This is a genomic window from Massilia sp. GCM10023247 (assembly GCF_042653325.1).
In the GTDB taxonomy this organism is placed as follows: Bacteria; Pseudomonadota; Gammaproteobacteria; order Burkholderiales; family Burkholderiaceae_D; genus Telluria.
Genome location: NZ_JBHSIB010000007.1, coordinates 683,837 through 741,507, shown reverse-complemented (window position 1 = coordinate 741,507; position 57,671 = coordinate 683,837). Strand labels below are relative to the sequence as shown.

Here is a 57,671-nt window from a genome sequence, read left to right as displayed (position 1 = left end):
GCCTGTGCGGCCTGCGCGCCAACGCGTCCCGGCGCAGCCACGCCGAACTCGACGAATCGCCCGAACTCGACGACGGCGACCCGGAACAGCTCGGCGACGAATACCTGGCCCTCTCCACGCTGCTGCCGCACCTGAACGTGGTGGGCGGCTGCTGCGGTACCGACGAGCGCCACGTGGCGGCGATCGCGCGCAGGCTGGTAGGGTGGTCGGCTCGACCCGGCGATATGCAATGAGGCGTCGTATGTGCCGCCCACGCGTTCAACGCACGGTCGATCATTCACGGCAGGTCCCATGACGGTTGAACGCGTGGACGGCGCAAGCGCAGCGTGCCGGCACCCGCCCGGGCCGAGCCGTCCACCCTACCTATGCCGCGGCAGGTAGATCCCGATGGTCGTGCCTTCGCCCAGCACGCTGGTGATGCGGATATGCCCGCCGCTCTGCTTGACGAAGCCGTGCGCCATCGACAGCCCGAGGCCGGTGCCCTTGCCCTCCGGCTTGGTCGTGAAGAAGGGCTCGAAGGCGTGCTCGATGACTTCCGGCGGCATGCCTTCGCCGGTATCGGTCACCGCGATGTAGACGTACTCGCCGGGGACGATTTCCGGGTCGGCCGCGGCGGCGGCGCTGTCGACCACCAGGTTCGAGAGCGTCATCGTCACCTTGCCGCGTCCGCTCATGGCGTCGCGCGCATTGATGACCAGGTTCAGGATCACGTTCTCGAGCTGGTTCGGGTCGACCAGGGTGTTCCACAGCGCGCTGTCGTCGGGCCCGCGCGCCAGTTCGATGGCGACCGATTCGCCGGCGGCGCGGTGCAGCAGGCTGTCCATGCGCGCCAGCAGGTCGCCGACATTGACCACGCTCGGATGCAGCGGCTGGCGCCGCGCGAAGGCAAGCAGCTGGGCCGAGAGCTTCGAGCCGCGCTCGACCGCGTCGAGGATGCTGCGCAGGCGTTTTTCGGCGTTGTTGCCGGACTTGAGCATCAGCTGCACATTGGCGCTGATGATGTGCAGGATGTTGTTGAAGTCGTGCGCCACGCCGCCGGTGAGCTTGCCCACCGCTTCGAGCTTTTGCGCGCGCGCCAGCGCCGAGCGCGTTTCGTCCAGCCGCGCCTGGCGCAGCCGTTCGCGCGCTTCGGCCTCGCGCCGCGGCCGGATGTCGCGCAGGAACGCGCTGGCGCCATGGCCAACGTCGGCGGGCAGGGACGCGGCGACGATCTCGACCGGGACCGGGTGGCCGTCGCGGTGGCGCGCCACCACTTCGGCCGGCTCGCCCATCACCAGCGCGCCGCCGTCGCGCGCGAACTGCGCGAAACCGCGCGCGTCGGCGGCGCGCGCCTCGGGCGGCACCAGCAGTGCGCCGATCTCGCGCCCGCGCGCCTCGGCCTCGCTCCAGCCGAACAGGCTCTCGGCCTGCGGGTTCCAGTCGGTCACGCGGCCCTCGGCGTCGAGGGCGATGAAGGCGTCGTAGCTGTTGCGCAGGATGACGTCCATGCGCTTGCGCTCGGCGTCGATGCGCTCCCAGGACTGGCGCAGTTCGAGCGTCATCGCCCGCGCCAGCTGCAGCGCGCGGCGCCGTTCGCTGGCGAGCAGCCAGACGATCAGGCTGAGCAGGAAGCCGAGGCCGGCGCCGGTGAGCGCGATCATGCGCGGGCGGCGCGTGTCGCGCCGGGCTTCGAAAGCCGGGGTGGAGGCGATTTCGACGGTCCAGCGGTGTCCGGAAATGAGCATCGGCAGCGTCTTGCTGAACAGCGGGCGGCGCCAGCTGGTGGCGTCCTGCGAGCGGAACAGCAGGGCCTCGGGATCGGCGCGCGCGCCGTCGTAGACCGCCACCCGCAGGTCGGACGCATGGCTGCCGCCGACGCCGCGCATCAGGTCGGCCATCCGGAACGGCGAATACACCCAGCCGGCGATGGCGGCGCGGCGCTGTTCGGCGGTCGCGGTCGGCATGCCGGCGCGGTAGACCGGCATGTACATCAGGAAGCCCGGCTCTCCGCTGCCGCCCTCCTGGATCAGCACCACCTTGCCCGACAGCGCGGCGGCCCCGCTGTCGCGCGCGGCGGACATCGCGGCGCGCCGCACCGGTTCGCTGTACATGTCGAAGCCGAAGGCGCGCAGGTTGCGCCCGGCGAAGGGTTCGATCAGGGTGATCGAGGTGTAGGCCTCGCGCGGCGTGGCCGGCGTCACCTGGTAATCGGCGTAGCCCTGGCGGCGCAGCGCCGCCTCGTGCGCCGCCAGCCGCTCGCGCGGGATGATGCTGGCCACGCCGAGCGCCTCGATGCCGGGGAAGTGCTCCTGCAGGTTCTGGATCTGGAAATACTCGGCGAACTCGCGGCGGCTGATGTCGACCCGCCCGCGCATGAAACCGCGGGCGCCGCGCAGCACCTGCTCGTAGACGCCCATCCGGCGCACCATGGAGGTGCCGAGGTCGCGCGCCCGGTACTCGAACTGGGTGGCGAGGCTGGCGTTCTCGTCGCGCTGCGCGCTGCTCCAGGCCGCATAGGTGATCGCCAGCGACAGCAGGAACACGAGTCCGGCCAGCACCAGGGGACCCCATCCCCGTTCGGCGGGTGAGCCGGGGATGGGGCGGGGCTGGTCGGGTTCTGCACGCTGCATGTAGTCGGGGTCTGGAGTCTGGAGTCGAGAGGCGGCACGGGCCGCGGCGTTGGTCATGGCAGGCCCGTCGAGGCGCCTTCCCGGAGTACGACAGACGCCAAGCATACCGGGCGTGCATGCCCGCAGGCGCACGGATGGGGCGCGCCGGGCACGGCCCGCGGCCGTCGAACAGGCATTATGGCAGAGTCTGCAAAGGCCGAAGCGCCGGTGCTACAATCGCCTCCCGAATGAGCCCATCCCTTACATTCCTGCACCGCCACCGCTGGTTGTCCCGGCTGGCCGGCGCCGCGCTGCTGGCGCTGTTGTGGTGCGCGCTGGCGCCCCTGCGCCAGCCGAGCCACGAGCGCAGCTTCGTCTTTCCGAGGCCGGAAGCGGGACAGCGCAGGCTGGCGCTGCCGCGCGAGCTGCGCCTGACCCTCGGCGTGCAGGATGTCCTGCTGCTGCGCAACCTGGACCGCCAGCCCCACGTGTTCGGCCCGCTGCAATTGCGCCCCGGCCAGGAAGTGCGGCTGCCTTTCGAGCAGGCCGGCGACTACGCCTATGCCTGCCCGGACGTGGCCGGCGGCACGCTGCTGGTGCGCGTCGTGCCCCTGCCGCACCCCGGCTGGGAGCGCCTGCGCTGGCGGCTCGGCGGGCTCGGCCAGGCGCTGCGCACGCTGCCGCTGGTCGCGCCGCACGCGGCCTCCTGATCCGGCGCCGGGGGCGCCCGCACCGCGGGCGCGGACGCGCCTGCTGCACAGGGCAATCGTGCTGCGGTCCGCGCTACGATTCTGTCATGATGGGGCATGGCCACGATTTCCCTTCCATTGTTCCCATTGAGCACGGTGCTGTTCCCGGACGGGGTGCTGCCGCTGCAGGTGTTCGAGGCGCGCTACCTCGACATGGTGAGCCGCTGCCTGACCGAGGACACGCCGTTCGGCGTGGTCCTGCTCACGCAGGGACAGGAAGTGCGCACCCGGGGCGGGGCGCCCGAGCGCTTCGTCGAGAGCGGCACCCTGGCCACCGTCTGCGACACCGCCGCCACCACGCCGGGCCTGCTGCAGGTGGTCTGCCGCGGCGGCGCCCGCTTCGAGGTGAAATCCTCGCAGCAGCGCCTGAACGGCCTGTGGATGGCCGAGGTCGACCTGGTCGAAGACGACCACCCGGTGCGCATTCCGTCCGAGCTGCAGGGCGCGGCCGATGCGCTCGACCGCGTGCTGGCCTCGCTGCACGACGTGCCCCAGGAACGCTGGCCGGTGCAGCCGCCGTTCCGGCTCGAAGATTGCGGCTGGGTCGCGAACCGCTGGTGCGAGCTGCTGCCGCTGCCCAACGGCCACAAGCACAACATGCTCATGCTCGACAACCCGGTCATCCGGCTCGAGTTGCTGCACGACGTGCTCGATGAACATGGCTTGATCACTTCCTGACACTGCCATGAAATTCTCCGACGAACTCTTGATTGCATTCGTCAACGGTGAATTGGCCGAGCCGGCGCGCGCCGCCGTCGAACGCGCGGCGCGCGCCGATCCCGCCATCGCCGCGCGCGTGGCCGGGCACCGTGCCCGCCGCAGCCGCGTCTACGGCGTGGTCGCGGGCGGCAGGGACGGCGGCACCCAGGCCCACGCCCATGGCTGCGCTTCCGGCGCCAAGATCGTCCAGCTCGACGCCATCCGGGCCGCGCGCAATGTCCCGCTGCCGACGCCCGTGCCGCCTGAACCGGCCTGGACGCGCCGCCACCTGCTCGCGCTCGCCGCCGCGCTCGCCGCCGGCGTGCTGCTGGGCGGCACCGGCTGGCACCTGTGGCAGGGCGAAGCCGAGCTCGCCTCGTTCAGTGGCGGTAGTGGGGGCAGTGGCAGCCGTGGCGCAGGCGGCGCGCTCGTCGCGCAAGGCGACCTGGCGGACGCGCTGACAAGCCAGCTGGCCAGCCCCGGCCCCTCCGGGCGGGTGCGCATCGGCATCAGCTTCCTCGCCAAGGACGGCAAGTACTGCCGCAGCTTCGTGATGGACACCACCGCCGGCCTGGCCTGCCGCGACGGCGCCGAATGGAAGATTCCCGTGCTGGCCCAGGGCGCGCTCGGCGCCGCCTGGATCGACGGCAGCGGCCTGCCGCCGGCGGTGCTCGATGCCATCGACTCCCGCATCGCCGGCACGCCCCTGGGCAACGCTGCCGAGCGGGCTGCGCAGGCACGCGGCTGGAAGCGGGAAGGGTAGGCGCACCGCGATCGCCCCCTGCGGGGCACCGCGCGCCCCCGTTTCGCCGCGTGTGCCGGAGCGTTTTGCCCGCACCCGGATCGGCATGCCTTCCGCCCGGTGGCGTTCACGATTCCATATACACTGCGATGGATTTAATGTAACCTTGAGGGCGATATCTTGTATCTCTACGTTTGCGCCCGTGTTTGCCGGTGCAGCGTGCCCACCGAGCCGGCCCCCAGCCGTACCTCCGTTGTGCCCCAGTCGGCGGCCAGCCCCGCCCTTCCAGGAGTTGTCAGCGTCGGCCGCGCCTGCTGGAGCGGGTCCGTCGAGGCGACGCTTCTGCGTAGAGCAATTGATTTAATGCCCGGAAAGAATAATGTCTGAAACACCGATGAACAACGACGCGCCGGCAGTGCCGGGCGTCGCCGTGCCGAACGTGGCGACGCCCGGCGCTGTGGAGCCGACCGTGCGCTTTGCCGATTTCGGCCTGGCACCGGAAATCCTGCGTGCCCTGACGGACCAGGGCTACGTCCATCCGACCCCGATCCAGGCCCAGGCGATTCCGGTCGTGTTGCAGGGCCGCGACGTCATGGGCGCCGCCCAGACCGGCACCGGCAAGACCGCCGGCTTCTCGCTGCCGATCATCCAGCTGCTGCTGGCCCACGCCAACACCAGCATGTCGCCGGCGCGCCATCCGGTGCGCGCGCTGGTGCTCACGCCGACCCGCGAACTGGCGGTGCAGGTGGCCGAGAACGTCAAAGCCTACGCCCAGCACACGCCGCTGCGCTCCACCGTCGTCTTCGGCGGCATGGACATGAAGGGCCAGACCGTCATCCTCAAGGGCGGGGTCGAGATCGTGATCGCGACCCCGGGCCGCCTGCTCGACCACATCGAACAAAAGAATGTCAGCCTGTCCCAGGTGCAGATGCTGGTGATGGACGAAGCCGACCGCATGCTCGACATGGGCTTCCTGCCGGACCTGCAGCGCATCATCAACCTGCTGCCGAAGAAGCGCCAGAACCTGATGTTCTCGGCCACCTTCTCGCCGGAAATCAAAAAGCTGGCGAACAGCTTCCTGCAACAGCCGGTGCTGATCGAGGTGGCGCGCAGCAACGCCACCGCCGAGAAAGTCACGCAAATCGTCTATAAGGTCGACGAAGAGCAGAAGCGCGACGTCGTCGAATTCCTGATCCGCCAGCGTGGCCTCAAGCAGGTGATCGTGTTCTCGAACACCAAGATCGGCGCTTCGCGCCTGTCGCGCCACCTCGAACAGACCGGCATCAAGGCCTCGGCCATCCACGGCGACAAAACCCAGCAGGAACGCATGGCCGCGCTGGAAGCGTTCAAGCAGGGCGACATCGAAGTGCTGGTGGCGACCGACGTCGCCGCGCGCGGCCTCGACATTTCCGACCTGCCGTGCGTGATCAATTTCGATTTGCCGTACAACGCCGAGGACTACGTGCACCGCATCGGCCGCACCGGCCGCGCCGGCGCCTCGGGCGACGCCTTGTCGGTGTATTCGGACAAGGACGAGCGCCTGCTGGCCGACATCGAAAAGCTGATCAAGCAGACCATCACGCGCGGCGAACTGGCCGGCTTCACGCCGCGTGCGCGCGGCCGCGAGTTCGAGCGCGGCGAGCGTCCGCAGCGCGGCGAGCGCGGGGAGCGCAGCGAACGCCCGCCGCGCCGCGGCGCCGAAGGAGACAGCCGTCCCGAGCGCGCGCCGCGCAGCTACGGCGCCGGTCCGCTGCCGCGCCGCGAGAAGGTCGATCCGTGGTTCCTGAAACCCTACGAGCCGGCCAGCGCGCCGCGCCGCGACCTCGCCGCCGACGCCGCCACTGCGCCGGCCAAGCCGAAGCAGAAGCTGGCCGCCTTGCTGGGCGGCCTGCCGAAGCCGCAGCAGTAATCAGCAGCAGTAATCAGCAGCACCAAGCGGCAAGGCAGCCGGGCCGGCGCACACTCAGCGTGATCCTGTTTGCGCCCGGCCGGGCAGGATCGCCCTGACGCGCGACAGCAGCTCTTCCTGGCGGTAGGGTTTGCTGAGGATGTCAAGCCGTTGCGGCCTCGGGGCCGCCGGCAGCTCGTCCATGTAGCCGGTCGTGATCAGGATCGGCGTGCCCGGCAGCCGCTGGCGCACCTGGTCGGCCAGCTGCAGTCCGTTCATCCCGCCCGGCATCAGCACATCCGTGAAGACGAGGTCGATCCCGCCGCCGTTCTCGAGCAGCGCGAGCGCCTGTTCCCCGCTCGGCGCGGACACCACGTCGTAGCCCGCTCCTCCCAGCATGTCTTCCGCCAGTACCCGCACGTCCTCGTTGTCCTCGACGACCAGGATGCGCGGCTTGCCGCTGTCGTCCGCCGCCGCGGCCGGCTGCTGCGCTTGATCCCTGCCCTGGATGTCGTGGCCGCCGTCGGCCGGGAAGATCATGCGCACCGTCGTGCCGCGGCCGGGCGCGCTGTCGATCTCGAGCCGCCCGCGCGACTGCTGCACGAAGCCATGCACCATGGCCAGCCCGAGTCCGGTGCCGGGCCCCTTGGTGGTGAAGAACGGTTCGGTGGCGCGCCGTGCCACGTCCGGCGTCATGCCTTCGCCTTCGTCGGCGACGCAGACGGCGACATAGCCGCCATCGGGCGCCGTTTCCTGGTCGAGGACGACGGTGCTGACCCGGACCCGGCCGCCGCCGGGCATGGCGTCGCGCGCATTGATGACGACGTTCAGCACCGCCATCTCGAGATGGGTCGGGTCGAGCGTGCAGCCGGGCAGGCCGGGTTTCAGGTCGAGCTGCAGTTCGACCCGGTCGCCGAGGGTACGCACCAGCATGTCCGAGAACTCGACCAGCAGCGCATTGAGGTTGACGCGCCGCGGTTCCAGGCGCTGCTTGCGGGCGAAGGTCAGCAACTGCTGGGTCAGCTTGCCGGCTTTCATGGCCGCGCGCTGCGCGCGCCGGATCGGCTCGCCGGCACGGCTGGCCGGGTCGAGCGCCAGCAGCGCCAGTTCCAGGTTGCCGTTGATGACCTGCAACAGGTTGTTGAAGTCATGGGCCATGCCGGCGGTCAGCTGGCCGATCGCCTCCATCTTTTGCGCCTGCATCGACGACTGCTGGGTCAGGCGGCGCTCGGTGATGTCGAGCTGCGAGGCGAAAAAATACAGCAGTTCGCCGTTGTGGTCGAAGATCGGGCCGATGTACAGGCCGTTCCAGAAGGGCGTGCCGTCGGCCTTGTAGTTCAGGATGTCGAGCGCCACCGCGCGCCGTTCGGCCAGCGCCTCGCGGATTTCGCGCACCGTGTCGGGATTCGTGTCCGGCCCCTGCAGGAAGCGGCAGTTGCGGCCGATGACCTGTTCTTCCTTGTACAGCGTGAGGTCGAGGAAGGCATTGTTGACGAAGACGATCGGGTCGTCCTCCTGGCGCGGATCGGTAACGAGCATCGGCATGCGCGTCATTTCGACGGCGGCAAAGAAGATGTTGCCGCGGTCGTCGAGGCCGCCGTGGTCGATATAACCGGCCTGCCAGTGCTTCATGCCGGGATTGCCGAGCGGATTGTAGGCACTACCCTCCAGCTCGCCCTCGGCAGGCACGCCGACGCTCTCGCCGTCGCCTTGCACGTCGAGGGGTCTGCCTGCGCTTTGTTCGGGGGTCGAGCCGGTAGCCATTGCATCTCTCCACTTGCGCGGCCGTGCCGCTGTTCAGGTCTAAGGCATGCTAGCGCCCGTGCGCGGGCGGGACTGTGCGCGGACTCACGCAACGCTGCTTGCCGCGCGCAAGCGGCGATTTCGAACCCAGCATTACGATATAATCAACACCCGTTTGAGCCCTGCAATTCTTTACGGCCGCCTTCGCTTGCCGTCCCTGGCTGCGCATTGGCGCAGCCTTTGCTATTGGAGCATTAAAATTCTTCCTCCGATCGTTGTCGACCTCGATGGCACCCTGATTCATACGGACATGCTCCATGAGTCGGCATTGTGGATGTTGCGGGACCAACCGCTCAACGTCCTGCGCATGCCCGGCTGGTTATTGCAGGGCAAGGCAACGCTGAAGCGGGAGCTGGCCGGCCGCTCCGATTTCAATGCGGCATCGCTTCCCTACAACCAGCACCTGATCGCCTGGCTCGAACAGCAGCGCGCCAACGGCCGCCGGCTGATCCTCTGTACCGCATCGGACCGCGCCATCGCCGACGCCATCGCGGGCCACCTCGGCCTGTTCGACGAAGTCATGGCGAGCGACGGCGCCGTCAACCTGGCCGGCGCCAACAAGGCACAGGCCCTGGAGCACCGTTTCGGCGAAGGCGGCTTCGATTACGTGGGCAACTCGCATGCCGACCTCCAGGTGTGGGCACGGGCGCGCCGCGCCATCGTCGTGAATGCCTCCGGGCGGCTGCTGCGCAAGGCGGGCCAGCACTGCGAAGTCGAGCAGGTCTTTCCCAGGGCGCGCATGGGACTGCGCGCCCTGGCCAAGGTGCTGCGCGTCCACCAGTGGATGAAGAACCTGCTGTTGTTCATTCCCCTGGTGGCCGGCCACCAGTTCGGCAGCATCGATCCGTGGCTGGCGCTGATGCTGGCATTCGTGTCGTTCAGCCTGTGCGCCTCGACCGTGTACATCGCCAACGACCTGCTCGACCTGGAAAGCGATCGCCTCCACCCGCGCAAGCGCGCGCGCCCGTTCGCCTCGGGGCTGGTGCCGGCCTGGATGGGCGTGGTGCTGGCGCCGCTATTGCTCGCAGTAAGCCTGATGCTCGGCGCCTATGTGGGCGGCAATTTCCTTCCATGGTTGCTGTTTTATTTCTTCGTGACCTGCGTGTATTCGTGGTCGCTCAAGCGCCTGATCCTGGTCGACTGCCTGACGCTGGCAATGCTGTATACCTTGCGCATCGTCGCCGGCGCCGCGGCGGCGGGCATCGCGCTGTCGTTCTGGCTGCTGGCGTTTTCCGTGTTCCTGTTCCTCTCGCTTGCCTTCGTGAAGCGGTATGCGGAGCTCCAGGTGCAGGTCCTGGCCGGCAAGCAAAAAGCGCATGGCCGCGGTTACCTGACCTCGGACGCGCCGCTGCTGCAAATGCTCGGCATTACGGCCGGCTATGCCGCCGTCGTGGTGTTGTCGCTCTACCTCAACAGCGATGCGGTGCTGGTGTTGTACCGGATGCCGGAAGTCGTCTGGGGCGCGGTGCCCGTCATCCTGTTCTGGGTCAGCTGGATCTGGATGCAGGCGCACCGCGGCCAGATGCACGACGATCCGCTCGTCTTCGCCGTCAAGGACCGCGCCAGCCTGAGCGCCGGCCTGGTCTTCGGCACCATCCTGGCGCTCGGCGCGGCCGGCTGGTCATGGTAAAGGTCTCGTCCTGGGGACGGCTCGGCAGTCCCGAACACGACCTGCGCGTGTTGACCGACCCGGCCGCGGTCGGACAGCAGCTGCGCGCCGCGGCGCCGGCGCTGGGCCTGGCGCGCGGCCTCGGGCGCAGCTACGGCGACGTCGGCCTGAATCCCGGCGGGGTGCTGTGGCAGGGGACCGGGCTCGACAAGTTTATCGGCTTCGACCCCGCCAGCGGGCGCCTGCTGTGCGAAGCCGGCGTGACGCTGCGCGACATCCAGCAGATGGCGATCCCGCGCGGCTGGATCCTGCCGGTCACGCCCGGCACGCAAATGGTCACCGTCGGCGGCGCCATCGCCAACGATGTGCACGGCAAGAACCACCACGTGGTCGGTTCCTTCGGCGACCACGTGCGCCGCTTGTGGCTGGTGCGCACGGACGGCAGCACCATCGAATGCGGCCCCGGCCTGGCACCCGAATGGTTTGCGGCGACGGTCGGCGGCCTCGGCCTGACCGGTGTCGTCATCCGCGCCGAACTCCAGCTGCGGCCGGTTGCCGGTCCCTGGCTGGATACGGAAACGATTCCGTACGCCAGCCTGGACGAGTTCTTCCAACTTGCCGACGACTCCGAGCGAGAATGGGAATACACGGTGTCGTGGATCGACTGCCTCTCGAAAAGCGGGCGCGGGCTGTTCATGCGCGCCAATGCCGCCGCCGCCGGCGACCGTCCGGTGCCGCGCAAAAAGGCGAAGACGATGCCGCTCACGCCGCCGGTCTCGCTGGTGAACGGCCTGTCGCTGCGCCTGTTCAACAACGCGTACTTCCAGCTGCACAAGCAGCGTGCCGGCCGCGCCCTGGCGCACTACGAAAGTTTCTTTTATCCGCTCGACAACCTGCTCGAGTGGAACCGGATGTATGGCCCGAAGGGGTTTTACCAGTACCAGAGCGTCGTGCCGCGCGCGGTCGGCAAGGATGCCGTGCAGGCGATGCTGGGCGAGATCGCGCGCAGCGGCGACGGCTCCTTCCTGGCGGTGCTCAAGACCTTCGGCGACCGCGCCGCGCCGGGCATGCTCAGCTTCGCGCAGCCCGGGGTCACCCTGGCGCTGGATTTCCCGAACCACGGCGCGCGCACCCACCAGCTGTTCGAGCGGCTCGACGCGGTCGTGCGCGAGGCGGGCGGACGCATCTACATGGCCAAGGATGCACGCATGCCGCGCGCGCTGTTCGAGGCGGGCTATCCGCGGCTGCCGGAATTCCTGCGCTACCGCGACCCGGGCATCAGCTCGGCGCTGTCGCGCAGGCTGATGGGCGCGTGACAGCGCCGGGCGCCGCGGCCGCCCAGCGGCGCTGGCGCACGGCCGCGTCAGGGCCTGGCCCTAGCGCAGGCGCGTGAGCTCGATGGAATCGACGCGCAGCGATTTGCCTTCATGCGCCGTGGTCCGGATTTCGACCGGGGCCATGGCGTGTGCGGGCGCAATGCTGAACCACGCCGACATCCGTGCCGGCAATGCGCGCGTTCCCGTCAGCTGCCCTGCATTGGCGACGACGACCTCGCCCGGGAGCTGGAGCGCCACGTCCCAGGCGCCGACGACCCCGGTTTCGCCCTCGGCGCTCGCATACCTGATCTGGAGCGCATACTCCCCGGCCGGCAAGGGTTCGTAAGGGCCGTAGGTCAAGTGGCCCGACAGGCGCGGGTCGCGCTTTTCCACGCCGCAGGCCGCAGCCGGCTTGCCGATCCCGGAGGGCAGTTCGCAGCCTTTCCAGCGGAACGAGGCGCCCGGCGCCGCAAACCGCGACGGCACCGGCGCCGCCCGGGGTGCGGCGGCCTCGGGCGCGCGCAGCCCTGCGGGCCGGAACAGCAGCACGGTACGGTCGCCGCAGGCCACCGCCCTGGGTAGTTCGCCGCCCAGGGCAGCCAGCCTCTCGCGCGGCAGTTTGAACTGCGCTGCCTCGGCGTCGGCGATGATGGCGAAATCGTAATGGGGGCGGTAAAAGCGCTCCGAGGTAATCCATTCCATCCGGCTGAGGTCGCCCGAGTACTGGGCCAGCGTCAGGCGCTGGCGGCTCAGGCCCTGCAGCAGCTTGGCATCCCAGTACTGGGCGATGCCGTGGCGGGCGCGGGCCGCGGCCAGGGCGCGGTCGACGCAGGCGACCGGTTCCGGGTAGTAGTAACGATCCGTATCGCGCACTTCGCGCACGCGCCACGCCTGGCCGGCCAGCAGCCCCGAGAGCACCAGGCACACGGCCAGGCACAGTGCCGGCGCGGCGCGGGGCGAGCGCGCATCGAGCAGGTGGACGAGCACGAACACCCCGGCCACGAGCGGCAGGGACGCCGCCCCGATCAGGTAACGCGGTACCGGTATCAGGGTCTTTGACAGGAGCATGACGCTGACGGTCGCCAGGCAGGACAGGGTGGCGAACGCCGCCAGCATCAGCAGGGGACGCGGCAGCGTGCCCGGCAGGCCGGGCAGGGGGCGCCGGCGCAGGCAGGCGAGGATGCAGGCCGCGCCAACACCGAGCGACAGCAGCAGCGCGGCGGCCAGCAGCGGACGTCCGCCCAACAGGGTGGCCAGGATATGGCCCAGCTCACCCAGGTTTTCCGGCAGGCGCGAAAGGCTCAGCCGGGCCGGCAAGCGGGTCTGGTGCGTGACCACGAACCGGTACGACAGCATGCCCGCCAGTGCCGGCAGCAACAGCAGGAGCGTGGCGCGCCAGGCGGTGGCGCGTAGCGCGCCGCGTCCGAACAGCAGTGCGGTCGCCAGCAGCGGAATCGTGGTCTGCACCAGGAAGATCGAGTCCGACAGGGTCGTCAGGAAACCGAGTACGGCGATGCTTGCGTCGGTGAGCCTGTTGCGCCCGGCTTGCGGCACGCCCTCCCGGCCCAGCCAGAGCGCGCACAGCAGCAACGCGGCAAGGAAAGCGCCGTAGTGATGCGCGCTGGTAAACAGGCGCACGAAAGGATCGTCGACGGTCAGCCCGAGCCAGACGAACAGGATCGACAGCGTCGCCGCGGCCGGCAGCGCGCCGCGCGCGAGCAACTGGCGTGCGAGGAAATACAGGGCGAGCGCCGCAAGCGCCGTCTGCAGCAGCGCGAACCCGGTGGTCTGCCCGAGCACGCTGTCGCTGGCAAGCCAGGCCAGTCCGTACATCGGCATGTCAGGGAAGAAATAGGGGGCGGGGGTCAGGAACCAGTCGGAGAAGCGGCCGCCGTTCCTGAGCAGGTCGTCGAACAACACCGGCAGGTAGAGCGCATCGGCATGCACGAGATGGGCCTGGACCGGGTGCCCGGCACGCAGGATGAAGAACAAGGCGCCGACTGCGGCAAGCCAGCACGCCAGCGCCGCCATGTCCTGTTTGCGCATAGGCTGCTCAGATGTTCATCTTGTTGAAGACGAAACCAGGGAGGTGCCGGATGATGAGCATAATGATGCGCCATTTTCCCGGGACATAGATCACTTCCTGCCCGCGCTCGAGGGCCTTGACGATGTCGCGCGCCACGTCTTCGACCGGCGCCAGCTTGGCGCTGCCCTTCAGGTGCGCGGTCATCGGCGTGTCGGTCGGGCCGGGTTTGATCACGGCGACCTTGACGCCGCTGCCGGCGAAACGGTGGCGCAGGCCCTGCAGGTAGCGGTCGACCAGGCCCTTGGCGGCGCCGTATACGTAGTTCGACTTGCGCCCGCGGTCGCCCGCCACGGAGCCGATCACGGCCAGCGTGCCGCGGTTTTGCGCCGCCATGCGGCGTGCAAAGGCTTCGGCGAACAGGACCGGGGAGAGCGCGTTCACGTCGAGCGCCGCGCGGCATGCGGCCAGGTCCTGCTCGCATGCACCCTGGTCCGGCAGCACGCCGTGGGCGATCAGCACCAGGTCGACGCCGCTGCCCCAGACCGCGCCCACCGTGCGTTCGATCTCGGCCGCATCGAGGAACCCGGAGGTGACGACCTCGACGCCGGACTGCGGCCCGCGTATGCGCAGGTCGGCGGCGACCCGCTCGGCCCGGTCACGGTCGCGGCCGACCAGCACCAGGTCGGCGCCGCTGCCCTGTACCCAGAGGCGCGCGCAATGCTCGGCGATGGCCGAGGTGGCGCCGATGATGACGATGCGTTTTTTGTTGTTCAATTTGGTGTCCATTCTGGCGTGGCCGATCGTCGCCTGCACCGTGGCCGCGCTCAGGCCCGGTCGGTACGGAAGACGTAACGTTTATCGAGATAGTATTTCGTCAGGTAACCGATGAGCAAGCCGATGACGCCGCCGAGATAACGCATCTGTGGCGTATCGAACAGGTGGTCGAAGCCGAGTTCGAAGCCCCAGAAGATTACCGTGGTAGCCAGTCCCATCAGGGTGTAGAGGGCGAAGGTCTTGCTGTCGTGTGCCACGTCGCGCGCGCGGAAACGGAAAATATAACGCTTGTCGAGGACGTATTTGATGACCAGGCCGACACCGGTGCCGATGACGAGCGCGAGCATCACGGCAAACGGACCACTGTAGCCGCGCATCACCAGGACCTGCGTGCCGATGTTGGCGGCAGTGGCGATGAGTGCGAGCAGGGCGTAGACGATCGGTAATCTCAGGGACATGTCGAATTCTTGTTGTCGGTATAACATGCGGCGGCAGATTGTACCTGAGTTGCATCGGGGGTGCTGCCGCCGCAGCCGTGCAAAGCCTTGCGCTAGCGCAGGCGCCTGAGCTCGATGGATTCGACCTGCAGCGACTTGTCCGCGTACGCCACCGTGCGGATTTCGACCAGGTGCATGGCGTGCGCGGCGTCGATGGAGAATTCGGCCGCTACCCGTGCCACCGCAGCACCGGAGCCTTCCAGCGGCCCCTGTGCAAGCACCGTGCTCCCTTGCGGATCCACCACCGCGATATCCCATGTGCCCGGCACATCGGTTGTTGGCTCGGCGCTTGTATATCTGATGTCGACCGAATAATCACCAGCCGGCAAGGCTTCATAGGGGCCGTAGGTCAGGTGGCCGGCCTCGGCCCGATCGCGTTTCTCGACCGCGCAGGCGGCGGTCGGTTTTCCGATCGCGGAGGGCAGTTCGCACCCTTTCCAGCGGAACACGGCACCCGGCGCGGCAAAGCGGAGCGGCGCAGCTAGCGGCGCCGGCTTCGGCAGCAGCCTGGCAACCGGGATGGCCGACGCCAGGCGGCCGAGGGCGCCGGGCTGGAACGTATTCGCGCGAGTATGGATGATGCTCCACGACAGCGAAAACAGGACTACCAGCAGCCAGGTGGTTTTCGCGTGCGGGCGGCCAGGCGCGCCGTCGCCACGCACCAGCACATGGCGCGGCAAAGCGAAGAACAGGCCGCTGACGAAGACGTGGATCCAGCGGCCATAATCGACTGCGACGGCAAACAGGGGCAGCAGCGACAGCAGCGCCAGGATCAGCAGCAGTTCCACGTCGCGTGCGCCGCCGGCGGGCTTGCCGGCGGCCCGGGCGTCGCTCATGCTGCGCAGGAAGACGGCGGAGTAGCCGAGTAGTATCAGCATGGGGATCAGCAGTAACTCCCCGATCTCCGGAACGAACACATACGCCAGCGCGTCCGCCGTCGTGCTGCTGAGGTAGCAGATTGCACCGCCGTTGGTCGCGCAGCTGATGCCGGGTACCAGGGGCGCCAGCGAGCGCAGGATATGCTCGACCGTCGCGGGTGAACCCTTGTTGGCGCTGACGGCGGCGAACGCGAGCAGGGACACGGCCAGGGGCAGGGCCAGCAGCCTGCTCTCGCGCAGCCGCCCGTGACTGGCCAGCTGCAACAGCAACAGCGGCAGGTAGAACAGGAAGGTCTCGTGCACCAGGATGCCGGTGGCCAGCACGAGCGTCAGCAACGCATAGTAAGCCGGCGTGAGGGGCGCCTGCCGTGGCGCTTTCTTCTCCAGCACGAGGCTGTTCGCTGCCAGGACCAGCAGGAACAGCAATTCCTTGCGGCCCGCGCCTCCCGGGTCATATACCTCGAACAGGAACGTAACCGGGGACAGTACGAAAATCCAGCCCGTCAGGCTCAGCCTGCCTGCCAGTTTCCGGATCGTCAGTACCGCAATCGCCCCGTACAGCATCGCGCGCAGGCCGAATACGAGCATCCAGAGCGGGAGATGGGTGGCGCTGGCGACATGCAGGAGCAACTGTCCGGCCAGTCCGCGCCGGACGAACCCGCCTTCGTAGTTGATCAGCCAATCATTGGTGACGAAGGGGGTATAGATCTGGTCCGTCCAGTACAGCGTCCAGATATTGAAGGCGGCGCCGAAGAGCAGGAAGGCCGCCGTGGCGACCGTGCGCATGGTGGTGCTTGTTGTTATGGACTTCATGGCGTAGGAAGGCGGTGGCATGATGTGCGGGCGGCCGGCTGGCAGAAACCTCAGTCGCGTAGCTCGGGTGGGCGAAACGTGAACGCCTTGTGCAACAGGTAAGTGAGCACCGGGCCGCACAGCATTACCAGTCCGAGACCGGCCAGGTAATGCCAGTCCATCGCTTCGGCCAGTCCCGACAGGCAGACCGTCAGGACCAGGCTGGTCAGCGACACCAGGGCAAACTTCCCGTAGCGGGCCCAGGTCGGGCTCTGCTGGAAGGCCAGCCATGAGTTGCTGAAGAAAGAGAAGGTGTTGGCGATCAGGAAGCCGGCAACGTTCGCCGGCACCGGCGTCGCGATGCCGTTTTCCACCAGCGCCACCACGGTCAGCGAATGGAGCAGGGTATTGCAGACCCCGATGGCGCCGAATACCAGCAGCGCCCGGTGGCGGGCGAGGAGCAGCTTAAGGGCGGTCAACGGTATGCTCTTCCCTGACCAGGTACACGGGACGCCGCTTGACCTCGTTATAGATGCGGCCGACATATTCACCCATGACGCCGATGCCGATCAGCTGTACGCCGCCGAGGAACAGCACGGCGACCATCATCGAGGCATAGCCGGGCACGTCCGTGCCGTACACCAGGGTCTTGAGCACGATCAGGGCCGCATACACGAGGGCGGCGGCGGAGACGCAGGCGCCGATATAGCTCCAGATGCGCAGCGGCGCGGTACTGAAGCTGGTAATGCCTTCCAGCGCAAAATTCCACAGCTTCCACAGGTTGAAACTGGACGTGCCCTGCGCGCGTTCGGCGGGACTGTAGAGCACGGTAACGGTGCGGAAACCGACCCAGGCGAACAGGCCTTTCATGAATCGGTGGTTTTCCGGCAGCTGGCGCAGCGCGTCGACGACCCGCTTGTCCATCAGGCGGAAGTCGCCCACGCCAGGCGGCACGTGGACGTTCGAAATAACGTTGTGGAAGCGGTAGAACAGCGTTGCCGCCAGTTTCTGGACCGGCCCGTCGGTCTGGCGGTCGCGCCTGCGTGCCAGGACCACTTCGGCGCCGGCCTCCCATTGCGCCAGCATCTCCAGGATCAGCTCCGGCGGATGCTGCAGGTCCGAGTCGATCGGGATCACGGCGTCGCCGCTTGCCCGGTCCAGCCCGGCGGTGAGCGCCGCCTCCTTGCCGAAATTGCGGGACAGGTCGACCAGGTGCACGTTCGGATACTGTTCGCGCGCCTTCAGCAATTCTTTCCACGTGTCGTCGCGGCTGCCGTCGTTGACCGCGACAATCTCGAAGCGGTATGCCGGCAGCGCCGCGGCCACCTGCTCGACGCGCCTGAAAAACTCCGCCGTACCCAGCGCCTCGTTATAAAAAGGGGCTACCAACGTCACTAATTTCTTCACGATCACAATCCTTTGTTCGGCGGAGGGCTTACTGCCTGCGTTTGCACAGGAATACCGCGCCTTCTTCGACGCACCGGGCCGCCTGCTCTCCGCCCAGCAGCGCCTGGACGCGCGCCAGCTCGGGGAACTCGTTGCGCGCGAAGACGAAGGCGGCGCCTGGTGCGGTGGCGCCGGCGATTTCCTGCCCGTACAGGTCGCACGGCCGGGCGACGCGCGACAAGTAGCCGGTCGTCATGTTCAGCTTGCGCTTCGACGCATACAGCATCGCCGGCAGCAGCGTTTCGTTGGCGGAACCCTTCCCGCAGCGGAATACGGGATAAAAATACAGGGTGGTGGTCTCCTTGCCGAGGAAGGCATCCCACTTCGCTTCGTCCAGCAGGACCGGCTGGGGCTGGTGAACGATGGCCCTGGTGTTCAGGTGCAGCGGCTTGAGGTCCCAGAACTGGAGCAGCACCACTGCGCACAGCAGCAGCGTGGACCAGCCGCGCCGGCCGTAGCGCTGGACCATGATGACGGCGAACACGATGACCGCGTAGCCCGCGGGCCAGAAGAAGCGTCCCGAGACGCGCAGTTGCGACGTGATCGGCACCGTCCACTCGGGCAGGGCCCAGTCGAACAGGCGCGTTTCGCCGATATGCACCGAGTTCGATGGCGCGTACAGCGCCATCAGCGAAATGGCCAGCAACAGGAAGCCGTGGCGCGCCCAGAAGGTCGGCGCATGCCGCTTGCGCAGGTAGAGGGCATAGGCGAACAGCGCGAGCGCGAAGATGCCGAGGTAATTGAAGCCTTCTCCCTGGCCGCCATGGACGGTCGGGTGCGGCCAGACCAGCAAGCGGCCGCCGGCGAACGGCGACAGCAGGTTCATCGAGTAATAGCCGAAGCCCCATTCGCGCGAGCCGGCGCTGGCGCCGAGCGGCAGCATGGTCACGAACAGGCTGGCGCCGAGCACCAGGCCCACGGCGGCGAGGGTCAGCACGGCACGCCCGGCATGCCCCGGCTTGATATGACGAGCGATGTCGGCCAGGAAAATGACCGTCACCATACAGAAGATGTAGATGTTGATGTAGAAGGCGCAGAACAGGAGGCCGATCCAGAATGCGCCGGCCAAGGCTTTCTGGCGCGTACCGCGCAGGTAGACGGCGAAGGCGAACAGCAGCAGCCATTGCGACATCAGGCTCAGGTGGCCCACCCGATGGGTCAGCGCCGGGAAGGCGGCGAGCAGCAGGGTCAGCGCCGCGAGCGCGGTCCACGACCGGACGCGCGCCTCGCGGCAAATCCACCAGCAACCGACGCCCTGCAGGACATAGCACAGTCCGATCCAGATACCGTAGGGGTTCCAGAACTCCACGCCGGGGCCATGATGGAGCAGCTTGAGCAGCACGGCGTAGAGCGGAATAGCGTCGACAAAGGTGACGATCGTGCCTTCCGGATAGTTGAGCGACTCGATCCGCAACAAAGGCCAATGCCAGGGTTCGCGCACGAAGGCGTTAAAGCCGGCCAGGTACTGGCTGATGTCGCCGCCCTGCTGTTGCCAGCTTGCCGCCGTGCCCAGCAGGTAGGCGGGCGAATACATCCAGTAGGCAAAGCCGAAGGCGAGCAGCGCCGCCAGCACCAGCCCGCCCAGGCCGTCCGGCTTGCGGGCGCTGGCAAGCAGGCGCCTGCCGAGGTCGCGCCGCCAGGGCGCGCCGGCAACGGCCGGGTTGGCCGGGCTGGCTTTTTCGGAAATTGGATTCAATGCACTCATTCACGCCTTCCGGCCGGCATCCTGCGGATCAGGCAGGCCGGTAACCACAGGTAACGATGTTGATGGGGGGGACCGGTGCCGGCGACCCGGGAATGGACTCAATCGAAATCGGGAGCCGCCGGGAACCGTTCGCCGTATGGCGCGCCGCGCCCCGTTCTCTTGTTATCAAGTAATTATAGCATCGCAGGCAAGCCGTTTTGAACGCCGGCGCCCGTCTGGCGGGCGCTGCTCGAGGCGCAGTCCGCCCGGCTGCACGGCCTGCGCCCGCCCGCCGCAAGTTCAGCCTGCCTGTTGCGACGCGGGGATTGCCTGCGGCTGGAGCAGCGCCATCAGCCGGCGGACATTTTCCTTCCAGGTAATCCAGGAGACGCTCGACGCCGTGACATGGCCGGCCGCACGGCGCGCCAGCCAGTCGGCGATCGCAGCCGACAGCGATGCGTCGTCGAGGCCGCTGAAATAGCTGGCGCCGTCGCCGGCGACTTCGCGGAATACCGGGATGTCGCGCGCGAGCAGCGGCAGGCCATAGCGGGCGCCTTCGATCAGGGGCAGGCCGAAGCCTTCGCCCTCGCTCGGCGCCAGCAGGCAACTGCTGGCCAGGTAGATCTGCTGCAGCTCATCATCCTCGACGCCGGTCAGCCACAGCAGGCGCCGGCCGAGTTCCGGGTGGCTGCGCAGGCGCTCGACGATGCGCGGAATGGTGCGCCTTTCCGCATCCGGAAGCGGCTTCCAGCCTTCGTTGCCGACGATGACGAGGTTGGTGTCGATCCCCTGGGCCCAGAGCCGATCGAAGGCGTCGATCGCCTGCAGGTGTCCCTTGCGCGGCTCGATGGTGCCGACCATCAGGAAGCTCGGCCTGGCCGCGATCTGTTCCAGGCGCGGGGTGCCCCGGACCGCGGGCGGCACCGGCCCGCCGACGTCGGCGCCATGATGCAGCACGGCGATGCGGGGCTTGTGTTCGATCGGCGCCGTGTGGTCGAGCCATTCGCGCAGCTCGTCGGCGACGGCGCGCGAGATGCCGATGATCTGGTCGGCCTGCCTGGTAATGCAGGTCAGCCAGGCCGCGTGCGTCAGGTCCGTGTTCGACGGGAAGAATTCCGGCCGCAGGATGGGCAGCAGGTCGTGCAGCAGGAAGTGCACTTCGGCGCCGCGCATGCGCCAGTCGGCGAACAGGCCTTCGTTGGCGGCGTCCATCACCGCATGCGGCGAATAATCGGCACTGTAATAAATGTCGCCGGCGCGTACTTCGACCAGGTCGTCGCCGCGCTCGGCCAGCTCCGGAATGCCGAGCAATGCGAACGTGTAGCGGCGCGCGTAACGGCAGCGGGTGACGCCGCCTTCGTGGCACAGGTAGACCGGCTCGATGCGCATGCCGCTGTCGGGCAACTGCAGCAGTTCGAGCAGCTGGGTGCGGACGACGCGCTCGATACCGGTTTTCAAGTCGTTTCGGGCAATGTTCGTGACATCGACCAGCAACTGGCGCGGCGCCAGCGCGTCCGGGGCATGCGCGATGCTGCGTGCGTACTGTTGCAGCATCGTGTCGTCCACCTCCAGTCCGGGAATGTCGAGCAGGCGTGGATACAGGCGCGCGCGCCCGGTTTGCCGGCGCTCGGCAGCGCAGCCGAGCGCGTGTGCGTACTGGGCTGCGCAGCGTTCGGGGCTGTTGCGCACTGCCATCAGCGCGAGCGCGGCCCGTCCCAGGGCTTGCCGGACCCGATCGTCCTTGCGCAGCGCCAGCAGGGCCTGGGTCAACTCGTCCTGGCTGAACAGGTCGGGCAGCATCCAGGCGGCATCGGCCGGGAATTCGGCCATCGAACCGTTCGCGTTGATAATGGTCGGCACGCCGTGGATCATACAGTCGAGCACCGTGGCAGAGCTTTCGCCGCGCGAACTGGTGCGCAACTGCACGGCGAGGTCGGCGGCTTGCAGGTAACGGAAATAATCGTCGTTCGAGATCCAGCCCGAAATCCGGATGCGCTCGCCCGCTCCGGCGGCGCGGATCGCTTCGTTGAGTTGCGCGCCATAGTCGGCGCCATGGTTCTCCCCCACGAAGACGAGCTCGCAGTCGGTGTCGGCCGGGAGTCCGGCCGCGACCCAGGCGTCGAGCAACTCGAGGCAGTGCTTGGTGGGCGCGACGAAGCCGAAGTTACACACCAGGAAGGCGTCCGGCCGGATGCCAAGCGCGGCGCGGGCGGCGGCGCGATCGTGCTCGGCAGGCAGGGCACGCGGCAAGGGAGCCTGGCTCCAGTCGCGGGCCGCTTCCGGGCCATACCATGTACGTGCCAGTTGCCGGGCAAATTCGGAATGCACGATCACGTGCGTGGCGTTCTGCAGGATCCCGAGATTGCTCGGATAGGCCTGCTTGGCCTGCTCCCAGCCTTCCGGCGTCGTGCTCATCTGCAGGGCGTGGTAGCCATGCGAATCGAACAGGGCGCGCGACCAGATGCCCGGCATCGTGCCGTTCATCTCTTCGTAGGCCAGCATGCTGCTCAGGTAGAAATCGTGCAGCACGACCACGCCCGGGTGTGCCGCCAGCAGCGGCACCATGTAGCTGTGGAAGGGGCTGTTGCCGAACTGGTAGATGAGGTGGTCGTAGTCGTCCGCGTGCTCGTACAACCAGGCTGCATTGCGGCAGGGCAGGGCGCTGAGCGCGGGCGGCAGGACGACCGATGCCTGCTCGGTGACGAGGTCGATGTCGAAGGATGGCAGCAGCGTCAGCAGTACGCGGACCGCGTGATCGGCAATGCCGGTCCGTTCCGGAGGAAGCGGCGAGACGAAGGCGATGCGCGGCCTGGTGCCGGGCGCCATCGGCGCGAGGTGCGGGGCGCGCGCGTGGTGCTGCTCGAGGGCGTGCACGGCGCGCCGTGCGGTGTGGTCCCAGCTGAACGCTTGCGCCTGCTTGTGGCCGTGGGCGCGCAAGCGTTCCAGCATGGCCGGATCGCCCAGCACCTGGGCGATTTTGGCGCTGATCGCGGCGGGATCGTGCGGATCGAACAGGGCTTCGTCCCAGCCGATCACTTCCGGCACGCTGGTGGTGTTGGCGCCGATTACCGGTGCGCCGCAGGACATCGCTTCCAGCGCGGGCAGGCCGAAGCCTTCGTGCTTGGACGGGAACACGAACAGGGCGCAGCTACGGTACAGCGCGATCAGGGTTGCATCGCTGACGTAGCCGGTCAGGATCAATTCGTGCGGCTGCAAGCCGCAGCGTTGCGCCTGTTGTTCGAGGACCAGGCGTTCCGAATCGTTGAGCTTGCTGGCGATGAGCAGCTGGTAGCGCGCCCGCAAGGCAGGCGGCAACTGGCTGAAGGCGCTGATCAGGCCATCGAGGTTCTTGCGGCTGTCGCAGCCGCCGGGCGCATACATGAGGAATTCGCCGCGCAGCGAAAATTGCGCGCGCAGCGCCGCCAGTTGCGCGTCGTCGGTCGGCGCCGGAACGAAGCTGCCGTCGACCGCGGTCGAAATCGAGACCACCTTGTCGGCCGGGACTTCCAGCGCGTCGAGTGCCTCCTGGCGCGAATAGTCGGAAATGGCCAGCAGCAGGCCGGCATGCCGCAGCGAATCGATCTTGCCGGCGTAATAGCGGCGTTGCACCTCCGTGCCGAGGTAAGCGGCCGGATTGAGCAGCGGGATCAGGTCGTACAGGATGACGGCCGTGTTGGCGCTGGGCATGAAGCGGCCGAGCGACACCACGCTGTTGTCGACCAGGCCTTCGAACAGGCTGGTGACGAGGACGGCGTCGGGCTGGAGCTGGGCGATGAAATATTCGCGCAACAATTCGTTGGCGCGGGTGCGCGCGCTGTTGCCCGGGTCGATCTCGGCCGATGGGGTGACGATGTCGAAGACCCGGATGCGTTCTCGCGGGACCAGGCCCGCGAACGCGCTGCGGATGTCGCCGATGGCCGCGCCGAGCGCGCCGTTGAGGACCAGCCAGACTTCATGCTCGCCGGCGTTGCGCGCAATGCCCAGGGCCAGCGCCAGCGAATACCTGCCGATGCCGCGGAACCGGCTCTCGGACTGGGCGCCCTGCAGATCTATGACTATTCGCATCGGTCCTTCCTGGCCTCGTGTGCTTGTTTCAGTTCGCGATAAATGCGTGCGGCGCGCGGCGCCAGCGCGATCTCGGTGGCCGGCGGCGCCGCCGGCGGCGCTGGTTCCGGTTGCGCCGGTTGCGCCGGTATCGGCGCCATCAGGCTGCGGGCCAGGTTTACCCTGCGCATCAGCGATTCGGACACGCGCCGGGCGACGGCCGCCGAGCCGCTGTTACCCTGGGCCTGGGCCTCGCGCGCGATCTCGCGCAACACGCGTGCCCGGATCCCGAACCAGCGTAGCGGCGCGGTGATGCGCCAGGAACGGCTTTGCAGGAGATCGGCGATGCGCTGCGCCTGCTCGACGACGAGCTGTTCCGAGCGTGCCTGGCGCGCCTCGATGTCGGCGCGCCAATGCTCGAGCTTGAATTGCTGCAGCTGCTCCGCCTCGCGCTCGAGCCGGCAGAGACGCGCGTCGACGCCCCCGCGCAGCTCGGACTCGAGCTGGCCGAGGCGCGCCATGGCGCCGTCCAGGGCCCGGGTTGCCGCGCCGAGTTCGCCGTCGAGCCGGGTAGCGAGCTGCACTGCGGCCTGGCTCGCCTGGCTGGCCAGCTGGTGTTCGGCGGCCGTCGAGGCGCGGTCGGCGGAAATGCGATCCGCGAGGCCGCCCAGGGCGCGGTGGATTTCGGCATGGCGCGCCGCTGCCTGGCTTTCATAGCGCAGCGCCAGCGCTTTCATGGTGATGCCGTAATCGGCGGCGAACAAGGCGTCGAAGCCCGCCAGCACCTCGGCGCCGGCGTTTTTCTGTGCCAGCACGCTGTAGTCCGGGCTGGGCCCTTCCAGCACCGACAGCAGGTTCAGCGGCAGGTCTTCGTGCAGCCGCGCGTCTTCCTGCAGGCGCAGGATCGCATGCCGCGCGAAGCCGCCATGTTCGGCCGCAAAGGCCAGCAGGTTCGGCGGAATCGGGCGCAGGTGCGACGGATCGGTATAGAAGTCGCAGCTGCCGACGACCATGTTTTCCGGGTTGGGCGTCTCCATGATCAGCAGGCCGCCCGGCAGCAGGACCCGCAAGGCCTCGCTTACCAGGCTGCGCACCATGTCGAACGGGATGTGTTCGACCAGGTGGAAGGCCGAGACCACCGCCACGCTGGCGTCGGGCAGGGCCGCCAGCGCAGCCAGCGCGTCCTGCTCGGCCACGTCGAGCCCGCGCTCGACGCAGGCGGCGAGCATGCCCGCGTCGAGGTCGACGCCGCGTCCGGCAAAACCCTGTTCGCCCAGCACTTCGAGCCACTCGCCGCGCCCGCAGCCGAGATCGAGGGCGCCGGCGCCGGGGTAGCGCGCATGCAGCGCCTGGAGGAAGGGTCGGTAGGCGTACAGCCGCTGCTTGATCAGGTCGCGCGACCCGCGATAGCGGTCTTCGAAGGCACGGTAAAACTGGTTCGTCATCGCTTGATGTCCACTTGGGGTTCGAGCCAGCTCGAACCCACGAATTCACGCCGGTTAACGTTGACGACCATGAACAGGAGGGCCAGGTCGCGCCACTCGTAATTGTCGGACAGGTGCGTCTCGTTGCTGGTCAGGGCGGTGGTGACGGAATAGCTGCCCGGTCCCAGGTTGAGGGGGAAGCGGAAGCAGAATTCGACCTCTTCGCCGGCGCCGATGTTGTCGAGGGCGCACTGCATGTGGTGCGTATTGGTGCCGTACATCGCCTGCCCGAGGCGGTCCTTGATCATGTAGCCCAGCACCAGGCGCGGGATCGACGCCGTCGCCTTGACCTTGATGCGCAGGGTCGCCGGGGTGCCGACGTTGGTCATCTCGACCGGCTCGCCCTTTTCGTTTTCCAGCGTGATGCTGGTGACGGTCGCTTCGCCGGTGCCGGAGATGGTCTGGGTGCGTCCTTCGCCGGTCACGTTCTGCTCGACCGTCTCGTTGCCGCGCTCGGCCAGCAGGGCATTGTAGTAATCCATCACGTGTTCGGGCGAGCCTTGCCGCGCCAGGCGGCCGCGGTCGAGCAGGATCGCGTGGTCGCAGATCGACTGCATGGCCGTGCGGTCGTGGCTGACGATGAGCAGGGTGGTGCCGTGCTTGCGGAACTCGCGGATGCGCTCGAAGCTCTTGTGCTGGAAGTAGGCGTCGCCGACCGACAGGGCTTCGTCGACGATGAGCACGTCGGGGCGGCGCGCGGTGGCCACGCTGAACGCGAGGCGCATCTGCATGCCCGACGAATAGACCCGCACCGGCTGGTCGATGTATTCGCCGATGTCGGCGAAGGCTTCGATCTCGGGCATCAGCGCGCTGATGTCGTCGACGCTCAGGCCCAGCAACTGGCCTGCCATGTAGGCGTTCTGGCGGCCGGTGAAGTCGGGATGGAAGCCCATGCCCAGTTCCAGCAGCGCCGCCACGCGGCCGGTGATGGTCACGCTGCCGGTGGTCGGCTGGGTGGTGCCGGTGATGAGTTTCAGGAGCGTGCTCTTGCCGGCGCCGTTGATGCCGATGATGCCGACCGCTTCGCCCGGCGCGACCTGGAAGCTGATGTCCTGCAGGACCCATTTCAGGCGATGGCGCGGACCGCGGAAGGGCAGCACCCATTCCCCCAGCCTGCCCCAGCGCGTGGCGTACTGCTTGTACGCCTTACCGAGATTCTTGACGCTGATCGTACCCATTACAGTTCATCCACCATTTCGCCGGAGCGCTTGCGGAACAATTTCATGCCGAGCACGCAGCAGCCCAGCGCGAGCAGGGTCACCGGAAGCAGGGAATACCAGTCGGGCACGGTGCCATGCAGCATGATGCCCTGGTAGGCCGCCACGATGCCTGTCATCGGATTCAGGGCCACCAGGTCGCGCACCGCGGCCGGCAGGGTCGTGACCGGGTACACGACCGGCGTGAACCAGAACCAGAACTGCAGCAGGATCGTGAAGAACTGGCCGACGTCGCGGAAGAAGACGTTGAGCACGCCGAGCATCATCCCCAGCCCGATCGAGAACATGATCTGCACCAGCAGCACCGGGAACATCGCCAGGTAGGCCCAGCCCGGGAACGAATCGGAGATCACGAGGAAGGCCGTGAACAAGCCGAAGATGATCGAGAAGTTGACCAGCGCATTCAGCACCACGATGATCGGCAGGCAGATACGCGGAAACTGCAGCTTCTTGATCAGATTGGCATTCTCGAGGAATACCGACTGGCCGCGGCCCGTGATCTCGGCGAACAGGCCCCAGGGGAGCAGGCCGGCACACAGGAAAATGCTGTACGCATAAGTCGAATCGCTGCCCTGCAGCCGATTGCCCATGACTTGCGAAAAGATCGTCGTGTAGACGACGATCATCGCCAATGGATTGAAAATGGTCCACGCAGCGCCCAGCAGGGAGTTGCGGTACTTGGTCTGGAATTCACGCTTGACGCTGCCGGCGATAAAGCCGCGGTAACGCCAGATCGTCCCGAGCATGGGAAACGAGATCATGTTGCCGGCCCTTCGTTTTCCTGTGCCGCGCGCCAGAAGGAGACGCGCTGTCCCGTTGCGTTGCTCATGTTTATAGAAATTCAAAAAGCTCGATGGTGGTCGGCATGGCGAAAAAACACCACGAAAAAACGGGGTTTATTCGCCTTCGGTGCTGCCGCGAAAACCTGCGATTATAACATCGACAATTGCGATAACTCGTCCGGCAGGCGCCAGGCGAACGCGCCCCGCAGGCTGCGCTCAGGCCGTTTGCCGGTCCAGCGCCGCTGCCTTGTCGAGGATGGCCGCGGGCTGGTGCGCCAGGCCGGCGGCCGGCGGCGCGGGCATGACCTGGAGGGCAACGCCGCGCGCCCGCCAGGACGGCGGGAACGATGCCGCGCCCGCCTCGGACAGTGCCAGGAACACGTCGCCCGCCGCGGCGTCGGCAACCGCGTCCTCGATCAGCAGGTCGGCGCGATCGAGCAGGTCGAGCGTCCAGCGGCGCGCGTAGCGGTAGCGCGCGCCGTCGTACCGGACCGGTTCCACGCGCCAGCCGGCGCCGGCCTGCTCGATCAGGCCGCGCACCAGGGCGCCATCGGCATGGCCGGACCCGTTCGCGGGCGGGGTGACGTCCACCAGCAACTGGCGCACGCCGCCGCGCGGCCGGTTCGCCGCGATCGCGGCCGCAGCCTGCATCAGGTCCGATGGCGAGGCGTCGGCAGCGGTCGCGGCGAGCGCCCCGATCAGGCGGCGCTCGCCGGTCAGGGCGCTGTCGCGCACCAGGGTTTCGATCGCGTCCCGGCAGAGGGCGCCGACCGGCTCGGGCCGGTGCGCCGCCATATGGGCGCCGGCCGCTTCGGCCAGCCGTGCGCGCAGGGCGGCGTCGCCGAGCAGCCGTTCGAGCGACGCGCGCAGCGCCGCCTGGCTGAACCGGTCTTCCAGGCGCAGGCAAGCGTCCGGCGGCACCTCGGCGGCCGAGCCATGGGCATTGACGATGGTCGGCAGCTGCGCCGCCAGGCAATCGAGCACGCCGGCCGAGGTTTCGCCGCGCGAGCCGGTGCGCAACTGGACCGCGGCGTCGGCGGCTGCCAGGTAGCGGCGGTACTGCGCATCCTCGACATAGCCGGTGATGCGGATGCGCGGATGGGCGCCGATGCGCTCGCGCAGGCCGAGCTCGAACTGGTCCTTCGCGCCTTCGCCCACGAACACCAGGTGGCAGCGCGGGTCGCGGCCCAGGGCGCTGTCGAGCCAGGCCTCGACCAGGCGCTCGTTGCACTTGGTCGCCGACAGCATGCCGAACGAGCAGACCAGGAAATCGTCCCCGGCCACGCCGAGCGCAGCGCGCGCGCCCGCCCGGTCGGCGGCGGCGGAGACGGTGCGCAGCAGCGGCAGCACCTGCCAGGCGTCGGCGCAGCGATCGCCATACCAGTGCCTGGCCAGGTCGCGCGCATGTTCGGAATGGACGATCACGCCGACAGCGCGGTCGAGCACGGCCTTGTTGGACGGATGGCCCATCACCGACCCGGTGCGTCCGCTGCGTTTTTCGTCGACCAGCGCCGGATAGCCGTGCGCCAGGTACAGCATGCGGCAGTAATGGTTCGGCAGCGCATGGCCGCCCTCGGTGAAGCTCAGCACCCCACTGAGGAAAAAGTCGTGCAGCACCACCACGCCCGGGTGGCGTTCGAGCAGGTCGAACATGTGCGTGTGGAATTCCGAGTTGCCGAACTGGTAGACGATGCGGTCGAATTCGTGCGCGTGGGCGTCGAACCATTCCACCGTGCGCTGGGGCAGGTCGGCGCCGGTCCAGGGCTGCTGCGCGCGGCCGGGCGCGAGCACGATCTCGATGTCGTAGTACTTCGCCAGCTCCGGCAGCAGGTCGGCACTGTAGGCGGCGATGCCCGAGCGTTCCGGCGGCAGCGGCGACACGAAGGCCAGCCGCGGGCGCGCTGCCGGGGCGGCGGCCGGCGCGCTCTTGCCGGCGGCGCTGCGCTGGCGATGGAGTTCCTCGAATGCCGCGATGGCGGTCTTGGCGCTCGCGTCCCACGAGAAGCGCGTGGCCTGGCGCAGGCCATGGGCGCGCAGGTCGGCCAGGCGCGCGGGGTCGCCCAGCGTCGCCGCGATGGCGCTGCTGATGGCGCCGGCGCTGGTCGGGTCGAACAAGGCGTCCGCGCGCCCGATCACCTCGGGAATGCTGCTGCTGTCCGCGCCGATCACCGGCGCGCCGCAGGCCATCGCTTCGAGCGCCGGCAGGCCGAAGCCCTCGTGCAGGGACGGGAAGACGAACAGCGAAGTGCAGTTATACAGCGATACCAGGTCGTCGTCGGGAACGAAGCCGGTCAGCACCAGGTCGTCGGGCGCCAGTTTCAGGGCCGCCGCCAGGCGCGTCAGGCGGGTGCGGTCGGCCTCGTGGATGCTGCAGACCACGGCGAGCTGGTAGCGGCGCCGCATCGCGGCGGGAAGCAGCATGTAGGCTTCGATCAGGCCTTCGATGTTCTTGCGCGGATCGACCCCGCCCGTGTACATGATGTACTCGCGCTGCAGGCCGTAGCGCGCCAGCAGCTCCGCCCTGGCCGCGGGAGACAGTTCGCGCGGACGGAAGATGTCGTCGACCGCCGAGGAAATGTTGACCACGCGCCGCGGGTCCAGCCCGAGCACGCCGATGGCCTCCTCGCGCGCGCTGCCCGAGATCGCCAGCAGCAGTTCGGCGTTCTTCAGGCTGTCGAGCTTGCGGTGGTACCAGCGCGCGACGTTGGGATCGCTCAGGTAGCGTTCCTTGCGCAGCAGGGGGATCAGGTCGTAGAGCGTGACGGCGGTATCGAAGCCGCCTTCGCCGTGCAGCACCGAGGTCACCGAATCGTCGCTCAGGCCTTCGAACAGGCTGGCCACGTGCACCACGTCAGGGCGCAGGCTGGCCAGGTAACGCTCGCGGATGCGCTCGCCGGCCGCGATACGCCAGGCATTGGCCGGGTCGGCTTCGGCGGCCGGTGCCGGCGTCGCGTAGGTGGTGATGTGCGACTGCGGCACCAGGCCGTCGAATGCTTTCCTGAGCGCGGCCGCGCTGTCGGCAAAGCCCTCGTTGAGGACGATGCGCAAGTCGTGCCCGGCGCTGTTGCGGGCCATGGCAAGGGCCAGCGCGATCGAGTAGCGGCCGATGCCGCGGTGCATGCTGGATGCCTGGCAGGCTTGCAGGTCAAGGATAAGGCGCATCGGAACGAGACTATGGTTGACAGGAACGGGCGGCGGCGCGCTGCAGGTCGCGCAGGACCTGGCGCGCGCCGTCGGTGAGGTCGGCCTCGTCCGTCATGACCGGCGGCAGGCTCTGCCAATTGGCGCGGCGCGAGCGCGCCAGCGCCGCGCGCACCCGTCCCGCGAGTCCCGGGAAACGAAAAATCTGGCGCCGCAGGAAGGCGTCCAGGTGCGGGCGCGCGATGATGAAACCCACGGTGCGCAGGGCCAGGGACCTGGCGGCGCGGCGCGCGATGCTGCGTGGTCCGCCACGCAGCTTCGATCGCAAACCGCCGGCATTCCCGGGCGCCGTCATGCTGCCGGCTGGTCCGCGCAATGCGGGCACGACACCCCGTACACGTACTGCGGCGAGAGCTGCTCGCGCGGGGTGACGACGGCGCGGCAGGCGAAGCACTGGGTGGTGACGGTCGGCTCGAGCTTGGGGTTGAGCGCGGTGCGGTAGTCGAACACGAAGCAGTCGCCCGTGTAATGGGCGCCGCCGACGTCCTCGAAATACTTCAGGATGCCGCCCTCCAGCTGGTAGACGTTGTCGTAGCCGATGTTCTGCATGTGGATCGCCGCCTTTTCGCAGCGGATGCCGCCGGTGCAGAAGGTCACCACGGTCTTGCCGGCGAAGTCGTCCTTGTGGGCGGCGATCACTTCCGGGAACTCGGTGAACTTGGCGATCCGGTAGTCGACCGTGTTGTCGAAGGTGCCGACGTCGACCTCGAAATCGTTGCGCGTGTCGACCATCACGACCGGCTTGCCGGCGTCGTCATGGCCCTGGTCGAGCCAGCGCTTGAGCGTGGCCGGGGCGACCGACGGCGCGCGGCCCAGTTCCGGCTTGATCAAGGGCATGCGCATGGTGATGATTTCGCTCTTGATCTTCACCAGCATGCGCTTGTGCGACTGCTCTTCCGAATAGCTGTACTTGACCTCGATGTCGGCGAAGCGCGGGTCGCTGCGCAGCCAGTCCAGATAGCGCTCGATGTCCGCTGGCAGGCCCGACAGGAACATATTGATGCCTTCGGGCGTGAGCAGGATCGTGCCTTTCAGGCTCAGATCCGCGCACAGCGCCTGGAAACGCGGGCGCATCTCCTCGGTATTGTCGAAGGTGACGAACTTGTAGGCGGCGATGTTGACGTAGCGTCCGCTGTCCGCCTGGGTGCCGGCGGCGACGGGTGCGTCCGCCTCGTGATGGATGGTGGTTTGCATGATTGCCAAGTAGCTCAATTCTGGTCAACCGCTATTATAAGCCGTCGGGCTCGCGCCGGATCGCCCTGGCCGGCCCGGCGCCGCCTGTGGCCGTCTAGCGGTCCCCAAACTGTTGTGCGATCGCCTCCGAGGCGCAGACCACCGCGTCGGCGCTCGCGGCCGCGCGCAGGGCCGCGCCCGCGAGGGGAGCGCGCACCCGCAGCTTGAGCGCCACGCCGCGCGCGCGCCAGGCGGCGAACAGGCCGGCTTCAAACGCCTGGGCGACGGCCGGCGACGCCGCCTGCGCGTACCAGGTGTCGCCCGCATGGAGGTCGACCACGGGTTCGGCCTGGGGCGCCCAGCCCAGGCCCAGCAGGCGCCCGGCCGCGTTGCGCGCCTGGCGCAGGCAGGGCGCCGCGCCGCTGGTGTCGAGCCACACCGGTTCGATCCGCAGGCCGGGGCGCTCCTGCGCCAGCAGGCCGAGCAGTTCGGCGGCGAGCGCCTGGTCCGCCATGGCCCGGGTGTCGAGGTCGACCAGCAGCCGGCGCCGCGTACCCGTTTCGGCTTGCGCCAGGCTGGCGGCCAGGCGCCGCAGGCCGTCTTCGTCACCCGGATCGAGCTGCGCCAGCGCCGCGCGCCAGGCGGCGTGCCGGGCCTGGGTGGCGGCGCGGGCGCGCGCCAGGGTGTCGAGATACAGCCCGGCGCAGCGGGCCGGACGGAAACGGGCGTCGAGCAGCGCGACCGCGCCCTGGCCGAGCGCCTGGCGCCGTGCCGGATCGCGGCGCAGGGTTTCCAGTGCCGCGCCCAGCTCGCCGGTCTCGAAGGCGTCGGGCAGGCGCCACACCGCACTTGGGGGGAACTCGGCCATCGAGCCGTTGGCGTTGACGATGGTGGCCAGGCCGTAGTTCATGCAGTCGAGCACGGCACCGGAACTTTCGCCATGCGCATTCGTGCGCAGTTGCACGCCGACGTCGGCAGCCTGGAGGTACTGGCGGTAGACCGCGTCCTCGGTCCAGCCGGCGATGCGGATGTTCGCCGCCGGCCCGGCGCCGCGAATCAAGGCCTCGACCTCGACGCCGTAGGGGCTGTCGTGGTTCGCGCCCACCAGCACCAGCATGCAGGCGGGATCCCGGTGCAGGGCAGACCCGATCCAGGCCCGCAGCAGCTCCCGGGTCAGCTTGTTGGGCGCGACGAAGCCGAAGCTGCAGACCAGGAAGCAATCGGCCGGAATGCCGAGCGCGGCACGCGCGCCGGCGCGGTCGAGCGCGGCCGGCGGGGTGCGCGGGTGCGGGATGACGTCGATGGCGCCGGCCGCCGCCGGGCCGTACCAGTCGCTGGCCAGCTGGCGCGCGTGGAGCGAGTGGACGATGGTGCGGGTCGCGCCTTCGAGCACCCCAAGACTGCAGGGCCAGCGCTTGTGGTCCTGTCCCTGGGTCGAGGGCCTGGCGGCGGCCGCGACGGCGCCGTAGCCGTGCGCATGCAGCAGCGCCTCGCCCCAGGCGCCCGGATCGGCGCCGCTCATCTGGGCCTGGACCAGCACATTGCCGAGAAAAAAGTCGTGCAGCACGGCCACGCCGGGATGCCGCGCCAGCAGCGCGAACATGTGGCTGTGGAAGGGACTGTTGCCGAACTGGTAGAGCACCTGGTCGTAGCCTGCGCCGTGCTCGAGGAACCAGGCGGCCTGGCGCAGCGGCAGGTGGCCGAGCGCGGGCGGCAGGACCACCTCCGGCTGGGACACGACGAGTTCGATATCGAAGTGGCTCGACAGTTCCGCCAGCAGCTCGACGGCATAGGTGGCCACGCCGGTGCGCTCCGGCGGCAGCGGGGACACGAAGGCCAGGCGCGGACGGGGGCCCGGCGCGCCGGCGCCGGCGCCGGCGCCCTGCAGGGTGCGCAGCGTGCGCAGGATCGCGTTCGCGCGCGGCGACAGCTCCGGGTCCTCGCCGGCGCGCGGGCCCGGCCCGGCGCCCGGAACGGCGCCGCCGGAGGCCATCATCATGCGGTAGACGCGCGCATACAGGCCGGGGGAGCGCTTGAGGATGCGCAGCGCCAGCTGGCGCACTTGCGGCCGGCGCAGCACGGCGCGGGCGGCGAACAGCAGCGGCGCCCCGAGCCGGCGCAGCGGGCGCGCGCCGGCTGCGGGCGGGAGCGGGGCAGCGGGCGCGGCGGGCGGCACGACGGCGACGGCGCCGGGTTGCGCCGGCGCCAGCAACTGGTCGAGCAGGGCCGCGCCGTGGGCGGGCGGCGGGGTCGTCAAGGCTGGCACCTGGAAAGGCGAGAATAGGTCATCGTCGGAACCGGACATGGGGCAAATGCGGGGCCGGAGCAGCCGGCGCGAAATGGCCACTATTATAAGATGAGGTACGCAGGCGCGGCCGCGAGCATGCAGTTCCGCGTCTGTTGTCTTGTTGCAACTGCATGTCCGGGCGGCGCCGCCGGATGTCCGGGGGACGGTTGCCGGGTTAAAATACGGTATGACTTCCCCGACCTTCACCCACCTGCGCGTCCACTCCGAATACTCGATCGTGGACGGGCTGGTCCGCATCGACGACCTGGTCGGCGCCGCCGCCAAGGACAAGCAACCGGCACTCGCCGTCACCGACCTGGCGAACATGTTCTGCATGGTGCGCTTCTACAAGGCGGCGCGCGGCAAGGGGATCAAGCCGATCGTCGGGGTCGACGCCTGGATCACCAACGACGACAACCGCGACAAGCCGTCGCGTCTGCTCATTCTCGCGAAGAACCGCACCGGCTACCTGCAGCTGTGCGACCTGCTCTCGCGCGCCTGGCTCACCAACCAGCACAAGGGCCGCGCCGAAATCCGCGTCGAATGGCTCGAAGCCCTGGCGACGTCCGTCTCGACGCTCGAGCCGGACGTGCCCCAGGCGAATGCGCTGATCGTGCTCTCGGGCGCCTGCTTCGGCGACGTCGGCCAGGCCATCGACAACGGCGACATCGCGCGCGCCGAAAAGGCGGCCGAGCGCTGGGCGCGCATCTTCCCGGGCCACTTCTATATCGAGATCCAGCGCGCCGGCGCGGCGAACCAGGAAGCGGCGGTGCGCCATTCGGTGGCGCTGGCCGGCCGCCTGAACCTGCCGGTGGTGGCCACGCACCCGGTGCAGTTCATCCGCAAGGAAGAATTCATTGCCCACGAAGCGCGCACCTGCATCGCCGAAGGCGAGATGCTGGCCAACGCCAAGCGCGTGCGCCGCTTCAACGAAGAGATGTGCTTCAAGTCGCAGGACGAAATGGCGGCGCTGTTCGCCGACCTGCCGGGCGCGCTCGCCAATTCGGTCGAGATCGCCAAGCGCTGCAACGTCGTGCTCACCCTCGGTAAACCCCAGCTGCCGGACTTCCCGACGCCGCCGGGCATGACCATCGACGACTTCCTGGTCGCCGAAACGAAGAAGGGCCTGGAAGAGCGCCTGCTGCAGCTGTTCCCGGACCCGGCCAAGCGCGAGGCGGAGCGTCCGCGCTACGAGGCGCGCCTGCAGTTCGAGAACGAAACCATCATCAAGATGAAGTTCCCGGGCTACTTCCTGATCGTTGCCGAGTTCATCCAGTGGGGCAAGACCAACGGCGTGCCGATCGGCCCTGGCCGCGGTTCGGGCGCGGGTTCGCTGGTGGCGTATGCGCTCAAGATCACCGACCTGGATCCCTTGAAATACAACCTGCTGTTCGAGCGTTTCCTGAACCCGGAACGGGTCTCGATGCCCGACTTCGATATCGACTTCTGCCAGGAAAAGCGGGAACTGGTGATCCAGCACGTGAAGGACCTGTACGGCCGCGACGCGGTGTCGCAGATCGCCACCTTCGGTACCATGGCGGCCAAGGGCGCGATCCGCGACGTCGGCCGCGTGCTCGACTTCGGCTACAACTTCTGCGACGGCGTCTCCAAGCTGATCCCGTTCAAGCCGGGCAAACCGGTGTCGATTGCCGAAGCCATCGAAGAAGAACCGCTGCTCAAGGAACGCCAGGAGAACGAGGAAGAGGTCAAGCAGCTGCTGGCGCTGGCGCAGCAGGTCGAAGGCATCACCCGCAACATCGGCATGCACGCCGGCGGCGTCCTGATCGCTCCCGGCAAGCTCACCGACTTCTGCCCGCTGTACACCCAGGGTGGTGACGCCGGCGTGGTCTCGCAGTACGACAAGGACGACGTGGAGGCCGTCGGCCTCGTCAAATTCGACTTTTTGGGCCTGACCACGCTGACCATCCTCGACCGCGCGGTGAACTATATCCGCGCGCTCGATCCGGCCGACGCCGACTTCAACCTGGAGGCGCTGCCGCTGAACGACCGGCCGTCCTATAAACTGCTGTCGGACGCGAAGACCGTCGCGATCTTCCAGCTGGAGTCGCGCGGCATGCAGGGCATGCTCAAGGATGCGCGCCCCGACCGCTTCGAGGACATCATCGCGCTGGTCGCTCTGTACCGCCCGGGCCCGATGGACCTGATTCCCGACTTCTGCAAGCGCAAGCACGGCGAGAAGTTCGACTATCCGGACCCGCGCACCGAGTCCATCCTGTCCGAGACCTACGGCATCATGGTCTACCAGGAGCAGGTCATGCAGATGGCGCAGATCGTCGGCGGCTACTCGCTGGGCGGCGCCGACATGCTGCGCCGCGCGATGGGCAAGAAGAAGGCCGAAGAGATGGCCGAGCACCGCGAGATCTTCCGCGCGGGCGCGGCCAAGGACGGCCTGTCGACCGAGAAGGCCGACGAGATCTTCGACCTGATGGAGAAGTTCGCGGGCTACGGTTTCAATAAATCGCACGCCGCGGCGTATGCGCTGCTGTCCTACCACACGGCCTACCTGAAGGTGCACCATACGGCCGCCTTCATGGCAGCCAACATGTCGCTGGCGATGGAAGACACCGACAAGATCAAGATCCTGGTCGAGGACGCGATCGATGTCTGCAAGCTGACGCTGCTGCCGCCGGACGTCAACGAATCGCACTACCGCTTCACGCCGGAAGGCGAGCCGCGCTCGGTGACGGGCAAGCAGGTCAGCAACATCCGCTATGGCCTGGGCGGCGTCAAGGGCGCGGGACAGGGCGCGATCGAGGCGATCATCGCCGCGCGTACCGAGGGCGGCAAGTTCAAGGACCTGTTCGACTTCTGCAAGCGGGTCGACCGCAAGCAGATCAACCGCCGCACGATCGAGTCGCTGATCCGCGCCGGCGCCATGGACGCCTTCGGGGTCGACCGCGCCGTGCTGCTGGCATCGGTCGCCTTTGCCATGGAAGCGGCAGGGCAGGCGGCAGCGGCGGCCAACCAGGTCAGCCTGTTCGGCGGCGACGATTCCGACCTGGTGGCGCCGCCCGAATACGTCAAGGCGACGCCCTGGACCGACCGCCAGAAGCTGGCCGAGGAAAAGATCGCGCTCGGCTATTACCTGTCGGGCCACATGTTCGACTCCTACGCGCAGGAAGTGCGGCGCTTCTCGAAAACCAAGCTGAAGGACCTGGAACCCTCGCGCGACCCGCGCATGCTGTCCGGGGTGATTACCGGCGTGCGTACCCAGATGACCCAGCGCGGCAAGATCCTGATCGTGTCGCTCGACGACAAGACCGGGGTGGTCGAGGTCACGGTCTACAACGAAGTGTTCGAGGCCAACAAGAACATCTTCAAGGAAGACGAATTCCTGATGGTGGTGGGGAAAGTGTCGGAAGACCGCTTCAACGGCGGCCTGCGCATCACGGCCGAAAAAGTCTTCGACATCGCCGCCTCGCGCATCCACTACGGCCACAAGCTCGAGATGGATCTCGAGTGCACGGTCAGCCCGGCAAAAATCGCCGAAGTGCTGGCGCCTTACCGCAACCCGGACGGCCTGCCGGTCAGCCTGCGCATCAAGCCGCAAGGCGTCGAGTGCACGCTGCAGCTGGGCGACGACTGGCGCGTGGCGCCGTCCGACGCGCTCAAGCACGCGCTGGAACTGACGCTGGGGGCGAAGGACGTGGCGGTCGAGTATTAATCGTAGGGTGGGCGGCTCCACCCGGGTCTGCGCTGACCTGCAATGCTGGCGCCGCCCACGCGTTCAACCATCCCGTGAAACCTCGCGACTGGCCATCTGCCGGTAAACGCGCGGAGTCAGCCCTGCATCGCATCCGAGGGCAGCACCAATACGCCCCGCGCCCGCGGCACCTCGGCGAGCAGGGCGCGCGCCACATCGCGCGCCTCGATCGGCCGGTAGCGCGCCGGAATCAGCGGCCGCAGCACGCCCGCCAGCAGCGACCCCATGTGTTCTCCCGTGCGCGCCGGCTGCCCGAGCGCGCCGCGGTCGCCCAGCAGCAGGGAGGGCCGCGCAATCACCAGCGCCTCGAAGCCGAGCCCTTTCACCGCCTCCTCGAGTTCGCCCTTGACCCGGTTGTAAAACACGCGCGCCTGCGCATCCGCGCCCATCGCGCTGACCAGGCCGAGGCGGCGCGCCCCGGCGTCGAAGGCGGCGCGCGCCACCGCCAGGCCGGCGTCGAAATCGACCGCACGGAAGGCCGCCTGGCTGCCGGCAACCTTGATCGTGGTGCCGAGGGCGAGATAGGCTTCGTCGAGCGCGGGCAGCGGCGGCAGGGCCGCGAAATCGACGGCCTGGACATGCAGCTTCGGGTGCGTGAGCGCCAGCGGGCGCCGCGCCAGCACATGCACGATCGCCACCGTGTCGTCGGCCAGCAGGCCGCGCAGGAGTTCGCCGCCGACCAGGCCGCTGGCGCCGGCCAGCAGCACGCGGCGTCCGGCCAGGCTAGCGGACGGTGGCGCCGGCATGCTGTTTCAGTCCGATGACGGCCTGGGTCGTCTTGTCGGCGAGCCGCTCCAGCACCAGCTGCTTGTTGCTGGTCGCCTGGTCGCGCTGCGCTTCGCGGTGCCACAGGTGGAAGATTTCGGTGGCGAAGGCGCCGTCCTTGCGCACCACGCCGGCGTGGTGCAGGCGCACGACGATGTCGGCGTCCTCGTGCCCCCAGCCGCGGAAACTCTCGTCGAAGCCGTTCACGCGCTCGAGGTCGGAACGCCAGAAGGCCATGTTGCAGCCCTTGATGCGGCGGAAGCTGAAGCGGCGGCGGCGGCCGATGTCGGGCAGCTTGAACAGCAGCGGCACGGCCTTGTTGAGCGCGCCCTGGCTGCGGTAGCGCAGCTTGTCTGCCAGGCCGAGCGCGTGCAGGTCGACTTCGCCGGCCAGCACGCGCCGGCTGAAGTCCTGGCTGAGCAGGATGCGGCTGCCGGTGACCAGGTGGCCGGGCTCGGCCAGGCGGCGGTGGCGGGCCACGAAGTCCGGTTGCGGCACGCAGTCGCCGTCCATCGCGACGATGTACCCGCCGCTGGCGGCGAGGATGCCGCGGTTGCGCGCCATCGCCAGGCGAAAGCCCTCGTCGGGCTGCCAGACGTGGCGCATCGGCACCGGCGAGCGGGCGCACAGTTCGGCCACGAGGGCGCGGGTCGGCTCGCCCGAGCCGTCGTCGGCAATGATGATTTCGTAATTGTCGTCGGTCTGGCGGAAGCAGGCTTCCACGCAGGCGCGCAGCGCCTCGGGCCAGTTATAGGTGGCAATGACGAGGGAAATCCGGGTGTTGGTCATGATCGGTGCGGCCGGCGTCCAGGTCCGGTCCGCGCAAGGCTGTGCGGGAGCGGCTATTGTGCAGCGTCGCGGCCTTGTCTGCAATGCGCATACAGGGCGCCGGCCAGCAGCAGGAACCAGTAGGCCTCGGTCGGGTTCCACAGCAGGCTGTTGAACAGCGAGGCGATGCCGTACACCGCCACCAGCAGCGCCAGCGCATCGTAACCCGGTGCGCGCCGCGCCAGCGCCGCCTTGCCGATGGTGCCGAGCAGGGCCGCGTACAGGAACAGGCCGGGCAGCCCGAGCTGGACCGCCAGCAGCAGCGGTTCGCTGTGCGGCTGGTGGCGCATGGTCGTCAGTTCCGGCAGCGCGGTCAGGGTGGTGCGCGCTTCATCCTCGTACACCTCGGCGAACGAGCCGGTGCCGTAGCCGAGCAGCGGACGCTCCATGACGGCCCTGGTTCCGGCCCGCATGAAGGAGAGGCGCAGGCCGTTGGGGGTGGTCGGGTCCTTGGCCTGCACTTCGGCCACCAGCAGGTCGGTGCGGGTCTTGAAGTTGGGCGAGACCATGTAGACGACTCCGAACAGCAGGGCGATCCCCGCGCCGACGGCGGCAGTGCGCGCTACCGTCACGCGGGCGCGCAGCAGGAACACGACGAACAGGCCGACGGCCACGCCGACATAGCCGGTTCTCCCGTTTCCGGTCAAGATCGGCGCGCACAGGTAGATGCCGGCGGCCACCGCGGCCAGGCGGGCACGCGTGTCGCGGTGCCAGGTGGCGAGCAGGAAACAGGCGCAGGCCGCGAACGACAGCAGGATGCCGATCGTGATGTGGTTGCGGAAGACGTAGGGATCGCTCGGATCGCCCACGCGCCACCAGCCCAGGCTCGAGGTCGGCATCATGTCGAGCCAGACCAGGTAGATTGCCGTGGCCAGGAGGGCGCAGCCGGCCAGCGACCAGCGCAGCACGCGCGCCGGCAGGTCGGGCGCGCGCGCGCACAGGCAGACCGCGACCGGCAGCACCAGCAGCTTGGTGTATTTGCGCAGGCCGTGGCGGACTTCGTCGGGAGGGGCGATCGACCAGGTGGCGCCGATCACGACCAGCGCCAGCAGCGCCAGCGCCAGCAGCGCGGCCGGCGTGGCCAGCGGCCGGACCAGCGAGCGGTCCAGCACCAGCGCCAGCACGAATGCGATCAGCATCAGCCCGATGAACAGGTTGGCCAGCGCGGTCGAGAAGGGGATGGTGAAGGCCGCCAGCAGCAGCAGGTACTGCGCAAGCCGTTCTACCCGGCCGACAGCCAGGCCGGGGAGCGGACCGGTGGAGGGGGAAACGGCGAGGGGACGGAACCAGTCCTGCATTTTTTTCCTTTGATCATGGTGCGGGCGCCAGCTGGCCGCCGTCGGAACCGCAGCATTGTACAACAGCCAATATCGCGGGCCGGCGCGCCTGGCAGCGGCCGCGCACGCGGGCGCGAGTGTGCGAAAATGGCGAGTTCACCGTCCTTTTCCGGACGGGCCGGTATCCTGCGGCGCAGTCCGACCTTCGGCGCCCGCCTCGCAAGCGAAAAGAGCAACGTGGAAAACAGTGTCATCGTCAAACGCCTGTGGGCGTTCATCAAACCCTACCGCAGCCGCGCGTACATGGCGCTGCTGGCGATGGCGCTCACCGCGGCCACCCAGCCGCTGCTGGGCAAGGCCATCGAACTGCTGCTCGACCGCGGCTTCAAGAACAAGGTCGATTTTTCGCTGTGGTGGATCCCCGGCATCCTGATCTCGATCTTCATCGTGCGCGGGATCGGCACCTTCGCCACCGCCTACCTGAACAACTGGGTGATCAGCCGCGTGCTCAACGACCTGCGCGGCCGGATGTTCGACCGCCTGCTGCGCCTGCCCGTGGCGCGCTTCCATGAAGAGTCCACCGGCAAGATCATCAACACCGTGATCGGCGACGTGCGCCAGGTGGTCGACATGATCAACTCGGTATTCGTCGCGTTTGTCCGCGACACGCTGGTCGTGATCGGGCTGCTGGCGGCCTTGCTCTACCTGAACTGGCAGCTGACCCTGGTGGCCATCGTCGTGGTGCCGCTCACCGCCGTCATCGTGCGCACCACCACCGGGCGCCTGCGCCGCCTGAACCGCGAGAACCAGCGCGTGACCGCCGAGATGACGCAAGTGGTCGAGGAAGCCGCGCGCGGGCACCAGGTGATCCGCGTGTTCGCCGGCGAACGCTACGAGCGCAAGCGCTTCGCCATGCGCAGCGAGGCGCTGCGCGGCTTCTCCCAGCGCACCACGGTGGCCTTTGCCGCCACCGCCCCGGTGACCCAGATCGCCACCTCGCTGGCCTTGTCGTTGGTGGTGGTGCTGGCGATCCGCTCGAACATGACGGTCGGCGAATTCACGAACTTCATCACGATGATGCTGATGCTGCTCACCCCGCTCAAATCGCTGGCCGAGGTCAACGGCCCGATGCAGCGCGGGATCGCGGCCGCCGAAACCGTGTTCCAGATGATCGATTCCCCGGTCGAAGAAGACACCGGCACGCGCGAGATCGCGCGCGCCAGGGGCCACCTGGTGTTCGAGAACGTCTCGTTCCGTTATCCGAACGCCGCCAACCCGGCCCTGCAGCACGTCTCGCTCGACGTCCAGCCCGGCCAGACGGTGGCGCTGGTGGGCACTTCCGGCGGCGGCAAGTCCACGTTCGTGAACCTGGCGACCCGCTTCTACGACCCCGAAGCCGGCCGCATCCTGCTCGACGGCGTGCCGTACACCGAGCTGCGCCTGGCCAGCCTGCGCGCCCAGCTGGCGATGGTGAGCCAGAACGTGGTGCTGTTCGACGACACGCTGGCGGCCAACATCGCCTACGGCGCCGAGACGATCGACTACGAGCGCCTGGCCGCCGCCGTCAAGGCGGCGCACCTGGTCGACGTGGTGGCGCGCCTGCCGGAGGGCGTCGAGTCGAGCATCGGCGAGAACGGCATGCGCCTGTCGGGCGGCCAGCGCCAGCGCGTGGCGATCGCGCGCGCCATCTACAAGGACGCGCCGATCCTGATCCTCGACGAGGCCACCTCGGCGCTCGACAACGAATCCGAGCGCGCCGTGCAGGCCGCGCTCGACACCCTGATGGCCGGGCGCACCACGATCGTCATCGCGCACCGCCTGTCGACCATCGAGAGCGCCGACCGCATCGCGGTCCTGGAACACGGCCGCATCGTCGAGCAGGGCACGCACGACGAGTTGCTGGCCAAGGGCGGCTCCTACGCCAACCTGTACCGCCTGCAGTTCGCGCAGGCGGCGGCGGAAAGCGCGCCATGAGCCTGCGCACCCTGGTCATTTCGCCGAACTGGATCGGCGACGCCGTGATGGCCCAGCCGCTGCTGGCGCGCCTCAAGGAGCAGCATCCGGAGCGGCCGATCGACGTGCTGGCGCCGCCCGCGGTGGCGGCGGTCTGGCGCGCCGTGCTCGAGGTGGACACGGTGCTCGAGACGCCGTTCCGGCACAAGGCGCTGCAGCTGCGCGAGCGCTGGAAGTTCGCCCGGGTGCTGCGCGCGCGCGGCTACGCCGACGCCTACGTCCTGCCGAATACGCTCAAGTACGCGCTGATTCCCTGGCTGGCCGGAATCCCGAAACGGGTCGGCTACAAGGGAGAAATGCGCTATGGCCTGATCAACGTGATGCACATTGATGAGCAGCCGCCGCGGCCGATGGTGCGGTTTTACGCGGCCCTGGCGGAGGCGCCGGCGGCAGTCCTGGCCCCGGCGCGCCGGCCGCGATTATCGGTGCCGGGCGAGCGCATCGCGGCCGCCTGCGCGCGCCTCGGCCTGCCCGCCGCAGGCACGGTGGTCGCGTTCGCGCCGGGCGCCGAGTTCGGCCAGGCCAAACGCTGGCCGCCGCGCCACTTCGCGGCGCTGGCGCAGGCCATCGTCGAACAGGACCGCGCCGCGAGCATCGTGCTGCTCGGCTCGCCCAAGGACCGCGCCACCTGCGACGAGGTGCTGGCGCTGGCCGGCGACGCGGCGGCCAACATGCTGAACCTGGCGGGGCAAACGAAACTCGACGAAGCGTTCGCCGTGATCGCGCGCTGCGCCGCCGTGGTCGCCAACGATTCCGGGCTGCTGCATGTCGCGTCAGGCCTGAACCGGCCGGTGATCGCGCTCTACGGCCCGACCGATCCGGAGCACGCGCCGCCGTTTTCCGACATCGCGCGCTCGCTCTCGCTGCGCCTCGATTGTTCGCCCTGCCGCCAGCGCGAGTGCCCGCTCGGGCACCACAACTGCATGGAGCAGATGGAAGCGCCGCTCGTCTGGCGCGAGCTGGGCCCGATCCTGGCGCGGTAGGGTGTGGCCGGGCCGCGCAGGCTCCGCCCACGCGTAAACGCAGACCAGACGCTGCCTCCCAAACGACAACCGGCCGGTGCCGACGCGTCCTGCGTCCTGCACCGGCCGGTCGCCGCCGGACCTTGCGGTCCGGACGGCCTTGCGACACCGTTGTCAGCTGGCGTAATGCGCCGCGCTGCCCGCCAGCTCGCCGTCGTCGACGGCGTGTTCCTCGAGCGCCCGGATGTAGCGCCCCAGGGCGTCGTCGAGCGAGGGCAGCAGCACGCCGCGTTCGCTGCCCAGGGCCGAGTAGGCGGGCCGCACGGCCGCGTAACCCGACTCCGTCGCCGGACGCTCCTGCAGGCCGCTGGCATCCACCCCGGCCACGGCGCAGGCCTTGCGCGCCAGCTCGGCCCAGGTGACGGCTTCGCCATTGGTCAGGTGCCAGATGCCGCGTTCGCGGTCGATCATCAGGTCGAGGCTGGCGTTGACCAGGTCCGGCACATAGGTCGGCGACACCACCAGGTCGTTCGAGGCCGCGAACGGCTGGCCGGCCTTGAGCGCGGCCAGCGCCTGGGTCACGAAGTTGTGGCGGTCCCAGGGCCCGAAGAAGGAGCTGGTGCGGATCACGAGGGCCTGCGGGTCCGCTTCCAGCACGCGCCGCTCGGACTCGGCCTTGCTGCGCCCGTACACGCCCAGCGGCGCCACCGGATCCGACTCGACATAAGGCGTGTCCTTGCTGCCGTCGAACACCAGGTCGCTCGAGAAGGTCATGAAGCGCAGCGCATGGCGGATGCAGGCCAGGGCCAGCACCGTCGGTCCATGGGTGTTCGCGTCCATGCAGGCCTCGGGATCGCTCTCGGCCTCGTCGACGCGCACGTAGCCGCCGGCGTTGATGATGGCCCAGGGCTTGAAGCGCTGGATCGCCGCCTCGACCGAGGCCGGGTCGGTGATGTCCATCTCCTGGCGCGTCAGCACGTGGCAGGCGAGGTTGCGTTTCTGGCAGATGCGGGCAAAGGCCGAGCCGAGGGTGCCGGTCGCGCCGGTGATCAGGATGGGTTGCACGATATTCGACTTGAACTGGCTGCGGACGGCGAGATCGGCCACCGCAGTGCGGGTGGCCACCGGCTTGCACATGAAACGGTCGGGACGGCGCCACCAGCCCTCGCCCTGGAGCACGGGGTTGGTCAGCGGACGGCCGGACGATAGTTCGCGCATCAGGGTCGCGACGGCGGTTGGACGCGGCTCGGGGCCGCGCACGTCGAAGGGGCCCGGCTCGTAGTAGCCGCGGCATTCGGTCACCAGGCAGTTCCAGTCGTAGGAGCCGAGCAGGGCCCAGACGGTGACGGCGCGCACGTCGGCGCCTTTCTCGCGCACCTTCTTGGCAGCGTTCCAGATTTCCAGCAGCCAGCGCATCTGGTCTTCGCGGTTGGCGTCGATGTGCGCCTCGGTGACCGCGATCGGCAGGCCGTAGCGCTCCCAGGTTTCCTGGAGCAGGGGGCCGATGCCCGGGGTCGGCGTGGCCAGCGCGCGCGGCGTTTCGATGTCGGCGTATTCCCGGCCCTCGTATGCGGCCCAGCGGTCCTGGGGATAGCGCTCGCGCCGATGATCGAGCCAGCGCTCGCTGGTCGCGTAGTAGTTGACGCCGATGATGTCGGGCGGGCAGGGGTTCTCGCGGAACCACAGCACTTCCTCGCGGGTGGCGCCCGCGTCCATCAGGTAGTTCCACATGCTGTGCTCTTCGTCGATCATCCCGCACAGCAGGTCCCAGCCCAGCCAGCGCCGCTCGTTGAAGAAGTTGACGAGCTCCTCCATCTCCGGCGTGCCGTAGGTTTTCGACAGGTCGTCGGTCTGCACCAGCTTGGCGTTCGGGTTGACCGCGCGAATGGCGCGCATTGCCAGCACCGTGCCGCGGCACTCGCCGATGAGCGCGCGCACGAACAGTTCGTGGGTGCGGCCATGCGGATACCAGACGCCATACAAGCCTGAGAAGCGCGCTGTGGTCAGGGGTTCGTTGACCGGGGTGTAATACTCGGCCCACGGATAGCGTTTCGCTACCGCGCCGGCGTATTCGGCGAGCTTTTCAGGGAAGTCGGAATCGACCAGGCTGGTGTGGCGCGGTCCGCTGCCATGGTGCAGCAGGCCGACGATCGGGGTGACGCCGAGCCGCTGCAGCGCCGGCAAGCGCTCGTCGGACCAGGCCCAGTCGGCGTCCTCGATGCGCTCGGGCGCGACGCACTCCCACAGCACGGGATAGCGGATAGCGGTAATACCAAGGGAGGCGAAACGTTCGATGTCTTGCAGGCGGTCGGCGTGGCCGTTGCGTTCCATCTGGCTGAAGTAGTTGTCGCGTACGCGGTTGACGGTGCATTCGAGACCGCCCCACAGTGCCAGCTCGGATGCGGAAGGAGGCTGGATGTGCTTATCATGATTCATGAGATAGTCCTGCTTCAATGAAGACAGGCTCCAGCCTAGCGGTCAGGCCCAGGCCCTTGTGTTAAACAGCGAACATATAATGAATATTTCGGACTAGTCCTACTTTTTATCTTACTTTCAATTTCCTCTGCTAAATAACTGCTATCTGCAGCGAAAATATGTTTTCGTGATTGCCGGTATAACACGCAATTTGTAAGATAGTTGCATGTTCAGCAATTCCGTCAAAACGAACCCGGGAGTGGCCTATGTACATGGTGTATTGGACAATGTTTGATGAAATGGAGCCGCGCCCGCACGCCCAGGGTTTCGGTACCGACGAGATGGTCAAGGCGATGGGCTTCATGGAGGAATTGCGGCGCCGCCAGCGGGGCGGCGAGGGCGTGCGCTTCATCACGATGTGCTCGGAACACCCGGATGTGGTCGGGCACCCTGGCGTGGACGTGACGGGGCCGGATTACAACTGGAAGAAGCGGCGGCGCTAGGGGCGAGCGGGTTTATCGAGGACGCTGCTGCCGGTGATGGCTCCTTCGGGGCGCTCCCACCGCATCGGCTCGCCCGACTTCCATCCGTAGACATCGTCGCCGACTCCTATATCGATGAGAAACAAATACGGTGGTTCCCTCGTCCAGCAGCCTTCGTTGCATTTCAGGCGGAAGATCATGCCGTACAACTTGGGAACGCGTAAATTAGTTGTCTCCATGTATCCTGGTTTGAACATGCGCGCGTATAGCCGTTTCTTTCCTTCCGGCGTCAGGTCGAACCAGGTACTGTCGTTTTCCTCCTACGGCTCCCAGCCGCCGGCCTTGAACTGGTTCTGCAGGTTTTCCAGGATGGCGACGGCCTCGTCGAAGGGCAGCGGGTCGAGCATCGGCGAAGTGGATAGCGAGACTGCTTGGTTTTCCGAGAAGGTGAGTGCGGCAAACTTGGTCGGCGGCAGCGTGAAGCCGTGTTTCGGATCGGTGAAGCGGATGATCACGGCCGGTTCCGAGACCCGGACGGCGCCGAATTTGTGGTCGCCCGGGTCCTCGGCGGGCTTGTTCGAGCGCTCCATGACCGGATAGGTCGAGTCCCGCGCGACCTGCGCGAAGGTCTGGCCAAGGCGGAAGGCGAGCACGGTCGGCTCGGGCGTGCGCGAATGCCACCAGACGGCGGCGAGGACGAGGCCGGCGAACAGGGCCAGGCGGCGATGGCGGATCTTCATCCTGGCACGCTGCTGCCAGTGACCGCAGCCTCGGGTTGCCTCCACCGCATCGGCTCGCCCGGCTTCCATCCGTAGATATCGTCGCTCACTCCGATATCGATGAGGAACAGATAGGGCGGTTCCCCCGTCCAGCACCCTTCGGTACATTTGATCCGGAAGATCATACCGTACAACTTGGGAACACGTAGATCAGTCGCTTCCATGTATCCGGGCTCGAACATGCGTGCATACAAGCGCTTCTTTCCTTCCGGCGTCAGGTCGAACCAGGTGCTGTCGTTGCGCTCCCACGGTTCCCAGCCGCTTGCCTTGAACTGGTTCTGCAGGCTTTCCAGGATCGCGACGGCCTCGTCGAAGGGCAGCGGATCGAGCATCGGCGAGGTGGATAGCGTGACGGCTTGGTTTTCCGAGAAGGTCAGCACGGCAAACTTGGTCGGCGGCAGCGTAAACCCGTGTTTCGGGTCGGTGAAGCGGACGATCACCGCCGGTTCCGAAACCCAGATAGCGCCGAACTTGTGGTCGCCCGGGTCCTCGGCAGGCTTGTTCGAGCGCTCCAAGGCTGGATAGGTTGAATTCCGGACGACCTCCTCGAAGGTCTGGCCGAGGCGGAAGGCCAGGACGGTCGGCTCGGGCGTGCGGGAATGCCACCAGAAGGCGGCGAGGACGAGGCCGGCGAATAGGGCCAGGCGGCGATGGCGGGGCTTCATCCTGGCACGCTGCTGTCAGGGACCGCTGCGCCGGGGCGTCTCCACCGCCAAGGGTCGTCCGACTCATAGTCGTCACCAACTCCCACGTCGATGAGGAAAAGGTAGGGCGGTTCCTTTGTCCAGCAGCCTTCGGTACATTTCAGGCGGAAGATCATGCCGTACAACGTGGGAACACGTAAGTCAGTCGACTCCATGTATCCCGGCTCGAACATGCGCGCGTACAAGCGTTTTTTTCCTTCCGGCGTCAGGTCGAACCAGGTGCTGTCGTTTGCCGCCCAAGGTTCCCAGCCTCCCGCCTTGAACTGATTTTGCAGGTTTTCTAGGATGGCGACGGCTTCGTCAAAAGGCAGCGGATCGAGCATCGGCGAGGTGGACAGCGTGACCGCCTGGTTTTCCGAAAACGTCAATACGGCAAACTTGGTCGCTGGCAGCGTGAAACCGTGTTTCGGGTCGGTGAAGCGGACGATCACGGCCGGTTCCGTGACCCAGATGGCGCCGAATTTGTGCTCGCCCGGATCCTCGGCAGGTTTGTTTGAGCGCTTCATGGCTGGATAAGTCGAATTCCGGACGACCTGCTCGAAGGTCTGGCCGAGGCGGAAGGCGAGCACGGTCGGCTCGGGCGTGCGGGAATGCCACCAGACGGCGGCGAGAGCCAGGCCACCCATTGCGGCGATGATGCGATCGCGTCGCTTCATGCGACGCCTCCACCGGCGGCGATCGCGCGCATCGATGCCTCGACGTAGGGACGTTCGGGGCCGTTGAGGAGGCTGTGGAATTGTCGGGCGGCGGCCAGCACGAACTGCATGCGCTCCGTCTCCACCCATAGCTTCGCGCCCTTGTTCCGGGGGAACCATGACGTGAAACCTGTCGTGGCCCGGCACTCGGCCGACAGGGTCAGTTGGATTTCCTCGTAGTCGCCGGTCGGAAATCCGGTCGCCCAGGCATACTGATTCACGGCGAGCAACCTTTGCAGGATGGGATCGTTGTACAAGATCTTTTGCAAAATGTTGACTTGTTCATGCTGGGCGATCTGTTCCACACTCGCCGCTAGGCTGCCTGAATTGATGTGAGCGAATCCATCGCGGATTTCTGGAAAAGGCGTGCCGAACCGGAGCGTGTTCCTGTTGATTGCCCAATACACAGGGTTTTTATCGTTCTGCCGGTTCTTCAAATACTTGTTGAACTCCTCCCACCCCCGCTCCATAAAAAACCTGTGCAACGGATAAACATCCAAAAACAGATGCGCATTCCCGAAGCCCAGCTTTTCGTACACGTAAGCCGCGCCCGCCTCCGTTGCCGCCGGCACCGCGGCGGCGGCCTGCACGGCCGGGATCACGGAGGCAATCGAGCGCTGCAGACGCTCCCGTTCGCTTCGGTTCTTCTCGATCGTCTCGGCTGAATGCAGCAGCCCGCACCCCACCTGTTTCGATGCAAACGCGGCCAGTCCCGCCCACTGGAAACGCTGGTCGGCCAGCCACAGCTTCGCGTAGGCGGCATTGATGCGCCGGTTCCGTTCGCGTTCGTTACCTTCGAGGCTGCCGTTGACCATCAGGATGTTCTCGGCCTCGACCTGGAAGGTGCCCCACAGGTGTTCCGGCGTCAGGATGTGGACGGCGACCGCCTCCTGCACGCTTCCCGCCGGGCCGACGCAGTGATGGAGCTTGCAGTCCCGGATCGGCTTGATGTTCCTGGCGATCGGGATGCCGTGGTACTTGTGCCTGGCAAAATAGGGATTGGGCGCTCCGGGGACATAATTCGCCGGCATGTGACGCTCCTCGAGGGGCTTGCGACTGGGGCGGGAAGAACGATCAGTCGCCGTCGGCCGGCTGCCAGCTGAGCACTCCGGCCCGTTCCGCGGCCGTCAGCGGCTCGGTCCAGCCCCGGTAGTCGAGCCTGCCTTCGATGACCCGGTCCGCGAGCTCGAGGCGGTAGGGGCGGTTGCGCAGCGGTTCCTGGGTGTCGGGGTCGAGCAGGACCAGCGGCATTTTTTGTTCGGCAGGAACGTCTTTCCCGGCCGCGTTCGATGCGGCCGCGGCCGCGGCGGCGACGGCCGCATCGTCTTCGTAACTGTCGCTGTCGATCGACTGGACCATGAAGTCCTGGGCGGCGATCAGCCGCGGCGGCGGGCTGCATTTGCAGATGCACAGGTCGTCGGCCAGGGCGAGTTCGCGCCCATCGAAGGTATTGCTCACGCGCGGGCCGGCGGGCCTGATCACGCCTTCGGACCGGCAGGCGGGGCACCAGCAGGTGTCGCCTTCGAGCGCGATCGGGATACCGTCGATCGTGTCGACATGCCTGGCCGAAGTGACCTTGCCGCCCGCCGTGGTCGGCGCGCCGAGCGTGATGACGTACCTGTCTGGCATGGATACCGTCCTGGATGAGTGGTTCGCGCAAAGACTCCAATCTAGCGACGGACGGGATCGCCTGCTTGAGGAAGCACAGGAAACACAGGAGATGTCCAGGCCGGCATGCAGCCGACCGGATGGTGGCGGGGAGCGACAGCACGGCCCGCTACAGGACGGGCCTTGCAGAGGTGTCAGCGCGGACGGTACATGTGGAAACGCTGTTCGGGTCCGATCGCAAAATAATCGGCCGGGCCGCCGCCGCGCAGGATGTGGCCTGCGGCGCCCGTGTCGTAGATGCCGTCCTTGAGCAGGGCTTGGGCGATGTGGATCCCGACCACTTCACCAAGCACGAGCCAGGTCGGGACGGCGTCGCCGTCAAGGCCTTGCAGTTGCACGACCTGGGTCACCTTGCATTCGAATGACACGGGGCTTTCGGCCACGCGGGGCGCCCCGACCAGGCGCGAAGGCGCCGCCGTCAGGCCGGCCAGGACGAATTCGTCGACCTCGGGCGCCACTGCCATGCAGGTCGTGTTCATGGCCTCGGCCAGCGAGCGTGTCGCGAGGTTCCATACGAACTCCCCGGTCTCCTGCACGTTGCGCAAGGTGTCCTTCGCCCCGATGCTGGCAAATCCCACGATCGGCGGGACATAGTTGAAGGCGTTGAAGAAACTGTAGGGCGCAAGATTCGGCGTGCCGGCCTTGCCGAGCGAGGAGATCCAGCCGATCGGGCGCGGCCCGACGATGGCGTTGAACGGATCGTGTGGCAGTCCGTGGCCGTTGCGCGGCTCGTAGAAATGGATGGGCATGGCAGCGTATGGGTGGTTCATAACGAATTCAAGGCGGGGCCTCTCCGGGCAAGCGCGGCTCAACGCCGCACGGTGTCGAAGATCATCCGGACCATGACGCCGCCCCAGTGGGCGCGGTGCTCCGCGTCCATCAGCGGCTTGTCCAGGAATGCCGACAGCGTGTAGCGGTTTGACAGGTAAAAATAGCCGAGGCCCATCGTGGCCAGGTACAGGTCGACGGTGTCGATGCCTTCCTTGAACTTCTTCTTGCGGATCCCGCTAGCGACCGCCTTCTCGATGTTCGAGATCGCCGGCGGCAGCAATTCCTTGATCGCCTCGAGCTTGCGCAGGTGCTGGCCCTTCAGCAGGTTCTCGGTATTGAGCAGGATGATCAGTTCCGGATTGTCCTGGTAGTACTGCCACTGGAACAGGATGATCTTCTCGAGCGCCTGCTCGGGGTCCTCGAAGTCCAGGTCGAGCGCCTGCTCGGCGTCGATCAGCTTGCGGTAGGCGTTCTCCAGCACCCGCGTAAACAGGCTGTCCTTGCTGCCGAAGTAGTAGTAAATCAGGCTCTCGTAGCACTTGGCCTGCTTGGCGATGCGCTGCACGGTTGCGCCGGCATAGCCGCTCTTCGAGAACACGACTTCCGCCGCTTCGAGAATCGATTCCTGGGTGGTCAGGTTCTTGCTGGAGCGCCGCGGACGCCCGGGCGCCTTTGTCGCGGCCTTCGTCTTTGCAGGGATGGGCGTAAGTTCGTTGTTTTTCATGGGGGACCGGAGGGTGGGTGGCCTGCGCCGCTACGCGGAGCGCAGATGGTACACCAGAACGCGCCGCGCGCGGAACGTCGAAGCAAACAAAAAAGGCTTGGCCTTGAGCGTATACTCAATTAATATTGAGTGAACACTCAACAAAACAGGAGGTGGACGTGAGCGCTTTTGTATTGGATACCTGGTACCCCATCGCGTGGACGCGCGACATCGGCCGGCAGCTGGCGGCACGCAAGATCGTCGGCAGGGAAGTGGTCTTGTTCCGTGACACGGCCGGGAAGGTGGTCGCGATGGAGGACGCCTGTCCGCATCGCCTGTTGCCCCTGTCGATGGGCAAGCTGAAGGGGGATACTGTCGAGTGCGGTTATCACGGCATGACCTTCGACTGCTCCGGAAAGTGCGTGCGCATTCCGGCCCAGGAAATGGTGCCGGCGACCGCCGTGGTCCAGACCTTCCCGACCCACGAAAACATGGGCCTGGTCTGGATCTGGATGGGCGACCCGGCCCTGGCCGATACGTCGAAGGTCTTCGACCTGCCCCAGTATCACGATCCGGAGTGGAGCGCCGTCGAAGGCGACGCGCTCGAGATCAAGGCGAACTACCTGAGCCTGGCCGACAACCTGTGCGACCCGGCCCACGTCAGTTTCGTCCACCTCAGTACGCTGGGAAATGCGGCCAGCGAAGACATCCCGGTGCACCACGAGGAGCAGCCCGGCAAGATACTGACCTGGCGCTGGATCATCGACGCGCCGCCGATTCCGCTGTTCGCGAAGTACGGCAATTTCAAGGGCAACGTCGACCGCTGGCACTACTACCATTACCACGCGCCCAGCATCGCGATCATCGACTTCGGCAGCGCCGACACCGGCACCGGCGCGCCCGAGGGCAATCGCGACAACTGCATGCAAATCTTCGCCTGCCATTTCATGACGCCGGTCGACGAGGAGACCTCGGTCGACCACTGGCTGCACGTCAAGAACTTCAAGGCCGACGCAGAGACGAATGCGGCGCTCTCCGCCGACTTCCGGGTCGCCTTCAGCGAGGACAAGGCCATCCTCGAAGCCATCCAGCGCAACGAGAAGCGCTATGCCCAGCGCAAGACGATCAAGATCGCCATCGATGCGGCGCCGCGGCGCATGCGCAAGATGGTCGAACACATGGCCGCCGGCGATGCCGCCGCAGCCTGACCGGGACCGGAGCGACCATGACCCATCCCATTGGCGAGATGCCATTCCTGCTCGGCTGTAACGGCCGGGGCGTGCAACTGTCGTCGCGCGACAATCCGGTCTCGCTCGCCGAGCTGCCGGTCCACGAACAGTTCCGGCTGGTGAAGGAGTCCGGTGTCTTCGATTACTTCGACCGGATTCCGCTGCGCAGCAACTTCGACGAATACGTGCGGGCGATCGAGACCTTCGACCTGCCGGTGCACAGCGCAAGCTGGTTCTACCGGCTGGGCGAAGACGAGGCGCTGCTGCACGATAACCTGAAGATCTGCCGCGAGATCGGCGCCGGCTGCCACAACATCATGACCTTCAAGCACCACCATGATGGCCATGTGCTGACCGATGCCGAAATCGTCGACCACTACCTGGACGTCTACGACGCCGGCATGGCGCTCGGGGTGGAGCCCAGCTTCGAGCTGCACGTGAACATGTGGACCGAGGATTTCCTGCGCATTGCCGACATCGCCGGCCGGGTCCGCCAGCGCGGCATCCCGTTCAATTTCACGCTAGACTACAGCCACGTCAACTTCAAGATCAACCAGCCTTCCGAGCTCGCGCTGTCCGGCGTCGCCGAACTGGTAGAACGCGGCGAAGTGGTGCTCGATCCGTTCGAGCCAGGTTCGCTGTGCGAGCAGTGGCTGGACCTCAATATCGTGAAGTGGACCCAGTTGCGCGCCGTGGCGCCGAACCAGCCGGCCAACCTGTGGCATCGCAACGAAGACGGCAACTATGCACGCGGCATCCAGTACCCGATGGTGAAGCCGGAGCCCGGCGAGTGGCATTCGCCGTGGAGCGCCTATCTGCTGGAGCCGTCGAAGGAGGCGATCCGCAAGGTGCTGCGCTATCACGCCACCCATGCGGACAGCCCGCTGCGCTACATTACGACTGAATTCATCAATCTGCCGGATTACGGATTGGGAGCGAAATACAACCTGTTCGAGCAGAACGTCGCCGCCGCGAAGTTCATCCGCTCGGCATGGAATGAAACGGCCGCACTGCATGCGGCAGGCCTGCTGTCCGATGCGGCGGGCACCCAGGCACATACTCATTCAAAGTAAAAGTAAAAGTACAGTAAAAGGAAACGCATCTATGAAGACCAAGGCAGCAGTGGCATGGAAGGCGGGCGCTCCGCTGACGATCGAAAACGTGGATCTGGACGGTCCGCGCGAAGGCGAAGTGCTTGTCGAAATCAAGGCGACCGGCATTTGTCACACGGATTACTACACCTTGTCCGGCGCCGACCCGGAAGGCCTGTTCCCCGCCATCCTCGGCCATGAAGGCGCGGGCGTCGTGGTCGATGTCGGGCCGGGCGTGAAAAGCCTGAAGAAGGACGACCACGTCATCCCGCTCTACACGCCGGAATGCCGGCAATGCAAGTTCTGCCTGTCGCAAAAGACCAACCTGTGCCAGGCGATCCGCTCCACGCAAGGGCGCGGCCTGATGCCGGATGCGACCTCGCGCTTTTCGCTCGACGGCCAGCCGATCTACCACTACATGGGCACCTCCACCTTCTCGAACTACATCGTGGTGCCGGAAATCGCGCTGGCGAAGATCCGCGAGGATGCGCCCTTCGACAAGGTTTGCTACATCGGCTGCGGCGTCACCACCGGCGTCGGCGCCGTGATCTTCACGGCCAAGGTGGAAGCCGGCGCGAACGTCGTCGTGTTCGGGCTGGGCGGTATCGGCCTGAACGTGATCCAGGCAGCAAAAATGGTCGGTGCCGACAAGATCATCGGCGTCGACCTGAACCCGGCGCGCGAAGCCATGGCGCGCAAGTTCGGCATGACCCATTTCGTCAACCCGAGCCAGGTCGAGAACGTGGTCGACGCGATCGTCCAGATCACAGACGGCGGCGCCGACTATTCCTTCGAGTGCATCGGCAACGTCAAGACCATGCGCCAGGCGCTCGAGTGCACGCACAAGGGCTGGGGCCAGTCGATCATCATCGGCGTGGCCGAGGCGGGCGCGGAAATCTCGACCCGTCCGTTCCAGCTGGTAACGGGCCGCGAGTGGAAGGGCTCGGCCTTCGGCGGCGCGCGCGGACGCACCGACGTGCCGAAGATCGTCGACTGGTACATGGAAAACAAGATCAACATCGACGACCTGATCACGCACCACCTGCCGCTCGACCGGATCAACGAAGGGTTTGACTTGATGAAGTCGGGCGAGTCGATCCGCTCGGTGGTGATGTACTGATGGACGCGCCGATGGAATTGCTGGGCGAGCACCGCTGTTTCGGCGGCGTGCAGCGTTTCTACCAGCACGCGTCGCGCGAGACCGGCTTGCCGATGCGCTTCTCGGTCTACCTGCCGCCGCAGGCGCTGTCCGGGCAGGCGTGTCCGGCCGTGTTTTACCTGGCCGGCCTCACTTGTACCGAAGAGACCTTCATGATCAAGGGCGGCGCGCAGCGGGTGGCCGCACGCGAGGGGCTGATCCTGGTCGCGCCGGACACCAGTCCGCGCGGCGCGAACCTGCCGGGCGAGGCCGAGCACTGGGACCTGGGTGTCGGCGCCGGCTTCTATGTCGATGCGACCGAGGCGCCGTGGAGCGCGCACTACCGCATGTACAGCTACGTCGCCGACGAGCTGCACACGCTGGTGACGCAGCAGTTCCCGGTCGACCGCGAGCGGGTCGGCATCATGGGGCACTCGATGGGCGGCCATGGGGCGCTGGTGCTGGCGCTGCGGCGGCCGGAGCGCTTCCGTTCGGTCTCCGCATTCGCGCCGATCGCGGCGCCCGCCCAATGCCCCTGGGGCCAGAAGGCGTTCGGGGCCTATCTCGGCCAGGATGCAAGCCGCTGGCTGGCCTACGATGCGACGGCGCTGATGCAGCGTTGCAAGCGGCCGCCATTCCCGGCCGGGATCCTGGTCGACCAGGGACTGGACGACAAATTCCTGGCCGAACAGCTGCACCCGGGCTTGTTCGAGGATGCGTGCCGCGCGGCCGGGCAACCGCTGACGCTGCGCCGGCATGCCGGCTACGACCATGGTTACTACTTTATCGCCAGCTTCATCGAGGACCACCTGCTGCATCACGCGCGCCAGCTGGCGCACATGCCGCAGCAGGAACTGGCATCGGCTTAACCGAAACGGGAGGCAATGATGGAAAATGCAGCGCAAGGTGTTGTGATCGTCGGCGCCGGCCATGCCGGCGGCAATGTGGCCGGCTTCCTGCGGCAGTACGGCTTTGCCGGGCAAATCTCCTTGCTTGGCGAGGAGGCGACCGCCCCTTACCAGCGGCCGCCCTTGTCCAAGGCCTGGCTCAAGGGCGACCAGGGTAGCGCCGACCTGCTGCTCAAGCCCGTGTCGTTCTACGACAACGAGCGCATCGACCTGCGGCTCGGCACCCGCGTGACGGGCATCGACAGCACACGGCAAGTGGTGACCCTGGGTGATGGCGGCACGCTCGGCTACGACCACCTGGTCCTGGCGACGGGCGCGCGCCCGCGCAAGCTGGAGATTCCCGGGCACGATCTCGACGGTATCCTGTACCTGCGCGATATCGAGGATGCGCAGCGCCTGCGCACCGCCCTGGCCAGCGCCACGCGCATCGGGATCATCGGCGGCGGCTATATCGGACTCGAGGTGGCCGCCTCGGCCCGCGCGCTGGGCGTCGGCGCGGTCGTCATCGAACGCGAGGCACGCCTGTTGTCGCGCGTGGCATCCCCGGCGATTTCCGGCTTTTTCCAGCGTCACCACGAGGGGCAGGGCGTGCAGTTCTGCCTGGGTGCGGGGATCGCGGCGATCGAAGGCGAGGGCGGGCGGGTTGCCGGCGTGCGGCTTGCCGACGGCAGCCTGGTCGACTGCGACCTGCTCCTCATCGGTGTCGGCGCGATTCCGAACGACGCGATCGCCGTTGCCGCCGGCCTGGTCTCGGACGGCGGCCTGGTGGTCGATGCCGATGCGCGCACAAGCGTCCCCAACATCTTTGCCATCGGAGACCTGGCCGTGCGGCCCGTCGCCCTCTACCAGCGCCTGCACCGCATCGAGAGTATTCCGAATGCGCTCGACCAGGCGCGCCGGGCGGCCTGTGCGATTACCGGCCGCGAGCCGCCGGCCCAGGAAGTGCCGTGGTTCTGGTCCGAGCAGTACGACGTGAAGCTGCAAATCGCCGGCATTGCGTCCGGAACCGAGGAGCACGTCGTGCGCGGCGCACCCGAATCGGGACGCTTCACCGTGTTCCATTTCCGCGGCAAGGTGCTGCAGGCGGCGGAGGCAATCAATTCGCCCGCCGACTTCCTTGCGGCAAAGAAGGGCATTGCCAGCGGCAAGGAAATCGACACGGCACGCATCGCCGACCCGGCGACGCCTGTCATGTCGCTGTTTGCGTGAAGGCAGCGGTGCCTGGACAACGACGTTTTTATACAAAGCAGGATCGCGATCAAGATGGCGCACGTCACCTATATTGAATCCGACGGCACCGCGCACAAGGTCGAGGTTGCCGAAGGCTGGAGTTTGATGAAGGGCGCGGTCCACAACAGCGTGCCTGGCATCGATGCGGAGTGCGGGGGCGCCTGCGCTTGCGCGACCTGCCACGTGTATGTCGACGATGCGTGGATGGACAAGCTCGGCGATGCCGGGGGAGCGGAACGGGACCTGCTCGAGTGCGTCGGCGAACCGCGGCCGAATTCCCGCCTGGCCTGCCAGATCCGCATCGGCAGCGAGCTCGACGGCCTGGTGGTGCGCATGCCCGCGTTGCAAGGCTGAGTCTTGCAGGCGAACTGGGGAGGCGGGCCGCGCCTGCGGCCTTCCTCCCTCATTCGTATCCCCCCGAGGCGCGGGAATGGCGGCGCCCTGCATTTGAGCGAAGCTTGAAACCGGCCTGATGCAGCAAGCTCGCTGCGGCGGCGCCATCCAACCCTGCCCATCGCTGCAGAACGAGTTGCCTCTCTAGCAGGCGGCCTTCTGGGAAAAGCGGATCAGCGCCCTCCGTTTTAGATCAAAATGCAGCGTATACGCGACA

At 67.4% G+C, this 57,671-nt stretch carries 45 protein-coding genes (1 of these 45 cut by a window edge); 17 read left to right on the top strand and 28 right to left on the bottom strand.

Features of this window, described 5'->3' with window-relative positions; all coding sequences use genetic code 11:
- On the top strand, window positions 1-233 hold the end of the coding sequence (locus ACFPAH_RS06905) for a homocysteine S-methyltransferase family protein (RefSeq protein ID WP_379742619.1). It extends 751 nt beyond the left edge of the window; 233 of the gene's 984 nt are visible here — the last part of the coding sequence; its start codon lies off the left edge, out of view; the stop codon is at window positions 231-233.
- 126 nt (window positions 234-359) lie between these two features.
- On the opposite strand, the gene ACFPAH_RS06900 is transcribed toward ACFPAH_RS06905, so the two are convergent.
- The gene (locus tag ACFPAH_RS06900; protein ID WP_379742616.1) at window positions 360-2,609 is read right to left on the bottom strand and encodes a CHASE domain-containing protein; all 2,250 of its coding nucleotides are present in this window, start codon (window positions 2,607-2,609) and stop codon (window positions 360-362) included.
- A 227-nt stretch (window positions 2,610-2,836) separates the two neighbouring features.
- Here ACFPAH_RS06900 and ACFPAH_RS06895 point away from each other — a divergent pair, with 227 nt between their 5' ends.
- The 4 genes from ACFPAH_RS06895 (at window position 2,837) to ACFPAH_RS06880 (ending at window position 6,687) form a co-directional block, all read left to right on the top strand.
- Complete coding sequence (locus ACFPAH_RS06895) at window positions 2,837-3,298, top strand: hypothetical protein (protein WP_379742613.1); 462 nt, start codon at window positions 2,837-2,839, stop codon at window positions 3,296-3,298.
- Between the two features lie 96 nt (window positions 3,299-3,394).
- Entirely contained in the window at window positions 3,395-4,015 is a 621-nt protein-coding gene (locus tag ACFPAH_RS06890; protein WP_379742610.1) for an LON peptidase substrate-binding domain-containing protein, read from the top strand.
- 7 nt (window positions 4,016-4,022) lie between these two features.
- Complete coding sequence (locus tag ACFPAH_RS06885; protein ID WP_379742607.1) at window positions 4,023-4,799, top strand: hypothetical protein; 777 nt, start codon at window positions 4,023-4,025, stop codon at window positions 4,797-4,799.
- Window positions 4,800-5,172: 373 nt separating this feature from the next.
- Window positions 5,173-6,687, top strand: a complete 1,515-nt coding sequence (locus ACFPAH_RS06880; protein WP_379743013.1) for a DEAD/DEAH box helicase — start codon at window positions 5,173-5,175, stop codon at window positions 6,685-6,687.
- 54 nt (window positions 6,688-6,741) lie between these two features.
- Here the strand turns inward: ACFPAH_RS06880 and ACFPAH_RS06875 are convergent, their stop codons facing one another.
- A complete protein-coding gene (locus ACFPAH_RS06875) occupies window positions 6,742-8,430 on the bottom strand; it encodes an ATP-binding protein (protein WP_379742604.1) in 1,689 nt (562 codons plus the stop codon).
- Between the two features lie 187 nt (window positions 8,431-8,617).
- Between ACFPAH_RS06875 and ACFPAH_RS06870 the strand changes: the two genes are divergently transcribed.
- Window positions 8,618-10,099 carry a UbiA family prenyltransferase gene (locus ACFPAH_RS06870; protein WP_379742601.1) on the top strand — a complete coding sequence of 494 codons (1,482 nt, stop codon included), beginning with the start codon at window positions 8,618-8,620 and terminating at the stop codon, window positions 10,097-10,099.
- On the top strand, window positions 10,093-11,394 hold the full coding sequence (locus ACFPAH_RS06865) for an FAD-binding oxidoreductase (protein ID WP_379742598.1): 1,302 nt from the start codon (window positions 10,093-10,095) through the stop codon (window positions 11,392-11,394). The genes ACFPAH_RS06870 and ACFPAH_RS06865 overlap by 7 nt, the downstream gene beginning before the upstream one ends.
- 60 nt (window positions 11,395-11,454) lie before the next feature.
- Here ACFPAH_RS06865 and ACFPAH_RS06860 read toward each other — a convergent pair whose 3' ends face one another.
- The 15 genes from ACFPAH_RS06860 to ACFPAH_RS06790 form a co-directional block, all read right to left on the bottom strand.
- Window positions 11,455-13,440, bottom strand: coding sequence for a hypothetical protein (locus ACFPAH_RS06860; protein ID WP_379742595.1), 1,986 nt, complete (start codon window positions 13,438-13,440; stop codon window positions 11,455-11,457).
- A gap of 7 nt (window positions 13,441-13,447) precedes the next feature.
- Window positions 13,448-14,194, bottom strand: a complete 747-nt coding sequence (locus ACFPAH_RS06855; protein ID WP_379742592.1) for an SDR family NAD(P)-dependent oxidoreductase — start codon at window positions 14,192-14,194, stop codon at window positions 13,448-13,450.
- 50 nt (window positions 14,195-14,244) lie between these two features.
- A complete protein-coding gene (locus ACFPAH_RS06850) occupies window positions 14,245-14,652 on the bottom strand; it encodes a GtrA family protein (protein WP_379742589.1) in 408 nt (135 codons plus the stop codon).
- Between the two features lie 92 nt (window positions 14,653-14,744).
- On the bottom strand, window positions 14,745-16,355 hold the full coding sequence (locus tag ACFPAH_RS06845; RefSeq protein WP_379742586.1) for a hypothetical protein: 1,611 nt from the start codon (window positions 16,353-16,355) through the stop codon (window positions 14,745-14,747).
- A gap of 77 nt (window positions 16,356-16,432) precedes the next feature.
- On the bottom strand, window positions 16,433-16,840 hold the full coding sequence (locus ACFPAH_RS06840; protein WP_379742583.1) for a GtrA family protein: 408 nt from the start codon (window positions 16,838-16,840) through the stop codon (window positions 16,433-16,435).
- Window positions 16,827-17,768, bottom strand: coding sequence for a glycosyltransferase family 2 protein (locus ACFPAH_RS06835; RefSeq protein ID WP_379742580.1), 942 nt, complete (start codon window positions 17,766-17,768; stop codon window positions 16,827-16,829). Before ACFPAH_RS06835 ends, ACFPAH_RS06840 begins: the two co-directional genes overlap by 14 nt.
- A gap of 28 nt (window positions 17,769-17,796) precedes the next feature.
- Window positions 17,797-19,503, bottom strand: a complete 1,707-nt coding sequence (locus ACFPAH_RS06830) for a hypothetical protein (RefSeq protein ID WP_379742577.1) — start codon at window positions 19,501-19,503, stop codon at window positions 17,797-17,799.
- Window positions 19,504-19,791: 288 nt separating this feature from the next.
- Window positions 19,792-23,556, bottom strand: a complete 3,765-nt coding sequence (locus ACFPAH_RS06825) for a glycosyltransferase (RefSeq protein ID WP_379742574.1) — start codon at window positions 23,554-23,556, stop codon at window positions 19,792-19,794.
- Window positions 23,547-24,980: a class I SAM-dependent methyltransferase gene (locus tag ACFPAH_RS06820; protein WP_379742572.1), complete on the bottom strand. Its 1,434-nt coding sequence runs from the start codon at window positions 24,978-24,980 to the stop codon at window positions 23,547-23,549. Before ACFPAH_RS06820 ends, ACFPAH_RS06825 begins: the two co-directional genes overlap by 10 nt.
- Window positions 24,977-26,197, bottom strand: coding sequence for an ABC transporter ATP-binding protein (locus ACFPAH_RS06815; protein WP_379742570.1), 1,221 nt, complete (start codon window positions 26,195-26,197; stop codon window positions 24,977-24,979). The genes ACFPAH_RS06820 and ACFPAH_RS06815 overlap by 4 nt, the downstream gene beginning before the upstream one ends.
- The gene (locus tag ACFPAH_RS06810) at window positions 26,197-26,997 is read right to left on the bottom strand and encodes an ABC transporter permease (protein WP_379742567.1); all 801 of its coding nucleotides are present in this window, start codon (window positions 26,995-26,997) and stop codon (window positions 26,197-26,199) included. The genes ACFPAH_RS06815 and ACFPAH_RS06810 overlap by 1 nt, the downstream gene beginning before the upstream one ends.
- Before the next feature lie 237 nt (window positions 26,998-27,234).
- Window positions 27,235-30,180 carry a glycosyltransferase gene (locus ACFPAH_RS06805; protein WP_379742564.1) on the bottom strand — a complete coding sequence of 982 codons (2,946 nt, stop codon included), beginning with the start codon at window positions 30,178-30,180 and terminating at the stop codon, window positions 27,235-27,237.
- 10 nt (window positions 30,181-30,190) lie between these two features.
- A complete protein-coding gene (locus tag ACFPAH_RS06800; RefSeq protein WP_379742561.1) occupies window positions 30,191-30,514 on the bottom strand; it encodes a hypothetical protein in 324 nt (107 codons plus the stop codon).
- Window positions 30,511-31,413, bottom strand: coding sequence for a sulfurtransferase (locus tag ACFPAH_RS06795; protein ID WP_379742558.1), 903 nt, complete (start codon window positions 31,411-31,413; stop codon window positions 30,511-30,513). Before ACFPAH_RS06795 ends, ACFPAH_RS06800 begins: the two co-directional genes overlap by 4 nt.
- A gap of 94 nt (window positions 31,414-31,507) precedes the next feature.
- Window positions 31,508-33,649 carry a glycosyltransferase family 4 protein gene (locus ACFPAH_RS06790; RefSeq protein ID WP_379742555.1) on the bottom strand — a complete coding sequence of 714 codons (2,142 nt, stop codon included), beginning with the start codon at window positions 33,647-33,649 and terminating at the stop codon, window positions 31,508-31,510.
- A gap of 217 nt (window positions 33,650-33,866) precedes the next feature.
- Here ACFPAH_RS06790 and dnaE point away from each other — a divergent pair, with 217 nt between their 5' ends.
- Window positions 33,867-37,364 (top strand): DNA polymerase III subunit alpha, encoded by a 3,498-nt coding sequence (gene dnaE / locus ACFPAH_RS06785; protein ID WP_379742552.1) that lies wholly within the window; start codon window positions 33,867-33,869, stop codon window positions 37,362-37,364.
- A gap of 116 nt (window positions 37,365-37,480) precedes the next feature.
- On the opposite strand, the gene ACFPAH_RS06780 is transcribed toward dnaE, so the two are convergent.
- The 3 genes from ACFPAH_RS06780 to ACFPAH_RS06770 are packed head-to-tail and all read right to left on the bottom strand — an operon-like array spanning window position 37,481 to window position 40,294.
- On the bottom strand, window positions 37,481-38,149 hold the full coding sequence (locus ACFPAH_RS06780) for a nucleoside-diphosphate sugar epimerase (protein WP_379742549.1): 669 nt from the start codon (window positions 38,147-38,149) through the stop codon (window positions 37,481-37,483).
- The gene (locus ACFPAH_RS06775) at window positions 38,127-38,957 is read right to left on the bottom strand and encodes a glycosyltransferase family 2 protein (protein WP_379742546.1); all 831 of its coding nucleotides are present in this window, start codon (window positions 38,955-38,957) and stop codon (window positions 38,127-38,129) included. Before ACFPAH_RS06775 ends, ACFPAH_RS06780 begins: the two co-directional genes overlap by 23 nt.
- A 53-nt stretch (window positions 38,958-39,010) precedes the next feature.
- Complete coding sequence (locus ACFPAH_RS06770; protein WP_379742543.1) at window positions 39,011-40,294, bottom strand: O-antigen ligase family protein; 1,284 nt, start codon at window positions 40,292-40,294, stop codon at window positions 39,011-39,013.
- A gap of 282 nt (window positions 40,295-40,576) precedes the next feature.
- On the opposite strand from ACFPAH_RS06770, the gene msbA reads away from it, so the two are divergent.
- Window positions 40,577-42,247, top strand: a complete 1,671-nt coding sequence (gene msbA, locus ACFPAH_RS06765) for a lipid A export permease/ATP-binding protein MsbA (RefSeq protein ID WP_379743010.1) — start codon at window positions 40,577-40,579, stop codon at window positions 42,245-42,247.
- Entirely contained in the window at window positions 42,244-43,269 is a 1,026-nt protein-coding gene (gene waaF / locus ACFPAH_RS06760) for a lipopolysaccharide heptosyltransferase II (protein ID WP_379742540.1), read from the top strand. Before msbA ends, waaF begins: the two co-directional genes overlap by 4 nt.
- 153 nt (window positions 43,270-43,422) lie before the next feature.
- Here waaF and ACFPAH_RS06755 read toward each other — a convergent pair whose 3' ends face one another.
- Window positions 43,423-45,684 carry a sugar nucleotide-binding protein gene (locus ACFPAH_RS06755; RefSeq protein ID WP_379742537.1) on the bottom strand — a complete coding sequence of 754 codons (2,262 nt, stop codon included), beginning with the start codon at window positions 45,682-45,684 and terminating at the stop codon, window positions 43,423-43,425.
- 266 nt (window positions 45,685-45,950) lie between these two features.
- Between ACFPAH_RS06755 and ACFPAH_RS06750 the strand changes: the two genes are divergently transcribed.
- The gene (locus ACFPAH_RS06750) at window positions 45,951-46,166 is read left to right on the top strand and encodes a hypothetical protein (RefSeq protein WP_379742534.1); all 216 of its coding nucleotides are present in this window, start codon (window positions 45,951-45,953) and stop codon (window positions 46,164-46,166) included.
- A 299-nt stretch (window positions 46,167-46,465) separates the two neighbouring features.
- Here the strand turns inward: ACFPAH_RS06750 and ACFPAH_RS06745 are convergent, their stop codons facing one another.
- The 7 genes from ACFPAH_RS06745 to ACFPAH_RS06715 all read right to left on the bottom strand — a co-directional run bounded on the left by ACFPAH_RS06745 (window position 46,466) and on the right by ACFPAH_RS06715 (window position 51,486).
- The gene (locus ACFPAH_RS06745) at window positions 46,466-46,885 is read right to left on the bottom strand and encodes a hypothetical protein (protein WP_379742531.1); all 420 of its coding nucleotides are present in this window, start codon (window positions 46,883-46,885) and stop codon (window positions 46,466-46,468) included.
- A complete protein-coding gene (locus tag ACFPAH_RS06740) occupies window positions 46,882-47,589 on the bottom strand; it encodes a hypothetical protein (RefSeq protein ID WP_379742528.1) in 708 nt (235 codons plus the stop codon). Before ACFPAH_RS06740 ends, ACFPAH_RS06745 begins: the two co-directional genes overlap by 4 nt.
- Window positions 47,586-48,284: a hypothetical protein gene (locus tag ACFPAH_RS06735; RefSeq protein ID WP_379742524.1), complete on the bottom strand. Its 699-nt coding sequence runs from the start codon at window positions 48,282-48,284 to the stop codon at window positions 47,586-47,588. The genes ACFPAH_RS06740 and ACFPAH_RS06735 overlap by 4 nt, the downstream gene beginning before the upstream one ends.
- Window positions 48,281-49,354 carry a DUF2515 family protein gene (locus tag ACFPAH_RS06730; protein WP_379742521.1) on the bottom strand — a complete coding sequence of 358 codons (1,074 nt, stop codon included), beginning with the start codon at window positions 49,352-49,354 and terminating at the stop codon, window positions 48,281-48,283. Before ACFPAH_RS06730 ends, ACFPAH_RS06735 begins: the two co-directional genes overlap by 4 nt.
- Window positions 49,355-49,397: 43 nt before the next feature.
- A complete protein-coding gene (locus ACFPAH_RS06725; RefSeq protein ID WP_379742518.1) occupies window positions 49,398-49,952 on the bottom strand; it encodes a PAAR domain-containing protein in 555 nt (184 codons plus the stop codon).
- Between the two features lie 173 nt (window positions 49,953-50,125).
- Window positions 50,126-50,761: a flavin reductase family protein gene (locus ACFPAH_RS06720; protein ID WP_379742515.1), complete on the bottom strand. Its 636-nt coding sequence runs from the start codon at window positions 50,759-50,761 to the stop codon at window positions 50,126-50,128.
- 38 nt (window positions 50,762-50,799) lie between these two features.
- Window positions 50,800-51,486, bottom strand: coding sequence for a TetR/AcrR family transcriptional regulator (locus tag ACFPAH_RS06715; protein WP_379742512.1), 687 nt, complete (start codon window positions 51,484-51,486; stop codon window positions 50,800-50,802).
- A gap of 158 nt (window positions 51,487-51,644) precedes the next feature.
- On the opposite strand from ACFPAH_RS06715, the gene ACFPAH_RS06710 reads away from it, so the two are divergent.
- From ACFPAH_RS06710 to ACFPAH_RS06685, 6 genes are read left to right on the top strand one after another with little or no spacing between them, the layout of a single operon-like run.
- On the top strand, window positions 51,645-52,673 hold the full coding sequence (locus ACFPAH_RS06710; RefSeq protein ID WP_379742509.1) for a Rieske 2Fe-2S domain-containing protein: 1,029 nt from the start codon (window positions 51,645-51,647) through the stop codon (window positions 52,671-52,673).
- 17 nt (window positions 52,674-52,690) lie between these two features.
- Window positions 52,691-53,767 (top strand): xylose isomerase, encoded by a 1,077-nt coding sequence (locus ACFPAH_RS06705; RefSeq protein ID WP_379742506.1) that lies wholly within the window; start codon window positions 52,691-52,693, stop codon window positions 53,765-53,767.
- A 31-nt stretch (window positions 53,768-53,798) separates the two neighbouring features.
- A complete protein-coding gene (locus ACFPAH_RS06700; protein WP_379742503.1) occupies window positions 53,799-54,905 on the top strand; it encodes an S-(hydroxymethyl)glutathione dehydrogenase/class III alcohol dehydrogenase in 1,107 nt (368 codons plus the stop codon).
- An 11-nt stretch (window positions 54,906-54,916) separates the two neighbouring features.
- A complete protein-coding gene (gene fghA, locus ACFPAH_RS06695) occupies window positions 54,917-55,792 on the top strand; it encodes an S-formylglutathione hydrolase (RefSeq protein WP_379743007.1) in 876 nt (291 codons plus the stop codon).
- A gap of 15 nt (window positions 55,793-55,807) precedes the next feature.
- Complete coding sequence (locus tag ACFPAH_RS06690) at window positions 55,808-57,040, top strand: NAD(P)/FAD-dependent oxidoreductase (protein ID WP_379742500.1); 1,233 nt, start codon at window positions 55,808-55,810, stop codon at window positions 57,038-57,040.
- A gap of 54 nt (window positions 57,041-57,094) precedes the next feature.
- A complete protein-coding gene (locus tag ACFPAH_RS06685) occupies window positions 57,095-57,415 on the top strand; it encodes a 2Fe-2S iron-sulfur cluster-binding protein (protein WP_379742497.1) in 321 nt (106 codons plus the stop codon).
- Window positions 57,416-57,671: the final 256 nt, after the last annotated feature.

Excerpts from the sequence above, each read along its gene's own strand:
- ACFPAH_RS06900 (WP_379742616.1), bottom strand. The coding sequence starts at position 2,609 with ATGCAGCGTGCAGAACCCGACCAGCCCCGCCCCATCCCCGGCTCACCC.
- ACFPAH_RS06895 (WP_379742613.1), top strand. The coding sequence starts at position 2,837 with ATGAGCCCATCCCTTACATTCCTGCACCGCCACCGCTGGTTGTCCCGG.
- ACFPAH_RS06890 (WP_379742610.1), top strand. The coding sequence starts at position 3,395 with ATGGCCACGATTTCCCTTCCATTGTTCCCATTGAGCACGGTGCTGTTC.
- ACFPAH_RS06885 (WP_379742607.1), top strand. The coding sequence starts at position 4,023 with ATGAAATTCTCCGACGAACTCTTGATTGCATTCGTCAACGGTGAATTG.
- ACFPAH_RS06880 (WP_379743013.1), top strand. The coding sequence starts at position 5,173 with ATGAACAACGACGCGCCGGCAGTGCCGGGCGTCGCCGTGCCGAACGTG.
- ACFPAH_RS06875 (WP_379742604.1), bottom strand. The coding sequence starts at position 8,430 with ATGGCTACCGGCTCGACCCCCGAACAAAGCGCAGGCAGACCCCTCGAC.
- ACFPAH_RS06865 (WP_379742598.1), top strand. The coding sequence starts at position 10,093 with ATGGTAAAGGTCTCGTCCTGGGGACGGCTCGGCAGTCCCGAACACGAC.
- ACFPAH_RS06860 (WP_379742595.1), bottom strand. The coding sequence starts at position 13,440 with ATGCGCAAACAGGACATGGCGGCGCTGGCGTGCTGGCTTGCCGCAGTC.
- ACFPAH_RS06850 (WP_379742589.1), bottom strand. The coding sequence starts at position 14,652 with ATGTCCCTGAGATTACCGATCGTCTACGCCCTGCTCGCACTCATCGCC.
- ACFPAH_RS06845 (WP_379742586.1), bottom strand. The coding sequence starts at position 16,355 with ATGCGCACGGTCGCCACGGCGGCCTTCCTGCTCTTCGGCGCCGCCTTC.
- ACFPAH_RS06825 (WP_379742574.1), bottom strand. The coding sequence starts at position 23,556 with ATGCGAATAGTCATAGATCTGCAGGGCGCCCAGTCCGAGAGCCGGTTC.
- ACFPAH_RS06820 (WP_379742572.1), bottom strand. The coding sequence starts at position 24,980 with ATGACGAACCAGTTTTACCGTGCCTTCGAAGACCGCTATCGCGGGTCG.
- ACFPAH_RS06815 (WP_379742570.1), bottom strand. The coding sequence starts at position 26,197 with ATGGGTACGATCAGCGTCAAGAATCTCGGTAAGGCGTACAAGCAGTAC.
- ACFPAH_RS06810 (WP_379742567.1), bottom strand. The coding sequence starts at position 26,997 with ATGATCTCGTTTCCCATGCTCGGGACGATCTGGCGTTACCGCGGCTTT.
- ACFPAH_RS06805 (WP_379742564.1), bottom strand. The coding sequence starts at position 30,180 with ATGCGCCTTATCCTTGACCTGCAAGCCTGCCAGGCATCCAGCATGCAC.
- ACFPAH_RS06800 (WP_379742561.1), bottom strand. The coding sequence starts at position 30,514 with ATGACGGCGCCCGGGAATGCCGGCGGTTTGCGATCGAAGCTGCGTGGC.
- ACFPAH_RS06795 (WP_379742558.1), bottom strand. The coding sequence starts at position 31,413 with ATGCAAACCACCATCCATCACGAGGCGGACGCACCCGTCGCCGCCGGC.
- dnaE (WP_379742552.1), top strand. The coding sequence starts at position 33,867 with ATGACTTCCCCGACCTTCACCCACCTGCGCGTCCACTCCGAATACTCG.
- ACFPAH_RS06780 (WP_379742549.1), bottom strand. The coding sequence starts at position 38,149 with ATGCCGGCGCCACCGTCCGCTAGCCTGGCCGGACGCCGCGTGCTGCTG.
- ACFPAH_RS06775 (WP_379742546.1), bottom strand. The coding sequence starts at position 38,957 with ATGACCAACACCCGGATTTCCCTCGTCATTGCCACCTATAACTGGCCC.
- ACFPAH_RS06770 (WP_379742543.1), bottom strand. The coding sequence starts at position 40,294 with ATGCAGGACTGGTTCCGTCCCCTCGCCGTTTCCCCCTCCACCGGTCCG.
- msbA (WP_379743010.1), top strand. The coding sequence starts at position 40,577 with ATGGCGCTGCTGGCGATGGCGCTCACCGCGGCCACCCAGCCGCTGCTG.
- waaF (WP_379742540.1), top strand. The coding sequence starts at position 42,244 with ATGAGCCTGCGCACCCTGGTCATTTCGCCGAACTGGATCGGCGACGCC.
- ACFPAH_RS06755 (WP_379742537.1), bottom strand. The coding sequence starts at position 45,684 with ATGAATCATGATAAGCACATCCAGCCTCCTTCCGCATCCGAGCTGGCA.
- ACFPAH_RS06750 (WP_379742534.1), top strand. The coding sequence starts at position 45,951 with ATGTTTGATGAAATGGAGCCGCGCCCGCACGCCCAGGGTTTCGGTACC.
- ACFPAH_RS06745 (WP_379742531.1), bottom strand. The coding sequence starts at position 46,885 with ATGAAGATCCGCCATCGCCGCCTGGCCCTGTTCGCCGGCCTCGTCCTC.
- ACFPAH_RS06740 (WP_379742528.1), bottom strand. The coding sequence starts at position 47,589 with ATGAAGCCCCGCCATCGCCGCCTGGCCCTATTCGCCGGCCTCGTCCTC.
- ACFPAH_RS06735 (WP_379742524.1), bottom strand. The coding sequence starts at position 48,284 with ATGAAGCGACGCGATCGCATCATCGCCGCAATGGGTGGCCTGGCTCTC.
- ACFPAH_RS06730 (WP_379742521.1), bottom strand. The coding sequence starts at position 49,354 with ATGCCGGCGAATTATGTCCCCGGAGCGCCCAATCCCTATTTTGCCAGG.
- ACFPAH_RS06725 (WP_379742518.1), bottom strand. The coding sequence starts at position 49,952 with ATGCCAGACAGGTACGTCATCACGCTCGGCGCGCCGACCACGGCGGGC.
- ACFPAH_RS06720 (WP_379742515.1), bottom strand. The coding sequence starts at position 50,761 with ATGAACCACCCATACGCTGCCATGCCCATCCATTTCTACGAGCCGCGC.
- ACFPAH_RS06715 (WP_379742512.1), bottom strand. The coding sequence starts at position 51,486 with ATGAAAAACAACGAACTTACGCCCATCCCTGCAAAGACGAAGGCCGCG.
- ACFPAH_RS06705 (WP_379742506.1), top strand. The coding sequence starts at position 52,691 with ATGACCCATCCCATTGGCGAGATGCCATTCCTGCTCGGCTGTAACGGC.
- ACFPAH_RS06700 (WP_379742503.1), top strand. The coding sequence starts at position 53,799 with ATGAAGACCAAGGCAGCAGTGGCATGGAAGGCGGGCGCTCCGCTGACG.
- fghA (WP_379743007.1), top strand. The coding sequence starts at position 54,917 with ATGGAATTGCTGGGCGAGCACCGCTGTTTCGGCGGCGTGCAGCGTTTC.
- ACFPAH_RS06690 (WP_379742500.1), top strand. The coding sequence starts at position 55,808 with ATGATGGAAAATGCAGCGCAAGGTGTTGTGATCGTCGGCGCCGGCCAT.
- ACFPAH_RS06685 (WP_379742497.1), top strand. The coding sequence starts at position 57,095 with ATGGCGCACGTCACCTATATTGAATCCGACGGCACCGCGCACAAGGTC.